57 protein-coding genes (2 of these 57 only partly in view) are annotated in these 56,188 nt (G+C 71.2%); 30 read left to right on the plus strand and 27 right to left on the minus strand.

Features of this window, described 5'->3' with window-relative positions; all coding sequences use genetic code 11:
- Window positions 1-948 carry the 3' portion of a hypothetical protein gene (locus tag AB0M08_RS27070; protein ID WP_364498739.1) on the plus strand. Its footprint begins 21 nt before the window's first position, so only the last 948 of its 969 coding nucleotides appear in the window; its start codon lies beyond the left edge, outside the window; the stop codon is at window positions 946-948.
- 73 nt (window positions 949-1,021) lie between these two features.
- On the opposite strand, the gene AB0M08_RS27075 is transcribed toward AB0M08_RS27070, so the two are convergent.
- Both AB0M08_RS27075 and AB0M08_RS27080 read right to left on the minus strand, forming a co-directional pair.
- Window positions 1,022-1,792 (minus strand): ABC transporter ATP-binding protein, encoded by a 771-nt coding sequence (locus AB0M08_RS27075; protein ID WP_364498742.1) that lies wholly within the window; start codon window positions 1,790-1,792, stop codon window positions 1,022-1,024.
- Window positions 1,785-2,681, minus strand: coding sequence for an ABC transporter permease (locus AB0M08_RS27080; protein WP_364498745.1), 897 nt, complete (start codon window positions 2,679-2,681; stop codon window positions 1,785-1,787). Before AB0M08_RS27080 ends, AB0M08_RS27075 begins: the two co-directional genes overlap by 8 nt.
- A 226-nt stretch (window positions 2,682-2,907) precedes the next feature.
- On the opposite strand from AB0M08_RS27080, the gene AB0M08_RS27085 reads away from it, so the two are divergent.
- The 5 genes from AB0M08_RS27085 to AB0M08_RS27105 all read left to right on the plus strand — a co-directional run bounded on the left by AB0M08_RS27085 (window position 2,908) and on the right by AB0M08_RS27105 (window position 6,281).
- Window positions 2,908-3,480 (plus strand): TetR/AcrR family transcriptional regulator, encoded by a 573-nt coding sequence (locus tag AB0M08_RS27085; protein WP_364498924.1) that lies wholly within the window; start codon window positions 2,908-2,910, stop codon window positions 3,478-3,480.
- 118 nt (window positions 3,481-3,598) lie between these two features.
- Entirely contained in the window at window positions 3,599-3,958 is a 360-nt protein-coding gene (locus tag AB0M08_RS27090; RefSeq protein WP_364498748.1) for an Atu4866 domain-containing protein, read from the plus strand.
- A 43-nt stretch (window positions 3,959-4,001) separates the two neighbouring features.
- Window positions 4,002-4,631: a nicotinamide riboside transporter PnuC gene (pnuC, locus tag AB0M08_RS27095; protein ID WP_364498750.1), complete on the plus strand. Its 630-nt coding sequence runs from the start codon at window positions 4,002-4,004 to the stop codon at window positions 4,629-4,631.
- Window positions 4,628-5,725, plus strand: a complete 1,098-nt coding sequence (locus AB0M08_RS27100) for an AAA family ATPase (protein ID WP_364498753.1) — start codon at window positions 4,628-4,630, stop codon at window positions 5,723-5,725. The genes pnuC and AB0M08_RS27100 overlap by 4 nt, the downstream gene beginning before the upstream one ends.
- 4 nt (window positions 5,726-5,729) lie before the next feature.
- Entirely contained in the window at window positions 5,730-6,281 is a 552-nt protein-coding gene (locus AB0M08_RS27105; RefSeq protein WP_364498755.1) for a hypothetical protein, read from the plus strand.
- On the opposite strand, the gene AB0M08_RS27110 is transcribed toward AB0M08_RS27105, so the two are convergent.
- A complete protein-coding gene (locus tag AB0M08_RS27110; protein ID WP_364498757.1) occupies window positions 6,269-6,982 on the minus strand; it encodes a TetR/AcrR family transcriptional regulator in 714 nt (237 codons plus the stop codon). The genes AB0M08_RS27105 and AB0M08_RS27110 overlap by 13 nt on opposite strands.
- A 55-nt stretch (window positions 6,983-7,037) precedes the next feature.
- Between AB0M08_RS27110 and AB0M08_RS27115 the strand changes: the two genes are divergently transcribed.
- Window positions 7,038-8,690 (plus strand): MFS transporter, encoded by a 1,653-nt coding sequence (locus AB0M08_RS27115; RefSeq protein ID WP_364498759.1) that lies wholly within the window; start codon window positions 7,038-7,040, stop codon window positions 8,688-8,690.
- A 47-nt stretch (window positions 8,691-8,737) separates the two neighbouring features.
- On the opposite strand, the gene AB0M08_RS27120 is transcribed toward AB0M08_RS27115, so the two are convergent.
- Window positions 8,738-9,148, minus strand: a complete 411-nt coding sequence (locus AB0M08_RS27120; RefSeq protein WP_364498761.1) for a rhodanese-like domain-containing protein — start codon at window positions 9,146-9,148, stop codon at window positions 8,738-8,740.
- The gene (locus tag AB0M08_RS27125) at window positions 9,145-9,606 is read right to left on the minus strand and encodes a cysteine dioxygenase family protein (RefSeq protein WP_364498763.1); all 462 of its coding nucleotides are present in this window, start codon (window positions 9,604-9,606) and stop codon (window positions 9,145-9,147) included. The genes AB0M08_RS27120 and AB0M08_RS27125 overlap by 4 nt, the downstream gene beginning before the upstream one ends.
- Window positions 9,607-9,997: 391 nt before the next feature.
- Here AB0M08_RS27125 and AB0M08_RS27130 point away from each other — a divergent pair, with 391 nt between their 5' ends.
- The 3 genes from AB0M08_RS27130 to AB0M08_RS27140 all read left to right on the plus strand — a co-directional run bounded on the left by AB0M08_RS27130 (window position 9,998) and on the right by AB0M08_RS27140 (window position 12,502).
- The gene (locus AB0M08_RS27130) at window positions 9,998-11,077 is read left to right on the plus strand and encodes a neprosin family prolyl endopeptidase (RefSeq protein ID WP_364498766.1); all 1,080 of its coding nucleotides are present in this window, start codon (window positions 9,998-10,000) and stop codon (window positions 11,075-11,077) included.
- A 143-nt stretch (window positions 11,078-11,220) separates the two neighbouring features.
- Window positions 11,221-11,742, plus strand: a complete 522-nt coding sequence (locus AB0M08_RS27135; protein ID WP_364498769.1) for a sigma-70 family RNA polymerase sigma factor — start codon at window positions 11,221-11,223, stop codon at window positions 11,740-11,742.
- A 37-nt stretch (window positions 11,743-11,779) separates the two neighbouring features.
- The gene (locus AB0M08_RS27140) at window positions 11,780-12,502 is read left to right on the plus strand and encodes a zf-HC2 domain-containing protein (protein WP_364498771.1); all 723 of its coding nucleotides are present in this window, start codon (window positions 11,780-11,782) and stop codon (window positions 12,500-12,502) included.
- On the opposite strand, the gene AB0M08_RS27145 is transcribed toward AB0M08_RS27140, so the two are convergent.
- Together AB0M08_RS27145 and AB0M08_RS27150 are read right to left on the minus strand one after the other, a co-directional pair.
- Window positions 12,489-13,931 (minus strand): DHA2 family efflux MFS transporter permease subunit, encoded by a 1,443-nt coding sequence (locus tag AB0M08_RS27145; protein ID WP_364498774.1) that lies wholly within the window; start codon window positions 13,929-13,931, stop codon window positions 12,489-12,491. The genes AB0M08_RS27140 and AB0M08_RS27145 overlap by 14 nt on opposite strands.
- Before the next feature lie 10 nt (window positions 13,932-13,941).
- A complete protein-coding gene (locus AB0M08_RS27150) occupies window positions 13,942-14,436 on the minus strand; it encodes a response regulator (protein ID WP_364498776.1) in 495 nt (164 codons plus the stop codon).
- A 193-nt stretch (window positions 14,437-14,629) separates the two neighbouring features.
- Here AB0M08_RS27150 and AB0M08_RS27155 point away from each other — a divergent pair, with 193 nt between their 5' ends.
- The 3 genes from AB0M08_RS27155 to AB0M08_RS27165 are packed head-to-tail and all read left to right on the plus strand — an operon-like array spanning window position 14,630 to window position 16,494.
- Window positions 14,630-14,893: a helix-turn-helix domain-containing protein gene (locus AB0M08_RS27155; RefSeq protein ID WP_364498778.1), complete on the plus strand. Its 264-nt coding sequence runs from the start codon at window positions 14,630-14,632 to the stop codon at window positions 14,891-14,893.
- The gene (locus tag AB0M08_RS27160) at window positions 14,890-15,429 is read left to right on the plus strand and encodes a GNAT family N-acetyltransferase (protein ID WP_364498781.1); all 540 of its coding nucleotides are present in this window, start codon (window positions 14,890-14,892) and stop codon (window positions 15,427-15,429) included. The genes AB0M08_RS27155 and AB0M08_RS27160 overlap by 4 nt, the downstream gene beginning before the upstream one ends.
- Before the next feature lie 51 nt (window positions 15,430-15,480).
- Complete coding sequence (locus AB0M08_RS27165; RefSeq protein WP_364498783.1) at window positions 15,481-16,494, plus strand: NADPH:quinone reductase; 1,014 nt, start codon at window positions 15,481-15,483, stop codon at window positions 16,492-16,494.
- Here AB0M08_RS27165 and AB0M08_RS27170 read toward each other — a convergent pair.
- From AB0M08_RS27170 to pseB, 6 genes are all read right to left on the minus strand, one after another.
- Window positions 16,472-17,497: a spore coat protein gene (locus AB0M08_RS27170; protein WP_364498786.1), complete on the minus strand. Its 1,026-nt coding sequence runs from the start codon at window positions 17,495-17,497 to the stop codon at window positions 16,472-16,474. The genes AB0M08_RS27165 and AB0M08_RS27170 overlap by 23 nt on opposite strands.
- Window positions 17,498-17,582: 85 nt before the next feature.
- Window positions 17,583-18,308 (minus strand): glycosyltransferase family protein, encoded by a 726-nt coding sequence (locus tag AB0M08_RS27175; protein WP_364498789.1) that lies wholly within the window; start codon window positions 18,306-18,308, stop codon window positions 17,583-17,585.
- Window positions 18,305-19,834: a hypothetical protein gene (locus AB0M08_RS27180; protein ID WP_364498792.1), complete on the minus strand. Its 1,530-nt coding sequence runs from the start codon at window positions 19,832-19,834 to the stop codon at window positions 18,305-18,307. The genes AB0M08_RS27175 and AB0M08_RS27180 overlap by 4 nt, the downstream gene beginning before the upstream one ends.
- Window positions 19,831-20,733 (minus strand): hypothetical protein, encoded by a 903-nt coding sequence (locus AB0M08_RS27185; protein WP_364498795.1) that lies wholly within the window; start codon window positions 20,731-20,733, stop codon window positions 19,831-19,833. Before AB0M08_RS27185 ends, AB0M08_RS27180 begins: the two co-directional genes overlap by 4 nt.
- 2 nt (window positions 20,734-20,735) lie before the next feature.
- A complete protein-coding gene (locus AB0M08_RS27190; protein WP_364498798.1) occupies window positions 20,736-21,860 on the minus strand; it encodes an aminotransferase class V-fold PLP-dependent enzyme in 1,125 nt (374 codons plus the stop codon).
- Window positions 21,860-22,840: a UDP-N-acetylglucosamine 4,6-dehydratase (inverting) gene (gene pseB / locus AB0M08_RS27195; RefSeq protein WP_364498801.1), complete on the minus strand. Its 981-nt coding sequence runs from the start codon at window positions 22,838-22,840 to the stop codon at window positions 21,860-21,862. The genes AB0M08_RS27190 and pseB overlap by 1 nt, the downstream gene beginning before the upstream one ends.
- 189 nt (window positions 22,841-23,029) lie before the next feature.
- Between pseB and AB0M08_RS27200 the strand changes: the two genes are divergently transcribed.
- The 9 genes from AB0M08_RS27200 to AB0M08_RS27240 all read left to right on the plus strand — a co-directional run bounded on the left by AB0M08_RS27200 (window position 23,030) and on the right by AB0M08_RS27240 (window position 34,015).
- The gene (locus tag AB0M08_RS27200; protein WP_364498804.1) at window positions 23,030-23,272 is read left to right on the plus strand and encodes an acyl carrier protein; all 243 of its coding nucleotides are present in this window, start codon (window positions 23,030-23,032) and stop codon (window positions 23,270-23,272) included.
- A complete protein-coding gene (locus AB0M08_RS27205; protein WP_364498807.1) occupies window positions 23,269-24,000 on the plus strand; it encodes an SDR family oxidoreductase in 732 nt (243 codons plus the stop codon). The genes AB0M08_RS27200 and AB0M08_RS27205 overlap by 4 nt, the downstream gene beginning before the upstream one ends.
- Window positions 23,997-25,220, plus strand: a complete 1,224-nt coding sequence (locus tag AB0M08_RS27210) for an AMP-binding protein (protein ID WP_364498810.1) — start codon at window positions 23,997-23,999, stop codon at window positions 25,218-25,220. Before AB0M08_RS27205 ends, AB0M08_RS27210 begins: the two co-directional genes overlap by 4 nt.
- Window positions 25,217-26,251: an acyl-protein synthetase gene (locus AB0M08_RS27215; RefSeq protein WP_364498813.1), complete on the plus strand. Its 1,035-nt coding sequence runs from the start codon at window positions 25,217-25,219 to the stop codon at window positions 26,249-26,251. The genes AB0M08_RS27210 and AB0M08_RS27215 overlap by 4 nt, the downstream gene beginning before the upstream one ends.
- A complete protein-coding gene (locus AB0M08_RS27220; RefSeq protein ID WP_364498815.1) occupies window positions 26,248-27,438 on the plus strand; it encodes an acyl-CoA reductase in 1,191 nt (396 codons plus the stop codon). Before AB0M08_RS27215 ends, AB0M08_RS27220 begins: the two co-directional genes overlap by 4 nt.
- A 14-nt stretch (window positions 27,439-27,452) precedes the next feature.
- Complete coding sequence (locus AB0M08_RS27225) at window positions 27,453-29,714, plus strand: hypothetical protein (RefSeq protein ID WP_364498818.1); 2,262 nt, start codon at window positions 27,453-27,455, stop codon at window positions 29,712-29,714.
- Between the two features lie 65 nt (window positions 29,715-29,779).
- Complete coding sequence (locus AB0M08_RS27230) at window positions 29,780-31,069, plus strand: sensor histidine kinase (RefSeq protein ID WP_364498821.1); 1,290 nt, start codon at window positions 29,780-29,782, stop codon at window positions 31,067-31,069.
- Between the two features lie 28 nt (window positions 31,070-31,097).
- Window positions 31,098-31,742 (plus strand): response regulator transcription factor, encoded by a 645-nt coding sequence (locus tag AB0M08_RS27235; RefSeq protein WP_364498824.1) that lies wholly within the window; start codon window positions 31,098-31,100, stop codon window positions 31,740-31,742.
- A 71-nt stretch (window positions 31,743-31,813) separates the two neighbouring features.
- On the plus strand, window positions 31,814-34,015 hold the full coding sequence (locus AB0M08_RS27240) for an MMPL family transporter (RefSeq protein ID WP_364498827.1): 2,202 nt from the start codon (window positions 31,814-31,816) through the stop codon (window positions 34,013-34,015).
- 110 nt (window positions 34,016-34,125) lie between these two features.
- On the opposite strand, the gene crcB is transcribed toward AB0M08_RS27240, so the two are convergent.
- The 8 genes from crcB to AB0M08_RS27280 form a co-directional block, all read right to left on the minus strand.
- Window positions 34,126-34,479 carry a fluoride efflux transporter CrcB gene (gene crcB, locus AB0M08_RS27245; protein ID WP_364498829.1) on the minus strand — a complete coding sequence of 118 codons (354 nt, stop codon included), beginning with the start codon at window positions 34,477-34,479 and terminating at the stop codon, window positions 34,126-34,128.
- Window positions 34,476-34,826 carry a CrcB family protein gene (locus tag AB0M08_RS27250; RefSeq protein ID WP_364498832.1) on the minus strand — a complete coding sequence of 117 codons (351 nt, stop codon included), beginning with the start codon at window positions 34,824-34,826 and terminating at the stop codon, window positions 34,476-34,478. Before AB0M08_RS27250 ends, crcB begins: the two co-directional genes overlap by 4 nt.
- A gap of 258 nt (window positions 34,827-35,084) precedes the next feature.
- A complete protein-coding gene (locus AB0M08_RS27255) occupies window positions 35,085-36,281 on the minus strand; it encodes a hypothetical protein (protein WP_364498835.1) in 1,197 nt (398 codons plus the stop codon).
- A gap of 2 nt (window positions 36,282-36,283) precedes the next feature.
- Complete coding sequence (locus AB0M08_RS27260; RefSeq protein WP_364498838.1) at window positions 36,284-37,243, minus strand: hypothetical protein; 960 nt, start codon at window positions 37,241-37,243, stop codon at window positions 36,284-36,286.
- Window positions 37,240-38,853 carry a hypothetical protein gene (locus AB0M08_RS27265; RefSeq protein WP_364498840.1) on the minus strand — a complete coding sequence of 538 codons (1,614 nt, stop codon included), beginning with the start codon at window positions 38,851-38,853 and terminating at the stop codon, window positions 37,240-37,242. The genes AB0M08_RS27260 and AB0M08_RS27265 overlap by 4 nt, the downstream gene beginning before the upstream one ends.
- A 1-nt stretch (window position 38,854) precedes the next feature.
- Window positions 38,855-39,871, minus strand: a complete 1,017-nt coding sequence (pseI, locus tag AB0M08_RS27270) for a pseudaminic acid synthase (protein ID WP_364498843.1) — start codon at window positions 39,869-39,871, stop codon at window positions 38,855-38,857.
- Window positions 39,868-40,326: a GNAT family N-acetyltransferase gene (locus AB0M08_RS27275; protein WP_364498846.1), complete on the minus strand. Its 459-nt coding sequence runs from the start codon at window positions 40,324-40,326 to the stop codon at window positions 39,868-39,870. The genes pseI and AB0M08_RS27275 overlap by 4 nt, the downstream gene beginning before the upstream one ends.
- Before the next feature lie 130 nt (window positions 40,327-40,456).
- Window positions 40,457-42,751 (minus strand): EAL domain-containing protein, encoded by a 2,295-nt coding sequence (locus AB0M08_RS27280; RefSeq protein WP_364498849.1) that lies wholly within the window; start codon window positions 42,749-42,751, stop codon window positions 40,457-40,459.
- Window positions 42,752-42,875: 124 nt separating this feature from the next.
- On the opposite strand from AB0M08_RS27280, the gene AB0M08_RS27285 reads away from it, so the two are divergent.
- Window positions 42,876-44,489 (plus strand): amino acid permease, encoded by a 1,614-nt coding sequence (locus tag AB0M08_RS27285; RefSeq protein ID WP_364498851.1) that lies wholly within the window; start codon window positions 42,876-42,878, stop codon window positions 44,487-44,489.
- On the opposite strand, the gene AB0M08_RS27290 is transcribed toward AB0M08_RS27285, so the two are convergent.
- From AB0M08_RS27290 to AB0M08_RS27305, 4 genes are all read right to left on the minus strand, one after another.
- Entirely contained in the window at window positions 44,486-45,031 is a 546-nt protein-coding gene (locus AB0M08_RS27290) for a hypothetical protein (protein ID WP_364498853.1), read from the minus strand. The two genes, AB0M08_RS27285 and AB0M08_RS27290, sit on opposite strands and share 4 nt — an antisense overlap.
- 15 nt (window positions 45,032-45,046) lie before the next feature.
- A complete protein-coding gene (locus tag AB0M08_RS27295; protein ID WP_364498855.1) occupies window positions 45,047-45,475 on the minus strand; it encodes a hypothetical protein in 429 nt (142 codons plus the stop codon).
- Window positions 45,466-45,813 (minus strand): helix-turn-helix domain-containing protein, encoded by a 348-nt coding sequence (locus AB0M08_RS27300; protein ID WP_364498858.1) that lies wholly within the window; start codon window positions 45,811-45,813, stop codon window positions 45,466-45,468. Before AB0M08_RS27300 ends, AB0M08_RS27295 begins: the two co-directional genes overlap by 10 nt.
- A gap of 117 nt (window positions 45,814-45,930) precedes the next feature.
- Window positions 45,931-46,437 carry a hypothetical protein gene (locus tag AB0M08_RS27305; protein ID WP_364498861.1) on the minus strand — a complete coding sequence of 169 codons (507 nt, stop codon included), beginning with the start codon at window positions 46,435-46,437 and terminating at the stop codon, window positions 45,931-45,933.
- Between the two features lie 195 nt (window positions 46,438-46,632).
- Here AB0M08_RS27305 and AB0M08_RS27310 point away from each other — a divergent pair, with 195 nt between their 5' ends.
- Both AB0M08_RS27310 and AB0M08_RS27315 read left to right on the plus strand, forming a co-directional pair.
- Window positions 46,633-47,064, plus strand: a complete 432-nt coding sequence (locus tag AB0M08_RS27310; protein WP_364498864.1) for a MarR family transcriptional regulator — start codon at window positions 46,633-46,635, stop codon at window positions 47,062-47,064.
- A 22-nt stretch (window positions 47,065-47,086) separates the two neighbouring features.
- Window positions 47,087-48,871, plus strand: coding sequence for an MFS transporter (locus AB0M08_RS27315; protein ID WP_364498867.1), 1,785 nt, complete (start codon window positions 47,087-47,089; stop codon window positions 48,869-48,871).
- Between the two features lie 105 nt (window positions 48,872-48,976).
- On the opposite strand, the gene AB0M08_RS27320 is transcribed toward AB0M08_RS27315, so the two are convergent.
- On the minus strand, window positions 48,977-49,546 hold the full coding sequence (locus tag AB0M08_RS27320) for a TetR/AcrR family transcriptional regulator (RefSeq protein ID WP_364498869.1): 570 nt from the start codon (window positions 49,544-49,546) through the stop codon (window positions 48,977-48,979).
- Between the two features lie 82 nt (window positions 49,547-49,628).
- On the opposite strand from AB0M08_RS27320, the gene AB0M08_RS27325 reads away from it, so the two are divergent.
- The 5 genes from AB0M08_RS27325 (at window position 49,629) to AB0M08_RS27345 (ending at window position 55,213) form a co-directional block, all read left to right on the plus strand.
- Window positions 49,629-50,846, plus strand: coding sequence for an MFS transporter (locus AB0M08_RS27325; RefSeq protein ID WP_364498872.1), 1,218 nt, complete (start codon window positions 49,629-49,631; stop codon window positions 50,844-50,846).
- A 92-nt stretch (window positions 50,847-50,938) separates the two neighbouring features.
- On the plus strand, window positions 50,939-52,534 hold the full coding sequence (locus tag AB0M08_RS27330) for an alpha/beta hydrolase (protein WP_364498875.1): 1,596 nt from the start codon (window positions 50,939-50,941) through the stop codon (window positions 52,532-52,534).
- Window positions 52,535-52,740: 206 nt separating this feature from the next.
- Window positions 52,741-53,328, plus strand: a complete 588-nt coding sequence (locus AB0M08_RS27335; protein ID WP_364498878.1) for a TMEM165/GDT1 family protein — start codon at window positions 52,741-52,743, stop codon at window positions 53,326-53,328.
- Between the two features lie 104 nt (window positions 53,329-53,432).
- A complete protein-coding gene (locus tag AB0M08_RS27340) occupies window positions 53,433-54,449 on the plus strand; it encodes a tetratricopeptide repeat protein (protein WP_364498881.1) in 1,017 nt (338 codons plus the stop codon).
- 47 nt (window positions 54,450-54,496) lie between these two features.
- Complete coding sequence (locus AB0M08_RS27345; protein ID WP_364498884.1) at window positions 54,497-55,213, plus strand: tetratricopeptide repeat protein; 717 nt, start codon at window positions 54,497-54,499, stop codon at window positions 55,211-55,213.
- A gap of 58 nt (window positions 55,214-55,271) precedes the next feature.
- Here AB0M08_RS27345 and AB0M08_RS27350 read toward each other — a convergent pair whose 3' ends face one another.
- On the minus strand, window positions 55,272-56,188 hold the 3' portion of the coding sequence (locus tag AB0M08_RS27350; RefSeq protein WP_364498887.1) for a YbhN family protein. It continues 127 nt past the right edge of the window; only the last 917 of its 1,044 coding nucleotides appear in the window; its start codon lies off the right edge, out of view; the stop codon is at window positions 55,272-55,274.

The following is a 56,188-nucleotide window of genomic DNA, read 5'->3' on the forward strand; positions in this document are numbered from 1 at the left end:
GCCTCCGCCGCGCCCCGCCCGCTCGCCGCGCCCGGTGAATCGGGTGACGACGGTGAGGGCGGCTCCAAGTCCCTGCTCGAACAACTCGACTCCGCCTCCAAGGGTTACGTCGAGGCCAAGGCGAAGCTGAAGACCTCGAAGGCGCAGCAGACCAAGCTGGCCGCCGAGATCAAGACGCTGGACGCGTCGATCGGCCCGCAGCAGGCGGCGCTGGACCAGATCGCGGTCCAGGCGTACACGACCGGCCGGCTCGGCCCGATCAGCGCGCTGCTCACCGCGGACTCCTCGGGCGCCTTCCTGGACCGGGCCATCACGCTCGGCACCGTGGCGGTCCAGCAGAACCAGGCGATCACCGATCTCCGGACCACGCTGACCAGCCAGCAGAAGGCCAAGACCGCGATCGAGGCCACCATCGTCGACCAGCAGAAGCAGGTCAACGTGATGGCCAAGAAGAAGCTGCAGGTCGAGACCGCCCTGAAGAACGCGAACCAGGGTGACGACGCCGACGGCGACAGCGGCAGCGGGGACAGTGCCTCGGCCGACGAGCCCTCCGGCAGCCTCGCCGGCGGGTGCACCGAGAACGACCCGACCACCACCGGCTGCATCACGCCGCGCCTGCTGTACGCCCTCAAGCAGGCCCAGAAGGACGGGTTCACCCGGTACGTCGCGTGCTTCCGGCACCAGAACAGCGGTGAGCATCCGAAGGGCCGGGCCTGTGACTTCGCCGCCGACAAGAACGGCTTCGGCGGGGTCGCCACCGGCGCCAGCAAGACGTACGGCAACAACCTGGCGAACTACTTCATCAAGAACTCCGACACGCTCGGGGTGCTCTACGTGATCTGGTTCAAGCGGATCTGGTTGCCGAGCAGCGGCTGGAAGTCGTACTCCGGGGCCGGCGGGACACCGTCGACCGACCACACGAACCACGTGCATCTCTCGGTGACCTGACGGGACCCGACCGAGACACGAAAGAGAGCCCGGGGCGATCGGCACCCCGGGCTCTCTCCTTCTCGTGGTGCGGTTACCGCTTGTTGAAGGCGTCGTACTCCTTCATGACCTCGTCGGTCGGGCCGTCCGCCCGGATCAGTCCGGACTCCAGCCAGATGCAGCGCTCGCAGGTGTCCCGGATCGACTGCTCACTGTGGCTGACCAGGAAGACCGTGCCGGCCTGCTCGCGGAGCTCGCGAACCCGGGCCTCACTGCGCTTGCGGAACTTCGCGTCACCGGTGGCCAGCGCCTCGTCGATCAGCAGCACGTCGTGCAGCTTCGCCGCCGAGATGGAGAACCGGAGCCGGGCCGCCATGCCGGACGAGTAGGTCCGCATCGGCAGCGAGGAGAAGTCGCCGCGCTCGTTGATGCCGGAGAAGTCGATGATGCCCTGCTTCTTCTCCTTGACGTCGGCCGGCGACATGCCCATGGCGAGGCAGCCCAGCTCGACGTTCTGATCGCCGGGCAGGTCGTTCATCAGGGCCGCGTTCACGCCCAGTAGGGACGGCTGGCCGGCCGCGTAGATCGCGCCGCGGGCCACCGGCAGCAACCCGGCCACCGCGCGCAGCAGGGTCGACTTGCCGGAGCCGTTGCTCCCGATCAGGCCGATCGCCTCACCCTTGTAGGCGACGAAGCTCACACCCTTGACGGCGTGCACCTCGCGGACGTTCGCCTCCTTCTGCCGGGTGACGATCTTCTTGAGGCTGGCGAGCGGGCTCTGGTTGTTCTTGCCGCCGCCCCGGACCTTGTAGATCACGTGGGCGTTGTCGGCGATGACGGTGGGGACGTGCTCGATGTCAGCCACGGCCGTAGCCCTTCTCTCCGCGCCAGAAGTAGACGTAGCCGCCGAGACCCACGACCGCGGCCCAGACGGCCGCCTCGGTCCAGAGCAGGGTCGGCGTACCGGCCAGGACCACGTTCTCCATCAGCGCGTGCCGGAACAGCTCGACGAAGACCAGCAGCGGGTTCGCCTCGACGAGGGCCAGCTTCCAGCCGTGCAGGTGCTCGGTGAAGCGGGTGACCGGGTAGAGGATGGCCGAGCCGTACATCCAGAACCGCATGATGAACGGGATCAGCTGCTTGATGTCGCGCATCTTGGAGCCGAGGCGGGCCATGCCCATCGCCAGGCCGGTGTTGAAGACCACCTGGAGCACCAGCGCCGGGATGACCAGCAGCCACTCCGGGTTGATCGGCTCACCGCTGATCAGCACGATGCCGAAGAGCACCACCAGCGCGGTGAGGAAGTTGCGGGCCTCGACCAGGGCGACCGAGAGCGGGAGGCTGGCACGGGGGAAGTGCAGCGCCCGGATCAGTCCGAGGTTGCCGGTGATCGCGTTGATGCCCGAGTTGACCACCGACTGGGTGAACCCGAAGACGAAGACGCCGATGCAGAGGTACGGGATGAAGTTGTCCACCCCGCCGCGGGTGCCGATCACCACGCCGAAGATGACGTAGTAGACGGCGGCGTTGATTATCGGGGTCAGGACCTGCCACAGCGTGCCGAGGTTGGTCTGGCCCAGCGCCGAGGAGGTCTTCGCCCGGGCATGTGCCGAGATGAAATGCCGGTACCGCCACAGCTGACGTGTGTACTCCGGGAGGCGGATCCGCCGTCCGGAAGAGGACAGTCCGTGGCGCCGAGCCAGCTCCTTGGCGGAGAGCTCGGTGCCGGACTCGGCAACCGCCGTCTCTGGCATGGGGTGGTGCTCCGATCTAGTCGGCCCGTAGGTGGCGGCGGACTCCGGTTGCTTGCGCGAGAACACAGCTAGCAAGCATGACAGGGTGACCGCCGGCGCCGATGGAACGGGTTCGTATCGACGCGGCTGTGACGCTAGCTGACCAAACGGCGGAACGCAACCGTTACGTCGTAGCGTTATAGTCGTACGCGTGGCGACAGTTAAGCGCGCACCAGCCGGAGCGGCGGTGCTCCGGACAGACATCACCGCGGCGATCCGAAACGCGGTCATGAACGAGCTGGCAGAGGTGGGTTACGGCCGGCTTTCGATCGAGGCCGTGGCACGCCGTGCCGGTGTGGGCAAGACCGCGATCTACCGCCGATGGAGCAACAAGCTGGAGATGGTACTGGAGATCATCTCCGATGTGGCGGGTAGGAAAGTGCCACTTCCGGACACCGGCTCTTTTGCCGGTGATCTCCAGCTGTTGATGATGATCGTGAGCCGTGCTCTGCAGCACCGGATCGCGTCTCAGATCATCCCCGACCTGATGGCCGAGGCGGCCCGTAACCCACAGATCGCCGAGACCCTCCAGCGTGTCCTGCGCACGCATCAGGAGGCGGTCGGTGACAAGCTGGTCGGCCAGGCGATCGCCCGGGGCGAGCTGCCCGAGGGGACGGACCCGGCGGTCGCCGTGGACCTGATCCTCGGTCCGCTCTACTGGCGTCTCGCGGTGGCCCGGCAGCCGGTCGGCGACGACTACCTGGAGAAGCTGACCGAAGCGATCCTGGCCTCGCTGAGGGCGACCACCCCGCCGGACTGAGATCCGGATGTCAACCGGTTCGCACCCGACCGCAACTCAAGGTTTCCTGCGGTCGGGTGCGCCGGGGCCGAAGGAAGAGGCCGACCGCCTCGTCCCCGACCCCCGTGGAGCCGGCCTCATGACCTCTGCCACCGACGTCCGCGTCGACACCACCGTGCTGGACGCGACCGCCCTGCTCGCCATCGCGATGGGCGGCCACGACACGGCCGGAGCGCTGGCGGCCGAGTGCCGTCCCCGGGTGGTGACCGACGCGGCGGTGGTCGGCGGGTGGCGCAGTCCCGACGGCGTGGTCCGGCTCTCCCTGCGTACCGACGGCACGTACGCCGGTGCGGTCGCCGGTCGCCGCCGGCCGGCCCGGGGCACCTACCGGGTCGAGGGTGCGTCGATCGTGCTGCACGACGAGAGCGGACTGCCCACCCCGGTCGTCGTCTACGAGGGGGAGCTCGAGATGGCCGGGCACCGGCTGCTCCCGGACTGAGAATCCGCTTCCGCGGCGGGCCGCCGCCCGCGATGCTGAGACGATGATCGATTGGTTGAACGGTCCGGCGGTGACGGCGTTCGGCGTGGCGACCACCTGGGCGGAGGTGCTCGGCTTCGCGACCGGCCTGCTCAACGTGTGGTTGCTGGTCCGGCAGAACATCCTGAACTGGCCGATCGGTGTCCTCAACGTCCTGCTGCTGATGGTCGTCTTCGGCGCGGCCGGCCTCTACGCCGACATGGGCCTCCAAGTCGTCTACGTCGTTCTCGGGCTCTACGGCTGGTGGGCCTGGCTCTACGGCGGCGCCGACCGCACCAGCCTCGTGGTGCGGACCACCACGCGGACCGAGTGGCTCTGGCTGACGGTGGCCGGGGTCGTGCTCACCGGCGGGCTCTGGCTCTTCCTGGACCGGCTCACCGGCTCCACCGTGCCGTTCGCCGACGCGCTCACCACGGCGGTCTCGCTGGTCGCCACGTACGGCCAGACGCGCAAGCTGGTGGAGAGCTGGTGGCTCTGGATCGCCGCCGACGTGGTCTACATCCCGCTTTACGGCTACAAGAACCTCTGGCTCACCGCGATCCTCTACGTGGCCTTCATGGCCCTCTGCGTCGCCGGTCTGCGCTCCTGGCGGGGCGTGCTGCGGGCCCAGCGCGACGCTGCGGTCCCGGCGTGAGGTACCGGCACGGTCTGGTGGTCGGCAAGTTCTACCCGCCGCACGCCGGGCACCACGCGCTGATCGACGCCGCCGCGGACGCCTGCGATCGGGTCACCGTGGTGGTCGCGCCCTCCTCGGCCGAGAGCATCCCGCTGGACCTCCGGCTGGAGTGGCTCCGCGAGGCGCACGGTCCGCACGTCCGCTTCGTCGGGGTGTACGACGATCATCCGATCGACTACGCCGATCCGGCCGTCTGGGACCTGCACATGCGGGTGTTCCGGGCCGCGGTCGGCGCCGACCGGGTGGACGTCGTCTTCAGTTCTGAGGCGTACGGCGCGGAGCTCTCCCGCCGCTTCGGCGCCGGGGCGGTCCTGGTCGACCCGGGCCGGGCGCGGGTACCGGTCTCCGGCACCGCGATCCGGGCCGATCCGGTCGCGTACTGGGAACACCTCGGCCCGGGCGCACGCGCCTGGCTGACCCGCCGGGTCATCGTGGTCGGCGCCGAGTCGACCGGCACCACCGCGATGGCGCGCGCCCTGGCCCGCCACTACCGGACCCGCGGTGGCGTCTGGTCCACCACCCGCTGGGTGCCCGAGTACGGCCGGGAGCTGACCGAGCGCAAGCTGGCCGTGCTGCGCGAATCCCGCCCGTCGGCGACCGTCTTCGACGTGGTCTGGGACCGGGACGACTTCGTCGCGGTGGCCGAGGAGCAGCGCGCGGCGGAGGACGCGGCGGCCCGCTCCGGCTCGCCGGTGCTCTTCGGTGACACCGACGCGTTCGCCACCACGATCTGGGAGGAGCGGTATCTCGGCAGCACCTCGGTGAAGGTGCGCGAGCTGGTCCGTGACCCGGATCTCTACCTGCTCACCGAGGCCGCCGGGGTGCCGTTCGAGGATGACGGGCTGCGCGACGGCGAGCACCTGCGGGGGTGGATGACCGAGCGCTTCCGCACCGAGCTGGCGGTGGGCGGTACGCCGTACCTGGAACTGGGTGGGTCTTTCCGAAAGCGCCTGCAAGGCGCCGTCCGCGCGGTCGATGAGCTGATCGCCCGGGGGTGGCGCTTCACACCACCGCTAAGCGCTAACGGTAGCGGGATGGTAGCCGAACGTTAGGGGCATGCGGACGAAGACGGCGATCACCCTGCTCGGACTCTCGCTGGTGGCCGGCGGCTGCAGCTCGGGTAGCGGCACACCGTCGTCGACCGCCTCGCCGACCACGGGCTCCACCTGGTCGGTGATCGCGCAGGGCAGCGCCACCCCCAGCCCGACGCCGTCGATGGTCAGCGGCCTGCCTGCCGCGGCGGTCTCCGCCTCGCTGCCGAGCGCCTCGCCGACCTGCAGCACCCAGGTCTTCACTCGGGACACCTCGGTGATGATCGCGCTCAAGGTCACCGTCGGCACCGGATCGGTCAAGGTCGAGTGGCCCACGCAGTACGACTCTGACTACCGGGTGGCCGCCGTGCCGCAGCAGCTCGTCTCCGGTGCCCAGCCCGAGCCGGCCTGGAAGTCCGTCGCGGCCGGCACCGGCTGCACGGTCAGCGCCACGCTCACCGGCCTGACGGCGGGTGCGCCCTACATCGTCTGGCTGGAGGCCCTGCACTCCGGCTACGAGCTCGACGGCACCCGGCACCTCTACAGCGGCCGGTCGGGAGTGATCTACCCCAAGTAGCGGTCGAGGCCGTCGACGAGCAGGTCGAGGCCGAACTCGAAGCGCAGCCCGTTGTCGCCGGAGACCATGGCCTCGGCGTTCTTCCGGAGGTTCGGCAGATCCTCCGGTGACAGCTGGGCGTAGTAGCTCGCCAGATCCTCGCGGACGCCCTGGATGAAGTGCTCCGGCGTCTCACCGGATTCACGGATCGACCGCTTCCACATGGCGAACTCCATCGCGTCGGCGGCGAGGTACAGGAAGATCCGGTCGAGGGCCCAGGCGGCCTGCTCCACCGGCACACCCCCGGCCATCATCATCGAGAGCATCGCCTCGGAGCTGCGCAGCGCGTTGGGGCCGGTCGGCACGCCGGCCATCGCGGTGCCGGCCAGGTCGTTGTAGGTCAGCAGCACCCGACGGCTCTCCCGGGCCAGCTCCTTGACCTGCTCCTTCCAGCGGGCCGGGTCGATCTCGGTGGGGATCCGGATCTCGCCGCAGATCTCGTCGAACATCAGCCGGAGCAGCTCGTCCTTGTTCGCCACGTGGGCGTAGAGGCTGGACGGGCCGGTCCGGAACTCGGCCGCGACGCGGCGCATGCTGACGCCCTCGACGCCCTCCTCCCGGACGATCCGCAGGGCGGTCCGGACGATCTCGTCGCGGGTCAATTGCACTCTCGCGCGTGCGGCGCGCCGCGCCTGATCCGCGCGCCAGGGGAATTCAGCCATCAGTCGTAAATCTAGTTGACGCTGAACACTGTTCGCTATTAGAACAGTGTTCGTGATGACGAACACTGTTCAAAAGACGAGTGAGCAGGCCTACCGATACCGATGGGTGGCCCTGTTCGTGATCCTCGCGGTCGAGGTGATGGACCTGCTCGACGCGCTGGTCACCACGATCGCCGGGCCGGTGATCCGGGCGGAACTGGGCGGGTCCTACTCGCTGATCCAGTGGCTCGGCGCGGCCTACACCCTGTCCATGGCGATCGGGCTGCTGACCGGTGGGCGCCTCGGCGACATCTACGGCCGGCGGCGGATGTTCCTGGTCGGCGCGGCCGGCTTCACGCTCGCCTCGCTGGCCTGCGCCCTGGCACCGGCGGCCGGTTTCCTGATCGGCGCGCGGGCGGTCCAGGGCCTGTTCGGTGCGCTGATGCTGCCGCAGGGCCTCGGCATGATCCGGGAGATGTTCGCCCCGGCGGAGCGGGCCAAGGCGTTCGGCGCGTTCGGACCGGTGATGGGCCTCTCTTCGGTGGGCGGCCCGATCCTGGCCGGCTGGCTGGTCGACGCGGACTACCTCGGCGCCGGGTGGCGCATGATCTTCTTCATCAACCTGCCGCTCGGCGTCTTCGCGGTCCTCGGCGCGCTCCGCTACCTGCCGGAGTCCCGGCTGGAGCGGGCGCCCCGGCTGGACGGCTTCGGCGTGATCCTCGCCGCGGGCGGCGCGTTCCTGCTGCTCTACCCGCTGGTGCAGGGCCGTGAGCTGGACTGGCCGGTCTGGACCTTCGCGATGCTGGCGCTCGGCGTGGTCGCGTTCGGGCTCTTCGGCGTCTACGAGTCACGGCGCGACCGGCGCGGGCTGGACCCCTTGGTCACCCCGAGCCTGTTCCGCAAGCGGTCGTTCACCGGCGGCCTGGTGCTCGGCCTGATGTTCTTCGCCTCGCTGATCGGCACCGGACTGGTCTTCACGTTCTACCTGCAGATCGGGCTCGGCTACACGCCGCTCAAGGCGGGCCTCAGTACGCTGCCGCAGGCGCTCGGGATGATCGCCGGCTTCGTGGCGGCGGGCTCCGGTCTCGCCGAGCGGCTCGGCCGCCGGCTGATCCAGATCGGCACGGTCGGGATGATCGCCGGGATGGTGACCTTCGCCGGCATCGTCAGGCTCACCGGCGCGGACATCACGCCGTGGCACCTGATTCCGGCGCTGCTGCTGCTCGGCGTCGGGATGGGGCTGGCCATGGCGCCGTTCTTCGGCATCGTGCTGGCCGGCGTCGACGACGAGGAGAGCGGCTCGGCCTCCGGCGCGCTGACCTCGGTGCAGCAGCTCGGCGGTGCGTTCGGCATCGCGGTGCTGGGCACGATCTTCTTCGCGCTGCTGCCGGGCGCGGTGGGCGATCACGTGGACGCCTCGGCGGGTGAGCTGCGCGCGGTGCTGACCACCGCCGGCGTTCCCGCCGACGCTGCGCCGGCGATCGTGGCCGGGGTGCGCCGCTGCCTCACCGATCGCGTCGCCCAGGAGAATCCCGATGTCACACCGGCGAGCTGTGAGCGTTCCGGTTCCGCTTCGCTTCTCTCGGCGTACGCCGGAGAGCAGATCCGCCGGGGATTCGAGGACACCACGGTCCGTACCGCCGGAGTCTCGCTGCTGTTGCTCGTGGCGGCGTTCGGGCTCAGCTTCCTGCTGCCCCGCCAGGGCCGCCCGGAGGGTGACGGGCACTGACCATCGCCCCGCCGCCCAGAGGGGCGGGCACTGACCGCCCGGCGGGGTCAGCCGGTGATCGGGCCCGTCGTCGGCAGCCCGGCGGCCTTCCACGCGGCGAACCCGCCGGCCAGATCCGTCGCGCGGTGCAGGCCGAGGTCCTGGCAGGCCGCCGCGGCGAGGCTGCTGGTGTACCCCTCCTGGCAGGTGATCACCACCGGGAGGTCGTAGCGGCCGGCCCAGGGCAGGCGGGCGTCGCTCCGCGGGTCGAGCCGCCACTCCAGCACGTTGCGCTCGATGATCACGGCACCGGGGATCTCGCCGTGCTCGGCCCGCTGGGCGGCCGGGCGGATGTCGATCAGGACGGCGTCCGCCTCGGCGCGCAGCAGCGCCTCGGTCTCGGCCGGTCCGAGGCGATCGAGCCGGCTCCGGGCGTCGGCCAGGATCTCGTCGATGCTCCTCGGTGGCGTGCGGATCACCACTCGGCTCCCGCCCGTTCGACGGTCAGCACCTCGAGGCCCTCGGGGGCGAGGCGGTACTTGGTCATCCGGGTCAGCGCGGGGCCGTAGACGTGGATGCTGATCGCCGGGTCGGTGCCGCGGTTCACGATCCGGTGGATGTGGTGCGCGCCGAACCGCCGCCCGGCGCCCTCGCCCAGGTCGCGGGAGGTGACCCGGGGTCCGCCGGGCCCGCCGGTGGCGATGGTGTCCTCGTTGAGCGTGCCGCTGAAGACGTGGAACGCGCCGGCCGAGCCGCCGTGGTCGTGGATCTCGGTCTGCTGTCCGGGCAGCCAGGTGAGCACCCAGACCTCGTAGTCGTCCGCGACCGCCAGGTGGTGGTACCACCGCTCGACCGGGTCGAAGCGGGGCGTCACCGGCCACCGTTCGGGCGCGGCGGCGAAGCTCTTGGCGATGGCGAGGTGATCGGGAACGGACATGACGGCTCCTCGGGGCGGCCTCGAACGGCTCAGGCATATATAACCTATAGGCTGGATAGGTTTTATCACACGACCGGGCTTCGCGTCCCGGGAACCGGAAAGTCGGCGTCGTGTCGGCGGGTCGGATCGGGAAAGAGGCTTAATCGCCTTTGCCTCTTTCGAGGGCGAGCGCGAAACATTTCTATCCGCAGTTGTGCCGACACGCAGCGTTGAGCAAAGTGGCCGAGGGCTCACCGGATCGGCCGACTGCTCCCGCCGTAACGGCGGAATCGCCGTTCGAGCAGTTCTTGTGCAATCGAGAAGGCTATATGGTGAGCTGCGCTGCCCGGAGTCCGGCCGCAGCCACCACCCTTCCTGATCATCAGCAGCCTGATCAACTGAGGACGGACACGTGTTCAAGTCACGCCGCGGCCTGCTCGCCGCCGGCCTAGCCGTCGCCGTGGTGGGTGCGATCGGCATCGCGTCCACGCTCAACGCCGGCGCGGACCAGATCCCGGGCGCCGCATCCGCGAAGCCGTCCACCAAGTCCGCCCTCAAACCGCCGGCGAACCTCCCGTGGGGCGAGGCGCCGGTCAGTGTCAAACGCGGACGCGACGGGGCGACCAGCAAGTCGCTCAAGTCCTCCGGGCTCAGCGCCGCGGCGCCGGGCGTGGGCGGCACCGAGGGCGGCGACGAGTACGCGCCGAAGGGCCGTACGTCGAAGACCTCGTTCCTCAAGTCGGAGAAGACCACGGTCGTCCCGCCGGCCACGGCCGCGGACTCGGCCGTCCCGCCGGAGCCGGTCGCCACCTCCTCGTCGGCGTCCACGTCGGACACCACCACGGTGAACTTCTTCTACAACGTGGGCATGCAGGTCGCCGAGAGCGAGGCGGCGTACGCGAACCTGACGATCGGCAAGCCGACGCTGGACAAGGCCGACTACCACTCGCTCGCCGAGGTGGCCGTGCAGTCCGCGGACAGCGCCCAGATCGTCGAGGTCGGCTGGACCGTCGACCGGGTGGTGAACGGTGACGACGATCCGCACCTGTTCGTCTACCACTGGGTCAACAAGGAGTCGACCTGCTACAACGGCTGCGGCTTCGTGCAGTACAGCTCGACCATCAAGCCCGGTGACACGCTGACCCAGGACACCGCCAAGCGGTTCGGCATCCAGTACTTCAACGGCGCCTGGTGGATCGCGTACGACTCCGAGTGGGTCGGCTACTTCCCGGACAGCCTCTGGGAGGGCATCACCTTCCAGAAGTCCGGCATCGTGCAGGTCTTCGGCGAGGTCGCGGCCTCCTCGGCCACCCCGTGCACGCAGATGGGCAACGGTCTGTCCGGCGAAGACACCTCGTCCGCCAAGGTCGGCAGCGTGACGTACCTGAACGGCCCGACCGTCGACATCGCGGTCCGGACCACCAGCGAGTACTACACGCCCGTGTCGCTGAGTACCCGTACCTATCGCTACGGCGGCCCCGGCGCCTGCTGATCCGTACCCTCTCCGCGATGCCCGGTCCCCCATCAGGGGCCGGGCATCGATGTTTTTGATTCATCGGTGCGGCGGTGAACCGGATGTCGTGCCACGATGTACATCCGGGTGGCCAGGGCGGGACCCGAGGGGAGCTGGCGCCGATGAAGCGACGGGTGAGCCCCGACGAGCAACTGATGACCGCGCTCTATACGGAGCACTACTCCGTTCTCATCAACTTCGTCTCGAGATACGTCTCCGACCGGCACAAGGCCGAGGACCTCGTCCAGGAGACGCTGTTACGCGCGTGGAAGCACATCGACCACCTCGACCCGGAACCCGGTCGAACGCGGTCGTACCTGCTCACCATCGCTCGTAACGTGGTGACCAACGCGTGGCGGGCGGAACAGCGCCGCCCACGGCTGGTCTCCGACGAGACGGCGGTCAATTCGGTGCCGTCGGCGGACAACGTGGATCAGATGGTCGAGGGATGGCTGGTGGCGGAGGCCATGGAGCGGCTCTCGCCGGAGCACCGGGCGGTGATCAAGGCGATGTACTACGAGGGGCAGAGCGTTGCCGACGCGGCACGGCGGCTCTCGGTGCCCGAGGGGACGGTGAAGTCACGCGCCTACTACGCGGTGCGTGCTCTCCGTACAGTCTTCGAGGAGATGGGGATGCTGCGATGATCTCCATAACCCGCATAGCAGGGGTGGGAGGGCCGTCATGAGCGATCTCGACGAACACGACAGCCTGCACCGGCTTCTGGGCGGCTACCTCCTCGGCGGCCTGGACGAGACGGACACCGAACGGCTCGACGAGCACCTGCACGACTGTGCCGACTGCCGGGCCGAGCTCGACCGGCTCGCCCCGGTCCCGGAGATGCTGCAGCACATGCCGAACGCCCGGAGCATGGGCGGTCCCGGCATGCCACCCCTCGCGGTCGCGCCGACCGCACGGCCCAGCCAGGCGAGCATCGAGAGCCTGCTCGGCCGGATGCGGGCGGAGAAGACACGGGAGACCCGGGTGAGCCGGGTGCGCTGGCTGGCCGCCGCCGCGGTGGTGCTGATCGCGGCCGCCGCCGTGGGCTTCAGCATCGTCACCAACACGGGTGCGCCGCAGACCCCCACGGTCCTGCCGAGCGCCGGCCTGGTCACGGCGAACTTCGAGCCGGCGACCGGTAGCGCGCTCAGCGGCTCGGCGGCGATCACCGCGAAGACCTGGGGCGTCTCGATCGCGCTGAACGTCAGCCGGATGGAGGGGAAGGCGCCCTTCCTCTGCATGGTCCGCAGCTCCGACGGCACGATGGAGCAGGCCGCGGCCTGGGGCGAGACCCCGGACGGCGACGCCAAGGTGATCGGCGCCAGCTCGGTCAAGGCGGACGACGTCGACGCCATCGTGATCACGGACGCCGACGGGAAGGTCCTGGGTACGGCTACCGTGACGTGAACCGGCGTGTCCCCGGACGGGTCGGTGAGCTGCTGTCGGGCTCGCCGGCCCGCTGCGGGCGTACGGTGAGAAACGCGGTGGTGCCGGCGGCGGTCATCAGGGCGGCGCAGAGCAGCATGGCGTTGCGGAAGACGGGGTGGAGCTGCGCCGGATCGGTCAGCGAGCCGTCACCCAGACCGGCGGCGAGCGGTAGTACCGCGACCGAGAGCAGCCCGGCGGCCCGGGCGACCGCGTTGTTCACCCCGGAGGCGACGCCCGCGTGCGCGTCGTCCACCGAGCCCAGGGCGGTCGCGGTCAGCGGGGCGACCAGCAGCGCCAGGCCCAGGCCGAAGAGCACCACCGCGGGGAGCACCCGGGCCGGATACGACGCGTGCGGGCCGATCGTCGACATCAACAGCAGCGCGGCGGCGCAGACCAGCGGGCCCGCGGTCATCGGGAGGCGCGGGCCGATCCGCTGGGCGAGCGCGCCGGATCGGGCCGAGAGCAGCAGCAGGATCACCGTCACCGGGAGCATGGCCACGCCGCTGACCAGTGCCGGGTAGCCCGCCACCACCTGCAGAGCGACGACGACCAGGAAGAACACGCCGCCGTTGGCGGCGTACGCGAAGAAGGTCACGAGGTTGGCGCCGGTGAAGGAGCGGCTGCGGAACAGGCGCGGTGGCACCATGGGATGCGGTGAGCGAAGCTCGGTCGCGACGAAGGCGACCAGGCCGGCCGCGCCGATCGCGAGCGGGACCAGCACCGCGGCATGCGCGACGCCGTGCGCGGGCCAGGCGGTGAAGCCGTACGTCAGACCGCCCAGCCCGGCGGCGCCGGTGAGCACGCCCGCGACGTCGAACCGGCGCGCGGCGGCCGGATCGCGGGACTCCGGCATGTGCCGCGCGGCGATCGCGATCACCAGCGCCGCGACCGGCACGTTGATCAGGAAGATCGAGCGCCAACTGCCGATCTCCAGCAGCCAGCCGCCGAGGAACGGGCCGAGCGCCCCGCCGACACCGGCGAGACCGGACCAGGCGCCGATCGCCCGGGACCGGTCCTCGGTCGCGAACGAGGCCTCCAGGATGGCGAGGGCGCCGGGGGTGAGCAGCGCGCCGCCGACGCCCTGCAGCACCCGGGCGGCGATCAGCATCCCGATGCTCGTCGCGGCGCCGCAGAGCAGCGAGGCGACGGCGAACCAGGCCACCCCGGTCAGGAAGACTCTCTTCCGGCCGAACCGGTCGCCGAGTGAACCGCCGACCAGGATCAGCGAGGCGAGGGAGAGCGCGTAGCCGTTGACCGTCCACTGGAGACCGGCGGCGTCCGCGCGCAGCTCGTGGCCGAGGGTGGGCAGGGCCAGGTTGACCACAGTGGAGTCGATGAACGCCAGGCTGGAGCCGAGCACGGTGGCGAGCAGCACCCAGCGCCCGGCCGCGGTGCCGTACCGAAGCATGTCGATGACCCTACGCCGTACGGCGGATCCGGACCTCCCCCCAGGGCTTGGCCCGCGTCGCGGTGGCCGGTGACGCGGCGTGCCGGGCGGCGAGCAGTGCGGCCCGTGAGGAGGCGGCCGACCGGAGCGCCTCCGAGCCGGGCCGGCGCAGCAGGTGCGCCAGCCGCTGCGCCAGGTCCTCCCGGCCGAACGGCTTGGTCAGGTAGTCGTCGGCCCCCGCGTGCAGCGCCGCCATGATCTGGTTCCGGTGCACGTCCGCGCTGATCACCATGATCGGCAGGCTCTCGGTCGCGGGATTGCCCCGGATGTCCCGGCAGAGCTCGATCCCGGACCGCCCGGGCATCCGCACGTCGATCAGCGCGGCGTCGATCCCGCCCCGGCCGAGCGCGTCGACGGCCGCCGCCGCGTTGGCCACGGACACGACCTCGTACCCGGCCCGGCGCAGCGCGAGCGTGAGCAGTTCGCGGTGGTCGACCTCGTCGTCGGCGATGAGCACGGTGGTCACGCGGACCTCCAGGGGCGGGCGGTGAATGCCTTCTCCTGTTCGGCAACCTCCCGGCTCCCGCTGAGCGGTTAAACGGCTTGTGCGCGTACGTGCTCAAACAGCATGATGTGCACGTGCGTGATCACGCAGAGTGATGTTCGCGTACGTGCTCACGCGGTGGGATGTGCATGTACGTGCGCAGAAGGGGATAGGGGTGCGAATCTCTCATGCTCGCGACTTCGGAACCTATGTGCGGGAGCGACGTCGCGCCGCGGGATTGAGTCAGGAGGCATTGGCGGCCCGCGCGGGTGTCAGCCGACGCTGGCTCTCCGCCTTCGAGGGCGGCAAGCCCACCGCCGAGATCGACCTGGTCCTGAAGGTGACCGCGGCGCTGGGCCTCCTGGTCGACGTGGGCCCGGAGCCGCCGCGTGAACCGGACCTCGACGAGTACTCGAAGCGCTTCGAGGGCTCTCGATGAGTCGAGCTCTGCCGGAGAGCGCTGGAGAACGGATGATCCGGGCGGCGCGGGAAACGGACGTCGCATGGCTGCGGGGGATCGAAGTCGCGGCCGGGCGGATCTTCGCCGACGTGGGTATGGATGCGGTGGCGCGGGACGAACCGTTCACCGCAGCGGAACTGCTCGGCTACATCGAGGATGGGCGGGCCTGGGTCGCGGTCGACGAGGCGGATCGGGCCGTGGCGTACGTGATAGTGAAGTGGGTGGACGGGCCGGCACATGTCGAGCAGGTCTCCACGCACCCGGACCATGCGGGGCGGCGGCTCGGCGCCGGGCTGATCGAGCACGTCGCGGGATGGGCGCGGGAGCGCGGGGCGGACGCACTGACCCTGACCACGTTCGTGGACGTGGCGTGGAACGCGCCCTACTACGAGCGCCTGGGCTTCCGGCCTCTCGCGGAGTACGAACTGACCCCGGGGCTGCGCGAGATCCGCGCCGAGGAGGCGGCCCACGGGCTCGACCGCTGGCCCCGGATCGCCATGCGCCGCGACCTCTGACGGGACGTCGCGCGCTCGATCGGATGCCGAGACGCGCCCTAAGGTGAGGGGATGCGTGCTGCCGTTTTCAACGAGCCGGGTCCCGCTTCCAACCTCCACATCGTCGAACGAGACCTGCCGGTGGCCGGGGCGGGGGAGGTGCGGGTCCGGATCGTGTACTCGGCGGTGAACCCGACGGACACCGGGACGCGCGGGGGTAGGGGCGTGCCGGACGGGGTCGCGCCGCCACGGGTGCCGAACCAGGACGGGACCGGGATCGTCGACGCGCTGGGCGTGGGCGTCGGTGACCTGGAGCCGGGTGACCGGGTCTGGGTGTGGGACGCGGGCTACGGGCGGGAGAACGGCACCGGGCAGGAGTACCTGGTGCTGCCGCGCCGCCAGGTGGTCCGGATGAACGACGACATCCCGATCGAGGTGGGCAGCGCGCTGGGCGTTCCGGCGCTGACCGCACACCGCTGCCTGACCGTGGCGAGCGACGGGCCGGACCGGCTGGAGCCGGGTGCGCTGGAGGGGCGGACGGTGCTGGTCGCCGGCGGTGCGGGGGCGGTCGGCAACGCGGCGATCCAGCTCGCCAAGTGGGCCGGTGCGACCGTGCTGACCACGGTGAGCAGTAAGGAGAAGGCGGAGCTGGCGTCCGCGGCGGGTGCGGACAGGGTGATCGACTACCGCGAGGAGGACGTCGCGGCGCGGATCCGGGAGGTCAGCGAGACCGGGCCGCAGCTCATCGTCGAGGTGGACTCCGGGAACCTCGACCTGGACCTGGACGTGATCGCGCCGGGCGGGAACATCGCGGTCTACGCGGTCGGCGACTTCGTGATGCCGAGCGTGAAGGCGCTGCTGAAGAACGTCAGCCTGGACTTCGTGCTGACCTTCACCACGGCGCCGGAGGAGAAAGAGAAGGCGGTCGAGGCGGTCGCCGAGGCGGTCAACGCGGGCGCCTTCGGGGTGGGCGAGCGGCACGGGCTGCCGCTGCTGCGGTTCCCGCTGGAACGGATCGCCGACGCCCACGACGCGGTCGAGAACCACGCCGTGGGCAAGGTCGTCATCGAGGTGACCGCGCCGTAGCGGTCCGGGCCCTGGCCAGCAGGGCGTCGGCCACCCGTTCGACACCACGGCCGTCCACCGCGGCCCAGCCCCGGGCGGCCAGCTCGGTGCGGGACGCCGGGTCGGTGAGCAGGCGTTTCAGGACGCCGGACGCGTCGGCGTCGAAGTCGCCCAGCCGGCCCAGACCGGCGGCGTACCCGCGGGCGATGGTCCGGTCGTACCCGAGGATCTGGTTGTCGACCACCCAGACGAGCGCGGCGGCCCGGCCCAGGCAGAGGAGCTCCCACGTCGAGGTGCCGCTGGCGCTGACCACCAGGTCGGCGCCGGCGAGCAGCTTGGGCAGGTGATCGGTCGGCGGGATGATCTCGAATCGCTGGCCGGGGCCGGTCGCCACGGCGAGCAACTCGTCGCGCAGGCTCTCGTCGGCGGCGATCACCGTGGCGTCGAAGGGCACGCCGGCCCGGGTGAGCAGCCGTGCCACCTGCGGCGCCGCGCGGTAGGCGTCGGTTCCGCCGAAGAAGGCCACCACCTTGGGGGTACGCCCACCCGCGTGCACCGGGGCACTCTCCGGCCGCAGCTCACGGACCGCCGAGCGCAGCAGGGAGTACTTCAGCCCGGCCAGCCGTACCTCGCCGACCTCGAGGACCGCGTCGAGGTTCTGGTCGACGTAGATGTCCGCGCTCTGCCCGCGTGGCTCACCGTCCACGATGGCCAGGATCGGCAGCCCGGTGCGCCGGACCGCCCGGGTGTGCTGCGGCGGCAGCGTGTACGAGTCCACCACCAGCGCGTCCAGCCCGAGCCGGCGGACGGCCGCGACCAGGCCGACCTCGTCGTACGGAGCCGGGTGCCAGGGGAGGCCGCGCTGCTCCAGCTGCGACTCGGCCCACGCCACCCCGCCCAGGTCGGCGAGGAAGTGCACGTCCACGTCGCGCGCGGTGAGCTCCTCGGCGAGGGCCGTACACCGCACCAGATGTCCCACACCGGTCTTGGGCCCGGCGTCACACCGAATCCCGACGACGGTCATGCTGTGCCCGCCTTCGGCATGCCCTCCTGGCCCTCGCGTGCGGCGCCGTGGGCAGGCGCCGGGGAGTGCCGCTCGGTGCAGTCGGTCATGCCTGGGAGAGTTCCTTCTGCTCGACGTGCGAGTTCACGGCGGCCAGCTCCGGGTGGTCGGCGAGCCAGGCGGCGATGCTCTGGACCGAGACCGGGGCGTCGCCGACGTGGCCGACCACGGCCTCGATCAGGCGCCAGTCGTCCTCGGTGTCCAGGGTGAGGCGCAGGTGCGAGAGGTCCGGCTGCACGGTCAGCCCGATCACGTCGAACTCGGTCGGGTGGGTGTAGACGTACGACGTCACGTGCGTCCGGTGGTGCTTGATCGCGGACCCGTCGATGGCCCGGAGCACCTTGGCCCGGACCACCTCGACGTCCAGCCCGCGGGGGAGCGTACGCGTGATCGAGGTGGTCAGGTAGTCCACGCCGGCCGCCTCGAAGACCCGGTACGCCCGGGCGACCAGCCGCGGGTCGAGCAGCGGGCAGTCGGCGGTGAACCGGAGCACGGTGTCCGCCTCGTGCCGGTCGAGCACGCCGAGGAACCGGGTCAGCACGTCGTCGACCGGCCCGCGGTAGCAGGGCACCCCGATCGCCGCGCACTCCGCCTCGATCGCGTCGTCGGCCGGCTCGACGGTGGTCGCGACGACCAGCTCGTCGAGGATGCCGCTCTCCCGGGCGGCCCGGACCACGCGGTCCAGGACGGTGCGCCCGCCCAGGCGGCGGAGGACCTTGCCGGGGAGCCGGGTGGAGCCCATCCGGGCCTGAATGATGCCGAGGGTGGTCATGACTGTCCTTTGCGGATCTTCGAGAGAGTCTTGCGAATCTTGCGGACGGCGCGGATGGCGAGCCGCGAGAGGCGGTAGGAGAGGGAGCCGCTGAACGTCTCGATCTGGACCCGGGCCTTGCCGAGCTCCACCTCGCGGCGGCGGATCTCCCGCTCGTACCAGCGGTTGCGTTCCTCCGCGCCGGCCAGCTGCCGTTGCAGGGTGCGCACCAGCTCCTCCTGCTCCCGGCGGGCGTGCGCGGCGGGGATCAGGTCGGGCGCGGGGAGGCGCGCGGAGCCGATCCCGGCGGCCGAGGCCAGGATCCCGGTGATCCGGGCGGGGTCGGTGACGGTCGGCCAGGGGTGTGCGTACCCGCCGCCGAGCAGCACCGCGACGAAGCGGGCCAGCGCGTCGGGGCGGTCCGGCGCGGTGGGGTCGAGCCGGGCGTACCGGTCGCCCTCCACCAGCACGTTGTCCGCGGTGACGCCGGGCAGCGCGGTCGCCCAGCCGCTCAGCAGCCGGCGCAGCCGCGGCAGGTCGTGCCGGAGGCAGGCGTCGAGCAGCAGCTCCTCCAGCAGGCGCCCGGTGGGCAACGGCCCGTTCCAGACGGCCGGGTCGACGCCGTCGGCCGCGCGGAGCACCCGCCGCCCCCAGCCGCCGCCCGGTTCCTCGGCGATCTCGAGCACGGCCTCGTGTCCGGTGTCGTGTCCGGGGCTGATCAGTACGGACGGCAGCCGCAGACCACCCCCCTCACGGGGGAGACGTTCGGCGACGACCAGCCAGGCCGGCGCCAGCTCGGTGCCGAGACCGCGGCGCACGGCGGCGGAGGCCAGCCGGCGCGGGTCACTCAGCACGGGCTTCTTCTCGTACGCCGTGGCGACGGTCCGTGCGGTGATCGCCGCGAGCGCGGGCACCGGCCCGTCCTGCAGGACCTCGCGTGCGATCACCAGACTGGGCTGCTCCAGCGACGGCCACGCCCCGGCGAGCCCGCTGACCGAGAGCCCCTCGGCGGTCAGCGCCAGGGCCAGCCGGTCCGGGTGCCCCGGCGTGCTGTCGAACTCGCCCAGCGGGCCCCACTCGTCGTCCTGTTCCGCCCCGGTCGGGGTGCCGGTCTCGACCAGGTGGTGCACGCCGAGCTGGTTCTCCACGGCGAGCAGCAGGGTGCCGCCGGGGCGCAGGACGCGGGTCAGTGCCCGGACCGCCTCGGCCCACTCCAGCTGCGGGCCCTCCACCGAGCAGAGCCGTCCGGTGCCGTCCAGCGCGATCACCACGTCGTACGTCGCGGCGTCGGTGAGCTTGGCGAGCGTCCCGCAGAGCACGGTGGCGCCGTGCCGGGAGAGCTCGGCGGCGGCGAGCTCGGAGCGGATCAGACAGGTCACCGTGGTGGTGCCGGCGAGCGCGCCGATCAGCGCGCCGTCGTGCGGGCCCGCCACGAGCACCCGGGAGCCGGCCGGGACCAGGCCGGTCACGTACCGGTAGAGGGCACCGCCGGCGGCCGGCCGGACCTCGGTGAAGTCGGGCATCTCACCGCCAATCAGTCTGATCATGCGGCGACCGCCACGCGGGCCGGTGCCATCTCGGCCGGTGTCATCTCGGTTCGTGCCGTCGGGGCGATCGCCGCCACGTCGTCCCAGCCGAGCAACGTGCGGAGCTCGGCCGGGGATGCGAGGTACCCGTCGCCGAGCTCGTCCAGTGCCGTACGGCGGGCCGCCGCCAGGTCCACGTCGGCGCCGTGCAACTCGGGCCAGCGGCGACGGATCCGCTGCGCGGTGGCGACGTCCTCCTCCGCGAGGTACATCGGGTCGCCGTAGACCGCCGGCGTGCAACCCGCGGCGGTGCCGTACATGACCGCGCTACTGAGCCGGTTGGACGCGACCCGCCGATGCCTGCGCAGCTCGGCGAGCTGGTTGTGCAGGAACTTCTGCTCGGTCTGCTCGCGCAGGTTGCCCCGGTACCCGTTGCAGATCACCCGGCCGGCCCGCTCGTACGCGGCCCGGATCACCGGGTTGCCGTACTCGTGCCAGTAGAGGCAGAAGGTCACCGGGCCCGGCTCGGTCGCGAGGATCTCCTCGATCAGCCGCTCGTGGTCGCCCTCGACGCTCTGCTTCTCCCAGCCGTGGAACGGGTACCAGAGAGTTCCCTCGCGCGGTGGTCCGTCGTCCGGGTGAACGCCGTCCCGGGCCTGGGTCGCGAGGAGGTAGAGGAACGGCGATCCGACCACGATGGTCTCGCGCAGGCCCATCGACCAGGCTCGCCGCCGGACCTGTTCGGACCAGACGTAGACCGTCTTGCCGGGCGCGCGCCGGGTGCGCGGGCCCAGACCACTGCCGACGTTCCAGCCGTGCTGCAGGACGCCGTCGATCCGTGGGGGATTCGCGGTGTCGTCGAGTCCGCAGTATTCGGCCAGCACGTGTGCGTGGCCGTACCAGTGGTTGGTGTGGTGCATCGTCAGCTCTCCAGGATGCGACGCAATACCTCGACCACGCGGTCCTGGTCGTCGTCGCTCAGGTCCACGAAGAGCGGGAGCGACAGCTCCTCGGCGTAGAACGCCTCGGCGACCGGGCACATGCCACGCCGGTATCCGAGATCCTCGAAGACCGGGTGCCAGTAGACCGGAATGTAGTTCACCTGGACGCCGATTCCGGCCGCGTGCATCCGGTCATACACTTCCCGGCGACGGCCGTCCTGAATCCGTACCGGATAGAGGTGGCGCATCGGGTCCACGTCGTCCCGGCCGGCCGGCAGGCGCAGCCCCGGCACCCCGGCCAGCAACTCGTCGTAGCGGGCGGTCAGGTACTGCCGCCGTGCCTTGAACGCGGCGAGCCGGCGCAGCTGCGAGCTGCCCAGCGCGCAGAGCACGTCCGGCAGGCGGTAGTTCAGGCCGAACTCCGGCACCTCGTAGAACCAGCGGCCCTCGTCGGTGCGCCGCATCCGCTCCGGCGTCTTGACCATGCCGACGCCCTTGAACGTACGGGCCCGCTCCAGCAGCTCGGGGCGGATCGAGGCGACCGCGCCGCCCTCGCCGGTGGTCAGGTTCTTCGTCGGGAAGAACGAGAACGTGGTGAGGTCCGCGATCGAGCCGACCGGGCGCCCCCGGTAGGTCGAGCCGATCGCGTGTGCCGCGTCGGCCAGCAGGTACGCCTCCGCGCTCTCGGTGACCTTGCGCAGCCGGTCGTAGTCGGCCGGCACGCCCGCGTAGTCCACCGCGGCGACGACCCGGGTACGCGAGGTCACCAGGGCCTCGGCGGCAGCCGGGTCCAGGTTGGCGGTGTCCTCCTCGACGTCCGCGAAGACCACGGTCGCGCCGAGCAGCGCGGCGCTGGACGCGGTGGCCACGAACGTCATCGGCGTCGTGATCACCTCATCGCCGGTGGTGACGCCGGCGGCCGCGTACGCCGTGTGCAGCGCCGTGGTCCCGTTGGTGACCGCGACGCACGGAGCCCCGGCGGCCCGTTCCAGGTCCGCCTCGAAGGCGGTGACCCGGGGACCGGTGGTGAGCCAGTCGCTGCCCAGCGCCTCGACGACCGCCTCGACGTCCGTCGGGTCGATGTTCTGGCGTCCGTACGGCAGCATCAGCCCTCCGCGAGCAGGTCGCGCATGTCCTCGACGGACAGCCAGAGGTCGTTGTTGTCGGAGCGGTAGTTGAAGCCGTCCGGCACTTCCTCGCCGCCCTCGGGCGTCTGGTAGCCCCAGCTCGCGACCACCGGCTGGACCACGTAGCGGTCCTTGAAGCGCAGCGTGCGACGGCTGTCGTCGGCCGCGATCATCTCCTCGTGCAGCTTCTCGCCGGGGCGCATGCCGATCTCGTGGGTGGCGGCCTCCGGCGCGACCGCCTCGACCAGGTCGAGGATGCGCATGCTCGGGATCCGCGGCACGTAGAGCTCGCCGCCCTGCATCACGTCGAACGAGTCCACGACGAACTGGACCGCCTGGTCGAGCGTGATCCAGAAGCGGGTCATCCGCTTGTCGGTGATCGGCAGGCTGCGGCCCTCGGCGGCCAGCTTGCGGAAGAACGGGACGACCGAGCCGCGGCTGCCCATCACGTTGCCGTAGCGGACCACGGCGAGGCGGGTCGGGTGGGTCGCGGCGTAGTGGTTGCCGGCGATCACGATCTTGTCGGCGGCCAGCTTGGTGGCGCCGTACAGGTTGATCGGGCTGGAGGCCTTGTCGGTGGAGAGGGCGACGACCTTCTTCACCGAGGCGTTGATCGCGGCGTCGATCACGTTCTGGGTGCCGTTGATGTTGGTGGCGACGAACTCCGAGGGGTTGTACTCGGCGGTGTCGACCTGCTTGAGCGCGGCGGCGTGCACCACGTAGTCGATCCCGTGCATCGCCCGGGCGAGTCGCTTCTCGTCGCGGATGTCACCGATGAAGAAGCGCAGCCGGGGGTCGTCGCCGAACATCTGCCGGACCTCGTACTGCTTCAGCTCGTCCCGCGAGAAGACGACGATGCGCTGCGGGTCCAGGCGGGTGAGCGCGTACTTGAGGAAGGCCTTGCCGAACGAGCCGGTGGAGCCGGTGACAAGGATCGAGGATCCGCTGATCTCAGACACGTGATTTTCTCCGGGGGAAAGGCGGAAGACCGCTACGGGCCGGAAGCATAACCACCTGGGCAGGCAATTCCTCCAGTCGTGAGAAAACGCCAGGGGTCGTTCATTTTCAGTTCAGCTAGCATTGGCCCCTGCGACCGCCCGACTGCGGGATGGTGGTTTCCTTCATTCAACGCCCCTTGGAGTAACACCGTGACTGAGCTGCAGAGACTGCGTGACGCGTTCCGCACGGCTCTTGATCTTCCGGCCGACGCGCCCGTTGATGATCTGCGCTACCAGGACTTCGAGAAGTGGGATTCCCTGGCCCACATGTCACTCGTGGCGACGATCGAAGATGAATTCTCGGTTATGATCGACACTGACGATGTCATTAATATGTCCAGCTTTGCAGAGGCAATGCGAATCCTCGGTAAATACGGGGTGGACGTCAAGTGAGCATTGCCCTGGTGACCGGGGCGTCCCGGGGCATCGGCCGCGCCACGGCGCACCGTCTGGCCGAGCAGGGCTACGACCTGGTCCTCCACGGGCACGGCGAGGCCGGTGTCGCCGAGGTGGCCGCCGCACTGACCGGGAAGTTCGGTGTCACGGCCGTCCACCGTTGCGGTGACATCGCCGATCCGCAGACCGCCAAGGACCTGGTCCGGCTCGCCTTCGAGACCTTCAAACGGCTGGACGCCCTGGTGGTGAACGCCGGCACGCACGCTGCCGGTGTGCTCGGCATGACCCCGGACGCGACCATCGAGCGGCTCTTCGCGGTGAACGCGGCCGGCGCCGCGCACACCCTGCAGAACGCGGTCCGCCTGCTGGCCCGGGGCGAGAACCCGGCCGTGGTGCTGACCGCCTCGATCACCGGTACGCACGGTGTCGCCGGCCAGGCCGTCTACGCCGCCTCCAAGGCCGCCGTGGTGGGTCTCACCCGGTCGGCAGCCAAGGAGCTCGGGCCGCGTGGCATCCGGGTCAACGCGGTCGCGCCCGGCTTCATCGCCACCGACATGCTGGACACCCTCGACGAGAACGGGCGGGCCGAACGGATCGCGGACACCGCGCTGGGCCGGCTCGGCACCGCCGAGGAGGTGGCCGACGTGATCGCCTTCCTGCTCTCCACCCAGGCCCGGTTCGTGACCGGCCAGATCGTCGGTGTCGACGGGGGACTGAAGCTGTGAACCTGCTCCACCCGGACGCCCGCGTCATCGATGCCGAGACCGGTGCGGAGCTCACGCCCGAACTGATCACGGCGGCCGAGGCCGAGCTGGCCGGCGAGACGCTGGTCTTCCTGCCGATGTCGTCCACGATCGCCGCGGTGGCGCGCTACCTCGCCGCGCTGCGCCTGGACAAACCGGTGGTGCTGCTCGACCCGGACGCCGACCACGGCGACCTGATCGAGCGGTACGCCACCGACCGGGTGCACCCGGACCTCGCCCTGCTGCTGACCACCAGCGGCTCGACCGGCAACCCCAAGCTGGTCCGGCTCTCCCGGGGCGCGGTGCTGGCCAACGCCGAGCAGGTGGCCGAGAGCCTCGGGATCACCGGCGCCGACGTCGCGATCACCACGCTGCCGCTCTTCTACTCGTACGGGATGTCGGTGCTCCACTCGCACCTGCTGCGGGGCGCCACGGTGGTGCTGGAGCGCACCGGGATCATGCAGCGGGACTTCTGGACGGCGGTGAACGAGCACCGGGTCACCTCGATGGCGTTCGTCCCGTACCAGTACGAGATGCTGCGACGACTCCGGTTCGATCCGGCGAAGTACCCGTCGCTGCGTACGATCACGCAAGCGGGCGGAAGACTCCGCACCCAGCTGGTCACCGAGTTCGCCGGGAAGATGGCCGCCGCAGGCGGGCGGATGTTCGTGATGTACGGACAGACCGAGGCCGCACCGCGGATGGCGACGCTGCCCCCGGAGCGGATCGCGGAGAAGCTCGGCTCGGCGGGACTCCCGATGCCCGGCGGATCGTTCGCGATCGAGGACGACGAGGTCGTCTACCGCGGCCCGAACGTGATGATGGGGTACGCCGAGACCGGCGCCGACCTGGCCGCCGGCGACGAGCTGAACGGCGTGCTGCGCACCGGTGACCTGGGCCGGCTCGACGAGGAGGGCTTCCTCTTCCTCACCGGGCGGCTCAAGCGGATGGGCAAGGTCTTCGGTGTCCGGATCAACCTGGACGACGTGGAACGGAACTTCCCGGTGACCGCGGTGGCCGGCGACGACCGGCTGCACGTCTTCGCCGAGGGCGTCAGCGACGACGAGGCCCGGGCCCTGCGTACGAAGATCGCCGAGTGGCTGGGCAGCCACTTCACCGGTATCGACGTGCGGGTCATCGAGGCGCTGCCGCTGCTGCCCAACGGCAAGACCGACTACCGCGCCCTGGAGGCGTCGCTGTGAGTGTCTTCACCCTGTCGCAATCGGACAAAGAAGCAGCGTTGCTTCCTGAGCTCGCTTCCCTCACCGAGCATCACCGCTCGCGGTGCGCGCCCTATGACCGCATTCTTTCTGCCCAGGGCTATGCCAAAGCTTCCGACATTTCGGAATTGCCGTGGCTGCCGGTGCGGCTCTTCAAGACGCTGGAGCTCAAGAGCATCCCGGACGACGAGGTGTTCAAGACCCTCACGTCCAGCGGCACCACCGGCGACGTCAGCAAGATCTACCTGGACAAGGCGGCCGCGGCCGAGCAGCAGCGGCGTCTCGCGGCCACCGTGCAGACCGTGCTCGGGCCGAAGCGCCTGCCGATGATCCTGGTCGACACCAGGGCGATGCTGAAGGACCGGAAGTCGTTCAGCGCCCGCGGCGCCGGCGTGCTCGGTATGTCCACTTTCGGACGCGATCACGTCTGGGCACTCGACCTGGACGGCCACGTCGACCTGGCGGCCCTGCGCGGCTTCCTCGACAAGCACGGCGACCAGCCCTTCCTGATCTTCGGGTTCACCTTCCTGGTCTGGCTTCATCTGTACGAGGTCGCCAAGGCGAACGGGCTGGACCTGAGCAACGGCATCCTGATCCACTCCGGCGGCTGGAAGAAGCTGGTCGACCAGGCGGTCTCGCCCGTGGTCTTCCGGGAGCGGCTCGCCGAGGTCGGGCTGACCCGGGTGCACAACTACTACGGGATGGTCGAGCAGATCGGCACCATCTTCCTGGAGGGGCCGGACGGCGGGTCGCTCTACTGCCCGGACTTCGCGGACGTGGTGATCCGCGATCCGGAGACCTGGGCCGAGCTGCCGCCGGGGCAGCCGGGACTGATCGAGGTGGTGAGCACGCTGCCCACGTCGTACCCGGGACACGTGCTGCTCACCGAGGACCTGGGCGTGCTCGACGGGATCGACGACGGAGCCTGGCCGGGCAAGCGCTTCAGCGTGCTCGGCCGGCTTCCCCGCGCCGAGGCCCGGGGCTGCTCCGACACGTACCGGGAGGCGGCATGAGCATGCAGTTCCGTTTCGGTGACGAGGGCGACCTGACCGCGCCGTCCGAGGACCGGCTGGCCGTCGGTGACCCGCGGGTCGTCGACTTCCTCGCCAAGCTGGCCCGTCGGCTGCTCGCCCCGGCACTCGCCCGGCGGCACCCGGAGCTGGGCTCGCTCGGCTACTTCCTGCGCCCGGCCGAGCTGAACCGTGCCGTGGAGAAGATGCAGCGGAGCGACGCGCTCGTCTTCCCGCGGGGCAACGTCTTCCACCTGCCACCGGCCAACGTGGACACCATCTTCGTCTACTCGTGGGCGCTCTCCGCGCTGGCCGGCAACCACAACGTGGTCCGGATCTCGTCCCGGTCGGCCGGCGCGGCCGAGGTGATCTTCGAGGCGCTGGGCGAGGTGGAGGCCGACCCGGTGATCGCCCGGACCCAGCGGATGGTCACCTACGGACGGGACGACGCGGTCACCGCGGCGCTCAGCCGGTGGTGCGACCTGCGGGTGATCTGGGGCGGCGACGCGGCGGTGGACGCGATCCGCCGGCACCCGCTGCGCCCCTCGGCCCGCGACCTGACCTTCCCGGACCGGACGTCCTGGGCGGTCCTCTCGGTGCCCGGCTGGCGCGCGGCCGACCCGGCGGCGCGGCGGACCGCGGTGACCGGGTTCGCGAACGACGCGTACTGGTTCGACCAAGCGGCCTGCTCCTCGCCGCGGACCGTCTTCCTGGTCGGCGGCGACGGCGACGCGTCCGACGTCAAGTCCGAGATCCTCGACCTGCTGCTCGAGGTGGTCGACAAGCGCGGCTGGGTGGTCGACGCCGCGATGGCGGTGGAGAAGCGGGTGAACGCGTACGGGCTCGCGGCGAGCGGCGCGGCCGGCTCGATCGAGTTCCCGGACAACCGGATCACCGCGATGACCCTGACCGGGGCGGGCGAGGCGCCGCGCCGCTGGATCGGGGCCGGTGCGTTCCCGTTCGCCGAGGTCGGTTCGCTGACCGACCTGGTACCGGCGATGAACCGGCAGGACCAGACCGTGAGCCACTTCGGGTTCACCCCGTCGGAGCTGCGCGCCTTCGCGAACGCTCTCGGCGGCCGCGGGGTGGACCGGATCGTCCCCTTCGGGTCCGCGCTGACCTTCGGCGCGATCTGGGACGGGTACGACCTACCCAGCGAGTTCACCAGGCTGACCACCCTGCACACCTGACGGGAGGCCGGCCAGTGGCACCGTCCCGGCGCGAGGGCCTTCGGGTGCTCGGCGCCGGGCTGCCCTGGATCGTCCCGGTGGCGGCCGCCCTCTGGGCACTGCTGGACAGCGGCACACCCGGCCACGACGTCGGGCTCTACACGGCGTACCTGCTGGCCGCCGTGGTGCTGCCCGGCACCCTGGTGTTCCGCGCGCTCCTCGGGAGCCGGGGCAACCTGCCCGAGGATCTCGGCCTGGGCACGGCCACCGGACTGGTGGTGATGCTCGGCGGCTGGGCGTTGGGCGCGGCGTTCGGCCTCCAGGCGTACCTGATCGCCTGGCCGGTGCTGGTGGTGCTGCCGTTCGTGGCCGTGCCGAGGCTGTGGCGCCACTGGCGGCGCGGGCCGGGCGAGCCGCTGCCGGCCGGGTGGAGTTGGGCGATGTCAGCGGTCACCCTGATGCTGGTGCTCTGGGCCACGATGATGTTCCAGATCCCGCTGCCGCCGACCACGGTCGAGTACTACCCGGACCTCTACTACCACCTCGCGCTCGTGCACGAGATGACCCGCTCGATGCCGTTCCAGGTGCCGCAGCTGGCCGGGTACACGCTGAAGTACCACTACCTCTCGGACGCGGACATCGCGACGGCGAGCATGGTCACCGGGATCGCGCCGACCACGGTGCTGCTCCGGCTCTGGGTACTGCCGGTCGCCACGTCGGGGGCGGTGGTGTTCGCGGCGCTCGCGCGTACCGTCTCCGGACGCTGGTGGGCCGGCCCGGTCGCGGCCGCCGTCGGCTTCGTGGGCGAGGCGCTGACGCTCGGCGCGACGTGGGGCGGCTTCTCCGACGCCGCCCCGGTCAGTGTCTTCAGCCCCTCGCAGACCTTCGCCGAGCCGCTGATCGGCCTCTTCGCGCTGATCGCGGTGGACCGGCTGCGGGGTGGGGCGCTGCGGTGGGGCTGGGCGTTCCTGCCGTTCCTCGCGGTCGCCTGCGCCGGGGCCAAGGCCAGCGTGCTGCCGCCGCTCGCGGCCGGGCTCGGGCTGACCGGGCTCGTCGCACTGGTCCGGCGGCGACCGCCCTGGGCGGTGGCGGGCCTGCTCGGCGTCGCGCTGCTCGGCATGGCGTTCGGGGTGAAGGCCTTCGCCGGTGGCGGTGCCAGTGTGCTGGAGCCACAGGCGCTGGCGGTGGTGCGCTGGCTGCCGCCGTACATCCAGACCCTCGGCTCCGGGGACGGCGTGACCGCCGGCGGCCTGATCCCGTACGGGGTGCGATCCACGACCGCGATGGGCCGGCTCTTCGTGGCCGGACTGGTGGTCTGGGCCGTCCTGATGCACGCGCCGCGGTTGCTCGGCCTGGTCCTCCCGCCGCGACGGCGCGAGCCGCGGGACCCCGCCCTGCCGTTGATCGCCGGGACGCTGCTGGCCGGGCTCCTCGCCACCTGGCTGCTGTTCCACCCGTCGGCGAGCCAGCTCTACTTCTACACCGGCGTCATCCCGTTCGGCGGGGTGCTGACCGCGTGGTCGCTGGCCGGCCGGGTCCGGGGCCGCCGGGTGCCGATCGTGGGCGGCGCGGCCGGAGTGCTCTGCGCGCTGTTCCTGCCCGAGGTCGGCGAGCCGGTCGTACCCACGGTTCAGGCCTGGGCGTGGTCGCTGGCCGTACCGGTGCTCCGGGCCGGTGCGCTCGTGCTCGCCGGAGCCCTGATCCTGGTGCTGGGGTGGCGGCGCCGTGGGCTGCGGGCGATCCCGGTGGCGCTGCTCGCCGCCACCGTCGGCGCCTCGGTCACCACCGCCGTGGCCGGGAACGCCGACCGGGTGCTGCGCCCACCGGCCGGGGTGGTCCGGGAGGAGTACGCGGTGAGCACGTCCGAGATGCGGGCGGCGTTCTGGCTGGACGACACCGCCGGCCGCGACGACGTGGTGGCGACCAACGTGCACTGCGTGCGCAACGCGATCAAGGTCTGCAACTCCCGCGCGTTCTGGGTCGCCGGGCTGGGCGGCCGGCGCACCCTGGTGGAGAGCTGGGCGTACACCGACCAGGCGGTCGCCGCGAACGGCACCGGTGGTCTGAAGTACTTCTTCCAGCCCGCGCCGGACCCGGCGGTCTTCGACCTCAATCAGCGGGTCTTCACGAAGGCCGCGCCGGCCGACGTGGCACGGTTGCGCGACGGGTATCACGTCCGGTGGCTCTTCGCCGATGCCCGGGCGGGTACGGTCTCTCCGAAGCTGGCCGCCGTCGCCCGGCTCCGATACCGGAGCGGACCGGTGACCGTCTATGAGTTGAGCCGGGAGTCGGGTTAACCCTACCGTCGATCGGGTGGCCCGCAGGATCGGATGGGAGGGCTCCGGTGCCTAGCGTCGAGAGCATGACGACGGCGACCCCCAGCGCACCGGCCCGGAGCCTTCTGCGCCAACTCGGTATCGACACGCAGTACGTACTCCTCGGCTTCCCGCTGGGGCTGATCACGCTGGTGCTCTGCATCACCGGGTTCGCCGCCGGTCTCGGCACCGTGGTCGTCTGGGTCGGGCTGCCGCTGCTGGTCGCCACGCTCGCGATGTCCCGCGGGTTCGCTCACCTGGAGCGGCTCCGGATCGGCGCGGTGCTGCGCCGGAAGATCCCGCACCCGCTCTACCGCAGCTCCCAGGCCGAGGGCTGGTTCCGCCGGATCCTCGCGCCGCTGATCGACGGCCAGTCCTGGCTCGACCTGGTGCACGGCCTCTTCCGCTTCATCCCCAGCACGATCGCCTTCTGCTTTGTCGTCACCTGGTGGGCGGGCACGCTGACCGGTCTGACGTACCCGCTCTACGACTGGGCGCTGCCGCACACCCCGGAGAACCACGGGCTGTCCGAGCTGCTCGGCTTCGGCGACACCACCGGCGCCCGGATGATCGTCAACCTGGCGACCGGCGTCCTCTTCGCGGTCACCCTCTACCCGGTGGTGCGGGGCGTGGCGCTGCTCGAAGCGCTCTTCGCCCAGGGTCTGCTCAGCGGGGTCGACGACCTGCGCCGGCAGGTGGCCGAGGCGAACGCCGCCCGGGACACCGCGCAGCTGCAGAAGGCGGCCGCCGTCTCGGCCGAGGCGACCGCGCTGCGCAAGCTGGAGCGCGACATCCACGACGGCCCGCAGCAGCGCCTGGTCCGGCTCGCGATGGACCTGGGCCGCGCCGAGCAGCAGTTCGCCAAGGACCCGGAGGCGGCCCGCGCCACGGTGGCCGAGGCGATCGCCCAGACCCGGGAGACGCTGGACGAACTGCGCGCGCTGTCCCGGGGGATCGCCCCGCCGATCCTGGTCGACCGGGGGCTCCAGGCGGCGCTGACCGCGCTGGCCGGCCGGTGCACGATCCCGGTCGACCTGGAGGCACCGCTGGTCGGGCGGCTGGCCCCGGAGGTCGAGTCGGCGGCGTACTTCGTGGTGGCCGAGTCGCTGACCAACGTCGCCAAGCACAGCCACGCCAACGAGGTGCGGGTCACCGTCGAGCGCAACGCGACCGGGCTGCTGGTGACGGTCGAGGACGACGGCGTGGGCGGGGCGAGCCTGGCCAAGGGGCACGGCCTGGCCGGCCTCGACGACCGGGTCCGCGCGGCCGGGGGAGTCCTCGACGTGACCAGCCCCGATGGTGAGGGAACCCGCCTCACGGCGGTGCTGCCCCTCTGAACCTCCGTCGATCTGACAGCATGGCGGCATGCGGGTGGTGATTGCCGATGACGCCGTGCTGTTGCGCGAGGGACTGGTCCGGCTCGTCGAGGAGAACGGTCACACGGTGGTGGCGGCCGTCGGCGACGGGCCGTCTCTCGTCGAGGCGGTGACCGCGCACGAGCCGGACGTCTCCATCGTGGACGTACGCATGCCGCCCTCGCACACCGACGAGGGCCTCCGCGCCGCGGTCGAGGCACGCTCCCGGGTCCCCGGCAGCCCGATCCTGGTGCTCTCCCAGTACGTCGAGGTCTCGTACGCCGACGATCTTCTAGCCGACCGCCGTGGGGCGGTCGGCTATCTGCTCAAGGACCGGGTCGCCCTGGTCGCCGACTTCCTGGACGCGCTCCGCCGGGTCGCCGAGGGCGGCACCGTGCTGGACCCCGAGGTGGTCGGCCAGCTGCTGGTCCGGCGTCGCCGGGACGACCCGCTGCGCAGCCTGACCCCGCGCGAGCGTGAGGTGCTGGGCCTGATGGCCGAGGGACTGTCGAACACCGCGGTCGCCCGCAAGATGGTGGTCACCGAGGGCGCGGTCGAGAAGCACGTCCGGAACATCTTCACCAAGCTCGGCCTGCACCAGGACGAGGAGCAGCACCGGAGGGTGCTGGCAGTGCTGGCCTACCTGCAGACGTAGGGCTAGCCCTACCCCGATAGGGGTGCTTGCCGGATCGATGACGATCTCCCGGATCCATAGCGTTTCTCCCCATGGAGAACAGGGAGAACGTCAAAGGCATCGCGGCCCGTGTCGCGATCTGGAGCGCACGCCACCGTGCGCTCGCGATCCTCGGCTGGATCGTGTTCGTGGTCGCCGCGACGCTGCTCAGCGGGGTGATCGGATCCCGCGAGGCGTCCTTCGCCGATCAGGGCAACGGGGAGTCCGGCCGGGCCGACCGGATCATCGAGGCGGCCGGGTTCCCGGAGGAGCCGGCCGGCGAGATGGTGATCGTGCAGAACCGCGCCGGCACCGACCGGGCGACCGCCGTCGCCGAGGTCACCCGGGCACTGAAGCAGCTCTCCGCGGTGGGCGGGGTGCAGCCCGCCATCGAGTCGCCGGACGGCCGCTCCTCGCTGGTCAGCTTCACCCTGACCGGTGACCCGGAGACCGCGAAGGACCGGGTCGGCCCGGCGCTGGACGCGGTCGCCGCGGTGCAGGCCGCGCATCCGGACCTCTACGTCGCCGAGGGCGGCGCGGCCAGCGGCGACAAGCTGATCGGCGACGAGCTCAACGCCAGCATGTCCCGGCTGTCGATGCTCTCCATCCCGGTGACCGTCGGCATCCTGCTGGTCGCCTTCGGCGCGGTGGTGGCCGCCCTGCTCCCGGTCGGCCTGGCGGTGACCGCGGTGATCGCGGCGATCGGGCTGCTCGCCGCGGCCAGCCGGCTCTCGCCCACCGTCGACGCGACCTCGCACGTGATGCTGCTGGTCGGCCTCGCGGTCGGCGTCGACTACTGCCTCTTCTACATCCGCCGCGAGCGGGACGAACGGCGCAAGGGCGCCGATCCGCACCGGGCGCTGATGATCGCGGCGCAGACCTCCGGCCGGTCGATCTGGGTCTCCGGTCTCACCGTGATCGTGGCGATGGCCGGGATGATCTTCACGCGGGACACCACGTTCATCAGCTTCGGCATGGGCACCATCCTGGTGGTCGCCACCGCCGTGCTCGGCTCGCTGACCGTGCTGCCCGCCCTGCTCTCCGCGCTCGGCGACCGGGTCGACGCCATCAAGATCCCCGGGTTGTACCGGCGGAGCGGCGACGGCCGGTTCTGGCACGCGGTGCTCCGGGTGACCCTGGCCAAGCCGCTGATCTCGGTGCTGGTCGCGGTGGCGGCGCTCGGCGCGCTGGCCGCTCCGGCGCTCGACCTCAAGACCAAGGGTGAGGGGATCGAGGACCTGTCGCCGGGTGCGCCGATCGTCCAGGCGTACCGGGCGATCGGCGAGGCGTTCCCGAGCAAGACCACCCCGGCCCAGGTCGTGGTCCGGGCACCGTCGGTCGAGGGTGCCGGGTTCGACGGCGCGATGACCGCGTTCAAGGCCGCCGTCCAGGGCAGCGGCGGTCGGCTGGTGGAGCCGATCGACGTACGCGTCAACCCGGCCGGCACCGTCGCGATCGTCTCGGTCGGCCTGGCCGGCACCGGTGACGGCGAGGCCGCCGTGGCCGCGCTGAACCTGCTCCGCGACGAGGTCGTGCCGGCCACCTTCGGCGGCGTGACCGGGGCGACCGTGCTGGTCGGCGGCGACACCGCGAGCAGCGTCGACTTCAACGAGCAGCTGGACGCGAGCCTGCCCTGGGTCTTCGGCTTCGTGCTCGGCCTGGCCTTCGTGCTGCTGCTGGTCTCGTTCCGCTCGGTGGTGGTGGCGCTCACCGGCGTGCTGCTCAACCTGCTCTCGGTCGCCGCCGCGTACGGAATGCTGGTCTACGTCTTCCAGTACGGCCACTTCGAGGAGCAGCTGGACTTCCGCTCCGGCGGCGGGATCATCAACTGGATGCCGCTCTTCCTTTTCGTGATCCTTTTCGGCCTCTCGATGGACTACCACGTCTTCGTGCTGAGCCGGATCCGCGAGGGCCACGACCGGGGCCTCTCCACCCGGCAGTCGATTCGCGAGGGCATCGGCGGTACGGCCGGAGTGGTCACCAGCGCGGCCGTGGTGATGGTGGCGGTCTTCGCGCTCTTCGCCACCATCCCGATCGTCTCGATGAAGGAGGTCGGCATCGGGCTGGCCGCCGCGGTCCTGCTGGACGCCACGATCATCCGGGCGGTGCTGCTCCCGGCGGTGATGACCCTGCTGGGCCGCGCCAACTGGTGGCTCCCGTCCTGGCTGAACTGGCTGCCGGAGGTGGCCCACGACGTCCCGGCCCCACTCGACCAGGCTTCGGCCGCAGCACGTCCGCTCACCCCGGTCGGCTGATCCACGGCCCGCTGATCCACGGCCTGCTGATTCACGGCCTGCTGATTCACGGCCCGCGTCCCGAGGCGCGTGCGGTTCCGGTACGCCGGACCGCACGCGCCTCGGCGTCGTCAGATGCGGGCGATCAGCGTGCCGAGGGAGGCGGCGCCCAGGCCCGCGAGCAGGCTGAGCAGGACGTACGCCAGGGCGGTGACGCGCTCGCCGCGCCTGGCCAGGGTGAGCGTCTCCCAGCTGAACGTGGAGTACGTGGTCAGGGCCCCGCAGAACCCGGTGCCGATCAGGGCGGTCAGGGACGGCGAGAGCGGGAGCCCGATCACGAAGCCGAGGATCAGCGAGCCGACGAGGTTCACGGCGAGTGTGCCCCAGGGGAAGCCGGTGCCGTAGCGCGTCTGGAGGTAACGGTCGGTGACGTAGCGCAGGGGAGCGCCCAGCGCGGCGCCCAGCGCGACCAGCAGCGCCGTCATCGCGGGGATCCGATCGCGCTGCCGGCCCAGACGGCGACCAGGGCCGCGGCCACCGTGCCGAAGAGGTGGACCAGCGCGGAGAGCGGGCTCGCGTGCTGCACGTCGACCATGGCGGTGGAGAAGGTCGTGTAGCCGCCGAGCACGCCGGTGCCGAGGAAGAGCCGGGGCAGGCGGTGGTGGACGCGGGTGTAGAGCACCCCGATCAGGAAACAGCCGGAGACGTTGATCAGCCAGATCGCCCAGAGCGAGCCGGGCCAGGCGTGGGCGATGGCGTACCGGGTGAGGGCGCCGATCACGCCGCCCGCGGTGACAGCGGCGATCGCGCGCCGATCCACATCGAGATCCACACCAGGACGTTAGCCGGTGCGTTTTCCGGGCGGCCGGGGGGACGTGGCGGCGTCACCCCCGGCCGGTTCCGGGGCAGTCTCAGCAGATGGTGTCGAGACCTAGTAAATGGCCGTTGACCTCTGCCTTTGGCGGCTGCATGGTCCACTTTAGGCGATGATCTTGTGGGCCGGAATCCGCCCCCTCCGGCCGGCACTCATAGCTGTATCAAGATTCCGGATACCGAGATAAGGGCCAGCCGGTGGGATATTTCCAGACAGTCAGGCGAGGCGGCAGCAGGAATCCGCGATCGTGGTCACGGCGACGTCGCGGAGGTCCACCCCGACGGCGCGCTCGAAGAGCACCGGGGACCAGGACTCGCCGGTTCCGGTGCCGGCCAGGCGGACGTCGTGGATCAGGCAGTTCCGGTACGCGAGCACGCTGACCACCCCGTCGACCTCGCTCTTCCCCCAGCCCGCGATGCGTACGGCATACCGCGGCCCGGTCCAGCGGACGCAGACGTCACTGATCTCGACCCGCGCCCCGACATCCTCGGACGAGGAGACGAAACGGTTCGTGTTGTCGCCGGGGAGCAGGCGGAACCCCATCTCCACGTCGCGGAGGCAGGCGCCGGTGACGCGTACGTCATGAATGGAACTGAGGTAGAAGCCCTCGATCGCGTCCCGGACCCGCAGGTCGGTGAGGGTCAGGTGGTTCGGGTGGTACGTCGGCCCGGTGATCGACGAGACGTCCGCGCCGACCGCGCCCCAGTGCACGGCGACCGCGGTGTACCCGCCGGTGACCGACACCTCGTGCAGGGTGATCTCGCGGACCGCGCCCATCACGCCGATGGCGTTGGCGGTCCGCAGCGCGCCGTGATCGACCCGGACCCGCCGGACGTCGACGTCGGAGACCCAGTCCGGCGTCTCGGTGTAGAGGTACTCGCCGATGGTCAGCCCGGTACCCCGGTCGCCGCCGTGCTCGCCGGGGTCGCTCGGCGCCGGGCGCAGGGCCAGGTCGCTGATCGAGACCCCGGACCCGATCACGTGCAGCACGGGATGCCCGGTCCGCGACTCCGACTCCAGCCAGGTGGCACCGGATTCCGATGAATCGGAAATATCCGAAATGCGCGCGACGGCCACCGTGGGCGCGACGGCGGCCGCGATTGCCACAGCGGCCGCAGGCGTGGCGGGCGCAGCGGGCGCGGGCGTGGCGGGCGCAGGCGCGGGCGTGGGCGTGGCGGGCGCAGGCGTGGCAGGCGCGGGCGTGGGCGTGACGGGTGCAGCGGGCGCGGGCGTGGCCGGGAGGCCTGGGCCGGCGCCGCGGATGGTCCAGCCGCCCGGCACCCGGAGGCCCTCGGCGAGCCGCCACCGTCCGGTGGGGAGCTCCAGTTTGCCGGGGGGCCGGGAGTCCAGCACCTCCTGCAGGAGCCGATGGTTCGCGATCGGGTCGTCGCCGAGGGCCGGGCGATGCGTCATGGTCAGGACTCCACGGAGACGGGGCCGATCCGCCAGGAGAGCGTCGGCTGGGGTTCCGCCGCGCCGAGCAGGACCGGGTGCACCGGCGACTCGGCGAACCGGACGTCGATGTCGCCACCGGCGTGCCGGATCACCTCGGTCGGCACCGGCTCGCCCGTGACCAGGTCGGCCGCGAGGACACCGGAGAGCTCACCGGGGTTGCGGGGCACGGCCCGGACCGCCACGCGGCGGGCCGCCCGGGACAGCTTGAAGACCGCCCGGGCCGGTTTCTGCCGGGTGATCCGGTTCCGCGGGCTGAGCGGGAGCGGGGGCGCCGGCGGTACACCCGTTCCGCCGATCCGGTACGCGAGCGGCCCCCCGGGCTGTACGACCGCGAAGTCGCACCCGGTGGAGCCGTACGGGCCGGGCGCCGGCGAGGACGCGGGCTCCTCCCGTACCGCAATCGAGTTGATCCGCAAGCCCACCGCGGACCTGGCGGAGAGGCGCTCGTCGGCCCACGACGGACGCCGGGTCTCGGCGAGCTCCACGATCAGCATGCCGTCGGCGCTCAGCTCGCCGGGCTCGAGGTCGAAGGAGAGCGCCACCGTGGCACCGCCCGCGGCACGCCAGCCCTGCCGCCGGGCCAGCACGGCCGCGCCCCGGATCCGGCCCTGCGCGCGCAGCGAGACCAGGCGCGGCAGCTCCGGAGCGAAGCGGGACGGGCGTACCCGGTCGGCCCACCAGCGGGTGCCCATCTCGTCGAGACCGATCGAGACGGTGACCCGGGCCGGCGCGCCGGTGCCGTTGATCTTCACGGCGATCGCGCCCCACTCGCCGTTGATCCGGCCGACGATGCGCTGGCCACGGACCATCTGGTCGACGATGGTGACGGACGGGCTCATGCCGGTGGTGAGGTCCAGCGGCAGACCCGCGGGCACGACCGGTTCGTCGTAGATCGTGCCGAACCAGGAACCGATGCTCATGAGATCTCGGCGGGAGTGCGGGGGACCTCGGCGGGGGCGATGGCGGGAACACCGGAGAGGTCACTGCGGGTGAGCATCGGTTCGCGCCGGGTCCACATCCGCTCGACCGTCTCGAAGAGCGGGTCGGCGTCGCTCTCGATGTGCCGGAACGTCGCGCGCATGGTCTTGAGCAGCGTGTTCGCCGGCCAGACCTCCCACTGCGGCACCTGCGGGGTGACCACGTCGGAGCCGCTGCGGTAGAGCCACAGCCAGAGCCGGGCGCGCTGCACCTGCTCCTCGGTGACCAGGGCGACCCGGTCCCGGACGGCGGTGATGCTGGAGTCGAGCGTCTTGAAGTACGCGTCGGCCGAGTCCACCACGGTGGAGAGCCCGCACGAACTCCACTCCGACCAGCCGGCCTGGATCACCGGGATGCCGTACGCCGGAAGCTCGTTGCTGACGCTGCCCCGGACCGTGACGCCCAGGTCGGTCAGGCTCCAGAGCGCGTTCTTGCTCAGCGTGGCGCTCGGCCGGAAGACCATGTGCTTCGACTTCTTGTGCTGCTTGGCCAGCTGGTCGAAGAAGTCGGTGGAGTCGTAGAGCCGCTGGCTGGGGTGGTCGAGGAAGAGCCACTGGGTGTCCTCGCGCCCGGCCGCCCACGCCGCGGTCTCGGTGAACCAGTCGGCCAGGGTCGGGAAGAGCTCGCGGTTGGTGCCGAGCGCGTCCGAGACCGCGTGGTTGAAGACCGCCACGATCGGGCGTTCCAGGTCGAAGCCGAACCGGGCCGCGGTGTGGCTGCGCAGCAGTGCCCGCTCGGCCGGGTTGTTCAGGTCGACGGAGGCGTTCGTGCCACCGCGCCACCAGCTCGGCCGGCCCAGGTTGACCTTGGCCCGCCAGGCGATCAGCTCGGTGACCGGGCGCAGCTTCTCCCGCCGCGGCCAGACCTGGGTCTCGAAGACCTCGCCGATCTGCCGGGTCAGCTCGCCGCGGAACGTCTCGGTGTGCGTGTCGTGCTCGGGGAAGAGTGCGTACGCCTTGAGGCAGCCGGTCTGCTGCGTGTGGATCACCGGGATCCGCTCGCGGCGGGCCACGTCGACGGCGAGACCCCACTGGTCGTAGTCGACGTGGCTGGTGACCAGCGCGACCACGTTGTTCGCGCGGAACTGCTGCTCGTAGTAGGCGGCGAGGGCGTTGCCGTACCGCACCCGGTCGGCGGGCGGGTCCTGCCGCAGCCGGGGCAGCTTGGCGAGCCGCGCGTCGGTCGCCCGGATGTTCTCCGAGACGTCGAAGGAGGGCGTGGCGTCCGACCGGCGCACGATGTCCCAGACGTCGATGGTCTCGGACGCGCCGTACGCCTCGGTGAACTCGCGCATGGTCGCGACGTCGAAGCCCTGCCAGAGAGTCTTGGCCCAGGCCTCCTCGACGCCGGTGAAGACGATCAGCTTCGCCGGACGGATCTTGCGGATGGCGTTCGCCACGGCCAGGTTGCGCAGGGTCACGCGCAGGTCCTGGTGGAACGCCTCGACGTAGATCACGCCGTCATCGGTGGGTGCCGGCAGATTCTTCTGCCAGAACACCTCCGCGGCGTTGAGGAAGTGCTTCCATTCCTGTTTGTTCGCATTCAGCAGCACGTCAGATCAGGTCCCAGCTCAGCGGAGTTCCCTTGGCGGCGTCGGTGCGGAAGACCCGGCCCAGCACGGTGCTCATCATGTCCGGCTCCAGACCACCCGTCGGGCGGATGGAGCGGACGTTCCCGGCGGTGACCGGCTCACCGGCCTTGACGTCGGTCACCACATAGAGCGAACGGCGGAACCGCAGTCCCTCCTTCTCGGCCTCGGTCGGCCCGATGGAGGTCGTACCCAGAGCCTGCCAGGCCCGCTCGGATTCCGCCACGAGCGCGGCGAGTTCCGCCGGTTCGAGGGAAAACGCGGAGTCCACGCCACCGTCGGCCCGGCTCAGCGTGACGTGCTTCTCGATCAGCACCGCACCGAGCGCGACCGCGGCGATCGGCACGCCGATACCCAGCGTGTGGTCGCTCAGGCCGATCGGCACCTTCAGCGCCTCGGCGAGCACCGGGATGCGGAGCAGGTTGGTGTGCTCCGGCGGGGTGGGGTACGACGCCGTGCAGCTGAGCACGGTGATGTCGGTGGCGCCCGCGCCCTGGGCAGCCTCGACCGCGGCGACGATCTCCTTGAGGGTCGCCATACCGGTGGAGATGATGATCGGCTTCTTCGTCGAGGCGGCGAGCCGGATCAGCGGCAGGTCGGTGACCTCCGACGACGCGATCTTGTACCTCGGCGCGTCCAGCTTCTCCAGCAGCTCGACGGCGGTAGGGTCGAAGGGGCTGGAGAAAGCCTCGATGCCCCGCTCCCGGGCGCGCTCGAAGATCGGTGCGTGCCAGTCCCACGGGGTGTGCGCGCGGGTGTAAAGGTCGTACAGGTACTCACCACCCCAGAGTTCGTGGCCCGCGGAGAGCTGGAACCGGGGGTGCTTCACGTCCACCGTCAGGGTGTCCGCGGTGTACGTCTGGATCTTGATGGCGTCCGCGCCGGCATCGGCGGCGGCGTCCACCAGCTGCAGCGCCCGGTCGAGGGAACCGTTGTGGTTGCCCGACATCTCCGCGACGATGTACGGCTTCGATTTGCTCATTTCGCTCTCTCTGTCCAGACGACCGTCTTGGTGACCCCATCGACGATTCGTTCATATCTGCGCGTCTCGCGAAACCCGAAGCGCCGGTGCAGGGCGAGGACCTGTCTGTTCTCCTCGAGCGTCTCGCCGCCGAGGGTCGTGAGGCCGAGAGGGCCGAAGGCGTACTCGACGGCCTCCTTCTCCAACCGCATCCAGGCCGCGAGGAGACGGGGGCCGAGCCCTTCGACGTCGAGATAGAACGACCAGGTGTTGCCATTGAAGATCACCACGCCGGACGGGACGCCGTCCTCCTCGTAGATCAGCACGAGGGCCTTGCGGGTCGCCCACCAGGCGGCGTGCTCCTCCGGCCGGATCTCGTGAGTGGTGAGGCTCACGGCTCGGACCGACGGATGGTTACGCCAGCTCAGGATGAGATCGCGGTCGGTGTCGTCGGCGGGTCGCAGCACGCCGGTCAACGTATGGACGCGGTCTGGACTGACTGTGGCGGCGAGGGGATGCGTTGGGAAACCAAAGGTGTCCGTTCGGTGGACTAGCGCCCGAAATGCAGAAAAAGAGCCGGGCGTCGTGACGACACCCGGCTCTTCTCTATGCTTCTTCCCGCGTTTCCGGCACCTCTCCCTGCGTTTCCGGTCCCTGCGTTTCCGGCGGGAACAGCAGATCGTCCATGGCCTCCGTGGTCAGCGGTTCGGCGAAGTAGTAACCCTGGCCCAGCTCGCAGTTGCCCCCGGTGAGCTCGTTCAGCTGCCCGGCGTCCTCGATCCCCTCGGCGATCGTGGAGAGCTGCAGCGCCTGCCCCAGCTGGATGATCCCGTGGGTGAGCGCCGCCGCGGCGGGCACCGCCCCGACGTCGTCCACGAACGACTTGTCGATCTTGATGATGTCCACCGGGAAGTTCCGCAGGTAAGCCAGCGACGAGTACCCCGTCCCGAAGTCGTCGATCGCCAGCCGTACCCCGAGCGCCTTGATCTGCGCCAGCCGGCCCAGCGTCTCCGGCCGGTGCTCGACCAGCAGCGACTCGGTCAGCTCGATCACCAGGAGGTGCGGCGGCAGCCCGGCGTCCTCCAGCGCCGAGATGACCAGGTGCGGCAGGTCGGCCCGGTCGAGCTGGACCGCCGAGAGGTTGACGCTGACCGTGAGCGGATTGCCCGGTCCGCGCTGGGCGTTCCAGCGGGCCGCCTGCCGGCAGGCCTCGCGCAGCACCCACTCGCCGATCGGCACGATCATCCCGGTCTCCTCGGCGAGCGGGATGAACTCCAGCGGCGGGATCATCCCGCGCTCCGGGTGGTTCCAGCGCACCAGCGCCTCCAGCCCGGAGATCTCGTGGGTGCTCAACCGGACGATCGGCTGGAACCGCAGCTCGAACTCGTGCCGGATGACCGCCCGGCGCAGGTCCGCCTCCATCCGCAGGTGCTTCTGGAACGACTCGCGCATCTTCGGGTCGAAGAGCGCGTACTGGTCCTTGCCCTGCTTCTTCGCCTCGAACATCGCCAGATCGGCGCGGACCAGCAGGTCGGAGGCCTCCTCCGTGCCGGCGTCGCCGTACGCCACCCCGATGCTGCAGCTCACGAAGACCTCGTGGCCGTCCACATCGAACGGCTCGCGCAGCGCCGCCATGATCCGCCGGGCCACCGGCACCGCGGCCTCGGCACCGGACACCTCGGGCAGCAGCACGGCGAACTCGTCCCCGCTCAGCCGGGCCGCGGTGTCCCCGGTCCGCAGGCAGTCGCGCAGCCGGTCGGCGACCGCGGCCAGCAGCTTGTCGCCGACCGCGTGGCCGAGCGAGTCGTTGACGACCTTGAACCGGTCCAGGTCGACCAGGAGCGCGGCCACCCCGGAGGAGGCCCGTGCGGTGGCGAACGCGTTCTCCAGGCGGGTGGTGAAGAGCGAGCGGCTGGCCAGCCCGGTCAGCGTGTCGTGGAACGCGTGGTGCATCTCGCGCAGCGTGCGGGCGTCGGTGATGGCCAGGCTGAGGTGCTCGGCGAAGGCCAGCAGGATCTCCTGGGCCGGCTTGTCCCACTCCCGGACCGCGCGGTACGAGCCGACGAAGAGCGACCCGACGACCACGCCGTTCTCGTGCACCGGGACCGCCATCACGGTCTTCAGCCGGGACCGGACGATCTCCGGCACCGCGATCGGCGAGCCGGCGTAGTCGTCGACCGCGACCACCTCGTCGCCCATGATGGCGATGCCGACGGCGCCCAGCGAGGCGACCGGCACCTGCTGCATCAGCGCCACGTGCTCCGTGGGGATGCCCCGGCTGGAGATCATGCTGGTCCGGGTCGGGTCCTCCAGGTCCAGGATGGTGAGGCCGGCCATCTCCACGTCGATCAGGTCGGCCGTACCCGCGGTGACCAGGTCGAAGATCCGGCGCAGCGGCTCGCGCCGGGCGATCGCCCGCTGCACCGCGCTGAGCTCGTCGAAGAGCCGCTGCCGTCGCTGCAGGGAGTCGATCAGCCGGGTGTTCTCCTCGGCCTGCTGCCGCTCGGCCTCGATCAGGTGCAGGGCCTGGAGGCTGAGGTCCAGCACCCGGGCCATGCCCCGGAGCAGGCAGACCTCCTCGATGCTGAACTCGGCGGCGCGGCCGACCACGAGCACACCCGGCGAGGCGCCGTCGAGCGGCGCGAACGTCACGGCGTACGCGTTTCCGTCGGCGGTCAGGGTGGCCTGGCGGCCTGCGGCGATCTCGGTGAGATCGGCGGCCGGGATCCGGTCCGCGGGCAGCCCGACAGACGCGACCACGCCGCCGTCGACCATCAGTACCGCGAGGTCGGCACCGAGCGCGCGAACCGCACACTCGAGAGCGGCGTGCTGCGCGGCAGCCTCATCGGGCCGATCGGCTACGACGGCGAGGAACTCCGTCAGTTGCTGGGTGGCGAGCACGTGGATGCAGTCGGCGAGCGACTCGCCCAGATGAGGAATTGCAACCGAGGTGGGTGCGGGTTCGTGCCAATCTGGTCACGAGCGGTCAGTGTGTTGTCACCCATGGTTGTCAAAGGTGCGCGTGATGCGCCTGAATGGATCTGTGGCCGCACCCGACGCACCATCGCCGTCGCTCGCGCCCGGCCGGATCGGCTCGGGCTCCGCCGCCTTCTTCGGCGTCGCCGCCGCCGTCCCGATCGCGACGCTGGTCACCCTCGTTCCACCGGCCTTCGCCGGCGGCGCCGGGCCGTTGCTCCCCCTCTCCGTCGTCGCCGTCACCCTTGTCGCCTTCCTTTTCAGTACGCCGTACGCGCGCTCGACCCGAAAGAGGCAGACGGCGGCCCCGGCTTACACCTACGTGTCCCGTGGTCTGGGCCGGCCGGCCGGGCTCTCCGCCGCCTGGCTGGCACTCGCCGGTTACCACGCGATCCAGTTCGGTCTCTACGCGATGCTCGCCCCGGCCGCCGCCCCGCTGCTCCGGAGCCTGTTCGGCATCGCCGTCCCGTGGTGGGCGGTGGCCGGCACGGCCTGGTTGCTGGTCACCCTCCTCGGCCCGATCCGCGCCGAGATCACCGCCGGCCTGATCGCCCTGCTCGCCACCGCCCAGGGCTCGGTCCTCGCCATGTACGCCGTCTCCAACGTGCTCCGCCCCGCCGACGGCCACGTCACCCCGGCGTCGATCCTCCCCGGTGACCTCGGAGCCCTCGACCGCCCGCTGCTGGGGTTGCTCCTCGCCGCCGCGGCGCTCGCCTTCGCCGGTTTCGAGACCGCCGCCTGCTACACCGAGGAGGCCTTCTACCCGCACCGGGCGGGCGGCCGCGGCACGGTCGGCGCGGTCCTGCTGATCGCCCTGCTGCTCGGCGGCCTCTCCTGGTCGATGATCGTCGCCGCCGGCCCGTCCCGGATCGACGCGGCGGCCACCGCGAACGGCTCCGACCTGCTCTTCGCCCTCTCCGCCGAACGCCTGGTCCCGTGGGCGGTCACCCTGGGCCGCCTGATGCTGGTGGCCGGCCTGTTCACCGGCATCCTGGCCCTGCACCACGCGATCACCCGCTACCTGTACGCCCTGGGCCGCGAGCGCATCCTCCCGGGCGTCCTCGAGGCCACCGGCCGGCGTACCGGCGCCCCGCGCGCCGCCTCCCTGACCCAGTCCCTGATCGCCGGGGCCGCCCTGCTCGGAGCGTACGCGGCCGGCGCCACCACCGAGCCGCACACCGCGCGCTGGCTGGTCCTCGGCGGCGCGCTCGGCATCCTGCTCACCCAGCTGCTGATCTCCCTGGCCACGGTGCTCGACATCCACCGCGGCGGCGGCATCCTCGCCCCCGCACTCGCCACGGTGTCCCTGGCCGTCCTCGCCTACCTGGCCTTCGTGAATCTCCCGGCCCTGCTCGACGTCCGCCCCGGCGCCGCGCTGACCCGTGTCCTCCCCGCCGCGATCCTGGCCTGCGCCCTGATCGGCGTCGTCCAGGCGCTCCTCCTGCGCACGCTGCACCCGGTCCGTTACGCCGCGATCGCCCTCGCCGGAACAGCGGTGGTGGTCACCCCGCGCTCCACGCCACACGCCCTGCCCTCGCCGACCACGCACGCCGAACCGCGCCCCACCGCCGAGCCCTTCCGCATCCCCCGGCAGCGCACCCCCGGGGCCCACCGCCCGGACCGCATCGACCACCCCGACCGTGTCGACCGCGAGGCCGGTTAGCCACCCTTCGCGATCTCGGCCACCACCGCGCCCCATCCGGCCACCGCGACGATCCCCGGCGGCAGTTCCCGCCGCTCGCCACCGAAGAGATACCGGTGCGGCACGGTCTCCAGAAACCCGAGCACATCCAGCCGGTCGTCCACGAAGTGCGTCACCCCGAGCCGTGCGCAGACCCCGGCCTTGTCCTGCCGCTCCCGCACGAAGTGCACGTGCTCCTCGGCAACCCCGGTCATCGCACCGAACCGGTGATGCGCCAGCCAGTCCCGCGTGTTCCGCTCGACCTTGGGCCCCGCTTTCGACACGAGATGCACCCGCCCGCCGAACACCCCGCCGGCAAGCCCTCGCAGCGCCTCGAACGCCCCCACCACCTGCGGCGTCTCCAGCGGCCGCCGCCCGAAGAAGGAGGTGTCCACATCCCCGTCGGCCGGCTCCACGAGCACCCCGCCGACATCCACCCCGAGCACCGGCTCCCGCACCGCCCGCACCCCGCGATACGGCACCCGCCCGCCCTGCCCCAGCCGTTGCCCGCGTCGCTGCTTCACACCCGCCTGTCTAGGTCACCCCACCCCCACCTGCAACCGGCTTTCCCGCCCCGCCGACCCCCCCCAGACCCGAAACCGCTCATCGGTCCGCAGCCGAAACGCGAACCGCTCCGCGCCGTTCTTCTCCAGCCGCTCCAGAGTCAGATCCGCCGCCGTTTCCTCACCGAGCCCCAGCCGCGCCCGGTGATACCGGATCTGATCCCGATATCGCGCCCGCACCAGTGCCGGATGCCGGTCGGCGAGCATCAGCAGACAGTCGTCGACGTGAAGCACAGTGGTCCCCGCATCGACCTGGTCGAGGCAGCGCTGAAAGTCGAGGGCACCTTCACGCTCCCGAGTGACGAGCACATCCACCTTCCCGCCGACCGCGGCCGCCAGGACATGCCGGTCGTTCGGATCCGCGGGGCAGGGCACGTTGGCGTCGACGAAGACGATCAAAGGCACCGGCGGCACGCGATGGCGCCGTTGTCGAGCAGGCCGATCAGGGTCGGCCGTGAGACGCCCAGCAGCCGGGCCGCCTCGCTGGTGGTCAGCTCGCGGGCGATCTCGCTGACCACGACGCCGTCGCCGCGTCGCAGGGTGTCACAGACCTGTGCGAGCAGGTCGACCACCAGGTCGGGGACGGCGACGGAGCCGGCATCGCCGAGATCCAGCCGGGCCCGGTCGCGGTCGATGCGCCGGACGGCGTCGAGGAAGCTGGTCAGCTCGTCGTGCTCCGGCCCGCTGCCGCGGGTGGCGGCCTCCGAGAGCTGGATCGCCGTGGCGTTGAGCGTGCTGCTCATGACTCGACCTTTCGAAGCGCTGGAGTGCGGCCACGCCGGCCTCCACCCTCTCCTGGCACCTCTACGTACCACAAAAGCAGTAACCGCAAGCGCCTGCGGATATTGCACTTATGGGTGTCAGGCGAAGAAGTTCTGGACCTGGGTCAGGGTGAGGTAGCCCTGGGGCTCCAGCTCGCGCGGGACCGACGGCAGGCCGCGTTCGGTGACCGGGACCGCGTCGGCGTCCAGGGGCGGGGGCGAGAGGACCGGGTCCGGGGGGAGGGCGGGCAGGGCCATCGCCTCGCGGATCACCTCGAACATGGTGCGGACCTCGGTGATCGCGCGCAGGAGCAGCTCCTGTTCGGCGCAGTCGGTGGGGAGAGCGCAGGTGAAGTTCGCCCGCAGCCGATCGCCCTCGCCGCGGATGTCGGCGGTCGGCCGCAGGTGGTCGAGGTGCCCCTCGGTGACGATGCCCAGTTCGCAGGTGCGGTAGCCGGAATCCCGCCACCACTGCTGCCAGCGCGGGTCGGCGTCCAGGGTCTGTACGGCGTGCTGCAGCGCGACCAGATAGTGCCGCGGCGCCCGGCCGTCCCGAGTTGCCGTCCCCAGCCGTGGATGGAGCCAGAACTCGTCCATGTCTGGCATGTTCGCAAGATCATGGGGTGTCTCGTGGAGATTCGGTCCCGCGCGTCCGGGTAGACGCCCTGGTCACCGCGTTTTCCGGACGTCGCACCGCGTTTGCCGGACCTGGTGCACCATAAAGCGCCGGTGGCCCGTTCGAGTAGTGCCCGTTGTCACGTTCCATAAGGCGCTTGTATAACCTGCTGATATATATCAACAGTGAGCATCCCCAGCGAGGACCTGGCCGTCGCGGCGGCCTTCGAACGGCTCTACGCCGCCCTGCGCCGGATCACTCCGCGGGAGGAGCTCAGCCTCACCGCCGCGTCGACGCTGGCCCGCCTGGAGCGCACCGGCCCGCACCGGCTCTGCGACCTGCACGTCCCCGAAGGGGTGACCCAGCCCGCGATGACGCAGCTGGTCAGCCGCCTGGAACGGGACGGGCTGGCCGAGCGGGGAGGTGACCCGGCCGACGGCCGGGTCGTGGTCGTCAGCATCACCGACGCCGGGCGCGACGCCGTCGCCCGCCGCCGGGCCGGGCGCGCGGAGGCGCTCTCCGCGGTGCTGCGGCGACTCGGGCAGGACGAGCGGGCGGCGATCGTGTCCGCTCTCCCGGCCCTGGACCGGCTCAACGATCTGCTCATCGAGAACTAATCAGGAGAAGGGGCGAGATCGCGTGCTGCCCGTCGACCATCCGCGCTACAAGTGGGTCGCGCTCACCAACACCACCCTCGGCAACCTGCTTGCCACGATCAACTCGTCGATCGTCCTGATCTCGCTGCCCGCCATCTTCAAGGGCATCGAGATCAACCCGCTGGCCGCCGGGAACGTCAGCTACCTGCTCTGGATGCTGATGGGCTACATGCTGGTCACCGCGGTGCTCGTGGTGACGCTGGGCCGGCTCGGCGACATGTACGGCCGCGTCAAGATCTACAACGCCGGGTTCGCGATCTTCACGCTCGTCTCGATCGTGCTCTCCGTCGACCCGTTCACCGGCGGCGCGGGCGCGATCTGGCTGATCGGCTGGCGGGTGGTGCAGGCGATCGGCGGCGCGATGCTGATGGCCAACTCGGCCGCGATCATCACCGACGCGTTCCCGCCCAAGCAGCGTGGCATGGCGCTCGGCGTCAACATCGTCTCGGCGCTGGCCGGCTCGTTCATCGGCCTGGTCGCGGGTGGCGTGCTGGCCGAGTGGGACTGGCGCTCGGTCTTCTGGGTGAACATCCCGCTCGGCGTGGTCGGCGCGGTCTGGGCGTACCGCTCGCTGCACGACACCGGTGTCCGGCGGCAGGCGAAGATCGACTGGTGGGGTAACGCCACCTTCGCGATCGGGCTCACCGCGTTGCTGGTCGGCATCACCTACGGCATCCAGCCCTACGGCGGCCACACCCAGGGCTGGACCAACCCGTGGGTGCTGACCGGCCTGATCGGCGGCGCGATCGTGCTGGTGATCTTCGGGATCATCGAGACGAAGGTCGCCGAGCCGATGTTCCCGCTGAAGCTCTTCCGCGACCCCGCGTTCACCGGCGGCAACCTGGCGAACCTGCTCTCCAGCGTGGCCCGCGGCGGCCTGCAGTTCATGCTGATCATCTGGTTGCAGGGCATCTGGCTGCCGCTGCACGGCTACAGCTACGAGTCGACCCCGCTCTGGGCCGGCATCTACCTGGTCCCGTTGACGATCGGCTTCCTGGTGGCCGGCCCGGTCTCCGGCTTCCTCTCCGACCGGTTCGGCCCGCGCCCCTTCGCGGCCGGTGGACTGCTGGTGATGGCGGCCTCCTTCGCGGGCCTGCTCTTCGTGCCCGGCGACTTCAGCTACCCGGTCTTCGCGATCCTGATCTTCATCAACGGCCTGGGCGGTGGCCTCTTCTCGGCGCCGAACACGTCGCTGCTGATGTCGACCGTCCCGGCGAACATGCGCGGCGCTGCCTCCGGCATGCGGGCCACCTTCATGAACGCCGGCCAGGTGCTCTCCATCGGCGTCTTCTTCTCGCTGATGGTGGCCGGCCTCTCCGACTCGCTGCCGGCCAGCCTGAACGCGGGTCTCACCGCGCAGGGCGTCCCGGCCGACGTCGCCGCTCAGGCCGCGCAGATCCCGCCGGTCGGCACGCTCTTCGCCGCCTTCCTCGGCTACAACCCGATCGCCGAACTGCTCGGCTCCACCGTGCTCGGCGCCCTCCCCGCCGACAACGCCGCGACGCTGACCGGCCTGGAGTTCTTCCCCAAGCTGATCGCCGACCCCTTCCACGACGGCCTCGTGGTCGTCTTCTGGATGGCGATCGGCATGGCGGTGCTCGGTGCCCTGGCCTCCCTGATCCGTACCCGCAAGAAGCCGGAAGCGCCCGACGCCCCGGACCAGACGGCAGCGGCCTTCATCGCGCACGAGGCCGAGCTGAGTGCCGAACTGGCCGACGCGCAGCCCCTCGCTCCCGCGACCCGCATTCCCGAACCACTAGAAGATTAAGGTCAAAACCTCCTTATAGTACGGTCCTCCCGCTCCGGCCCCGCTCAAAAGGCGGCCGGTCCTCTCGCTCCGGCCCCGCTCGAAGGTGGCCGGAGCGAGTGCTTTTCACGGCGTCGTGTCCAGCAGCATCGCCGCGATCCTCCGAGCTGTCAGTGGCACCTCGGGCCCCGGGTTCTGCCGGGCGCCGGTCGTCGCGCCGTCGTAGAGCACCACGAGCTGCCGCCCGAGGCCCTCCGGGTCGGCGGCCCCCGCCTCGCGCGCCAGCGTCACGAAGAGCTGCCGCGTCCACGCCCGGTTCGCCGTGCTCTCCTCGCGGACCACGCCGGACGGGTCCGACTCGGCCCCGGCGTTGTAGAAGGCGCACCCCCGGAACCCCGGCTCGGACGCCGACTCCGCGAGCAGGTCGAAGACGCCGAGCAGCCGGTCCCGTGGCGTGCCGAACCGGTCCAGCCCTCGGGTGATCCGGTCCCGCCGTTCCCGGTGCCGGCCCTGCAGATAGGCCCGGACCAGCCCGTCCTTGCTGCCGAACGCGGTGTACAGCGATGCCTTGGCGACCCCGGCGTGCTCGATCACCCGATCGATGCCGACGGTGTGCACGCCCTCGGCGTAGAAGAGCTCGTCCGCCGCGTCGAGCAGCCGCTCGCGGGCCGTCCTTCGGGGTGATGTGACCGGCATGGCTTGACGATAACAGACAGGTCTGTCTAGTGTCGCTTCCGACTAGACAGACCTGTCTGTTCATTTCCCCGAGGAGCCCACGATGACCGCAGTCGCCGAACGCCCGGCCCCGGCGAGACCCGTCCGGGGCGCGAGGCTGAGCCGGGCCACCGCCTTCGCCGCGATCGCCGCGATCCTGGTCACCTTCGCCGCCGCGGCCGCCGTCCCGTCCCCGCTCTACGTCGTCTACCAGCGCGAGTGGGGCTTCTCCGCGGCCATGCTCACAGTGATCTTCGCGGTCTACGTGGTCGCCCTGATCGCCGCGCTGCTCACCCTCGGCGCGCTCTCCGACTACGTGGGCCGCCGCCCGGTGCTGGCCGGCGCCATCGTGCTGGAGGCGGTCGCCCTGGTGCTCTTCCTGGTCGCCGGCGACGTCTCGGCGCTGCTCGCCGCCCGGATCGTGCAGGGCGTCGCGACCGGCGCCGCGCTCAGCACGCTCGGCGCCGCCCTGATCGATCTCAACCCCGAGCACGCACCCGGCCGGGCCGGCCTGATCAGCGGCATCGCCCCGGTCGGTGGTCTCGGCCTGGGTGCGCTCGGCTGCGGCCTGCTGGTGGAGTTCGCGCCGTTCCCGACCCACCTCGTCTTCGCTCTGCTGCTGGCCGGCATGGCCGTCGCCGGGCTGGCGGTGGCCCTGATGCCGGAGACCGCGGCCCGCCGTCCCGGTGCCGCCGCCTCGCTGACCCCGCGTCTCGGCGTGCCGGCCCGGCTCCGCGCCGACCTGGTCGCCCTGGTCCCGATCATCGTGGCCAGCTGGGCGCTGGGTGGCCTCTACCTCTCGCTCGGCCCGTCCGTGGCGGCCGACTCGTTCGGCATCCACGACCACCTGATCGGCGGCCTGGTCGTCGCGATCGTCTGCGGTGTCGGCGCGCTCACCTCGTTCCTGCTGCGCGGCACGCCGACCCCGCGGGTGCTGCTGGTCGCCGGGAGCGGTCTGGTCGCGGGCGGTCTGATCACCGTGGCCGGCCTGGTCGCCGGCAGTCTCCCGCTGGCCACGGCCGGTTCGGTGGTCTCTGGTGCCGGGTTCGGCGCGGCGGCCCTGGCCTCGTTCAGCACTCTGGCCCAGATCGCGCAGCCGCACGAGCGGAGCGAACTTCTCGCGGTGGCGCTGGTGATCTCGTACGCGGCGCTCAGCCTGCCCGCCGTGATCGCCGGAGTGGCCGCCGGCCGAGTCGGCCTGCACGCCACCGTGCTGGTCTACGGCGCCGCCGTCGCGGCCCTCGGCGCGCTGGCGCTGCTGGCCCAGCGCCGCAGGGGTTAATCACCCCTTTCGTGTCCGTCTCGGCGTGGACGGGTGGCATTCACCCGGCCGCGCCTTAAGCATATGGTGCGAATCGGACACAAGGGGCAATCATGAAGAGATTCTGGGCGGCCGCCACTGCGGTCGCGCTCTGCGCGGTCGGTGCCGCGGTCACCTCGGCGGAGGCCGGCACCAAGCGCGGGGGGCCCGACTACGTGCCGCCACCGGTCACGTGGAGCCCCTGCGCCGACCCCGCGCTGAAGGCACAGGGCGTGGAGTGCGGCACCGTGACGGTGCCGCGGGACTACGCGAACCCGAAGGGCGTCAAACTCCAGCTCGCGGTCTCGCGGGTCAAGCACGCCGTCTCGGCGGAGAAGTACCAGGGCGTCATCCTGGTCAACCCGGGCGGACCGGGCGGCGCGGGGCGGCCGATGGCCACGATCGGCTCGCACGTGCCGAGGGGCGCGGGCCTGGCGTATGACTGGATCGGCTTCGACCCGCGCGGGGTGGGCGCCAGCAAACCGCGCTTGAGCTGCCAGAAGGACTACGCCGGGTACAACCGCCCGCCGTACGTGCCGACCACCCCGGCGATCGAGAAGGCCTGGCACGCCCGGACCACCGAGTACGCCGCCAAGTGCGCCAAGGCCGGCGGCCCGCTCCTGGACCACCTGCGCACCGAGGACACCGTCCGGGACATGGAGAGCATCCGGCGGGCCCTGGGCGCGCCGCAGATCAACTTCTACGGCTTCTCGTACGGGACGTATCTGGGCCAGGTCTACGCCACGATGTTCCCGGACCGGGTCCGCCGGATGGTGCTGGACGGCAACGTCAACCCATCCCGCGTCTGGTACCAGTCGAACATCGACCAGGACATCGCGTTCGACCGGAACATCAAGATCTACTTCGGCTGGATCGCCAAGCGCGACGCCGTGTACCACCTCGGCACGACCGCCGCCCAGGTCGAGCAGGCGTACTACAAGCAGCTTGCCGAGCTGGCCACCAAGCCGGCCGGCGGGTCGATCGGCCCGGCCGAGCTGACCGACATCTTCCTGCAGCCGGGCTACTACATCTTCAACTGGGAGGAGGTCGCCCGGGCGTTCGCCGACTGGGTGGTGGACCACAAGCCGGAGGGCCTGAAGCGGCTCTACGACGAGAACAACGCGAAGACCCCCGAGGGCGACAACAGCTACGCGATCTACCTCGCCGTCCAGTGCACCGACGCGCCCTGGCCGAGCGAGTGGTCCAAGTGGGCCGAGGACAACTGGCGGGTCTACGAGAAGTCGCCCTTCGAGACCTGGGGCAACGCCTGGTACAACGCGCCGTGCCGGCACTGGGCCGCGCCGCCCGGCACGCCGATCCGGGTGGACGGCGCGAAGGCGCCGCCGATTCTGCTGCTCAGCGAGACCCTGGACGCGGCGACCCCGTTCAGCGGCAGCCTCGAGGTGCGCCGTCGCTTCCCGAAGGCCGCGCTGATCGAGGGCGTGAACGGCACCACGCACGCCGGCTCGCTCTTCGGCAACGCCTGTGTCGACGACGCGGTCGCGGACTACCTGGCCACCGGCGCGCTGCCGAAGCGGGCCGCGGGTGACGAGTCCGACAAGAAGTGTGATCCGCTGGCGCAGCCGGGCCTCGGGGCGCCGCTCGCGCAGCGTGCTCCGGTGCTGCTGGAGCGGCTCCACCTGCAGGAAATGATCACAGGGCGGGGCTGACCGGTCGCGGGGTCGGCTATAGTCGACCCCGCGAAGGGGAGTAGCTCCCAATGTCGCGGTCGACATACTGACGCGCCTGTTCGGGCGTCCGGCCGCGCGGCCTTTCCCAAGGCGAGCGAGACCTTCGACCAGGCTGTTCACACGAACGGCCGGGTCGAGGTCGCCCTGCGCCCAGAACCCGGTCGTGTTTAAAACCGGGAGTATCCGTGCAAGGTTTCCTCACCGCGCTGGCCGTCAGCTTCGCGGTCATCTTCGTCGCCGAGCTCGGCGACAAGTCCCAGCTCATGGCGATGACGTTCGCCACCCGCTTCAAGCCCGTCCCGGTGCTGGTCGGCATCACCGCGGCCACCGCGCTGGTCCACCTGGTCTCGGTCGGCATCGGGTACGGCCTCGGCGCCGCCCTCCCGACCGGCTGGATCTCGCTCGTCGCCGGTGTCGCGTTTCTCGCCTTCGGCGCCTGGACGCTGCGCGGGGACCACCTCACCGACGAGGAGAAGTCCAAGGCGGAGAAGTCCACCGGCTCCGCGATCCTTGCCGTCGGCGGCGCGTTCTTCCTGGCCGAGCTGGGTGACAAGACCATGCTCGCGACCATCACGCTCGCCACCCAGCACGGCTGGTTCGGCACCTGGGTCGGCTCGACGGTGGGCATGGTGGCCGCCGACGCGCTCGCCATCCTGGTCGGCCGCTACCTCGGCCGGCACCTGCCGGAAAAGGTGATCAAGTGGGGAGCGGCCGCCCTCTTCGCTATCTTCGGCATCTGGCTGCTGATCGAGGCGGTCGTCGACCTCCGCTAGCCACGGCCGGCCACGCGGCCGGTCACGGCATCATTGAGATCTTGGCGAAGTCGCGGCTGCCGGCAGGTGGGCGACGGCTGCCAAGATCGAGAGGGAGAGGTGTCGTGCTGCGACAGGTCGCGATGGCGCGGATGCAGTTGCAGCGCGGCGAGGCCGCCGGCGCCGCCGAGTTGCTCGGCCCGGTGCTCGCCGCCGAGCCGGACAACGTGGGCGCGCTGGTCCTGATGACCCACGTGCAGCTGGCCCTGCGGAAGCCGGAGCTCGCGCTGGAGACGGCCGAGCGGGCGGTCCGCAACGCTCCGGAGTCCCCGGAGTCGCTGACCGCCCTCAGCCGGGTGCAGACCGCGCTGCACCGGCACGAGCCGGCGATCGAGACCGCCCGGGCCGCGGTGCTGCGCGAGCCGGAGAACCCGTACCGGCACAACCGGCTGGCCTGGGCGCTGCTGGAGGAGGGAGTCCGGCTGATCGACGCGGAGCACGCGGCGCGCGAGGCGATCCGCCTGGATCCCGGCGAGGCGGACTTCCGGATCACGTACGCCATGGTGATGAAGGCCCTGCAACTGCCGGACCGGGCCCGGCAGGCGCTGCGCGACGCGCTGGAACGCGAGCCGGACAACGCGATCGCCCGGCACGAGCTGGCCGCCTTCGACGTGGTGCACCGGAACCCGTTCGCGCTCTCCCGGCTGGCCCGGGGCGCCGCCGGACTCGCCGGTGCCCTGCGCGCCGACCCGAGCCAGGAGGCCAGCCGCTCGCTGCTCGACGCGGCGCTGCGGCAATTCCTGGTCTACACCGCGATCATCCTGGTGGTGCTCGCCTACCTGGGCTGGCAGGTGGCGGACGACTCGGCGGCCGGGGCGCGTGTCCTGGCCGCCGCGGCGGCGCTGGTCCCGGCGGCGTACGCGGGATACTTCGTGGCCCGTCTCGATCGAGGGCTCCGGGCGTACCTCAAAGATGTGCTGAGCAGGCGGCGGATCGCCGGCCTGACCACCGCGGTGACCCTGCTCCTGCTGCTGGCCGCCACGGTGGCGCCGGCCGAGTGGCTGACCGAGTTGCTCGCCGCCGCAACGATCGCCGGTTTCGCGGTCCGCCTGCTCACCGCCGTGGTCCCGCGAGCGGTCTGACGTCGCATTGAGCTCATATCTCCGGCGAACCTGCCGAAATAGGGCCTGTGAGCACTATCCCCCTACCGCCCACGCCCATCGCCGCTCCCGGCGCCGCCGAGCGTGCCGCCGCCGACCCGGCCGACATGGCGGTCACCCAGGCCGCCGCGCTCTTCGAGAACATGCAGCCCGAGCAGGCCCTCGCGCTGCTCGAACCGGCCCTCGCCGCCCGGCCCGAGGCACCCGCCGGCTGGATCCTGATGGCGCGCCTCCGGCTCGCCCTCGACCAGGTCGAACCGGCCCTGCACGCGGCGAACCGGGCCGCCGAGCAGGCGCCCGAGGACCCACGCCCGCTGGCGATCGCGAGCCGCGCGCTCACCCTGCTCGGCAAGCACGACGAGGCGATGGGCATGGCCTACCGCGCCGTCATCGTCGAGCCGAAGAACCCGCTCTGGCACGACCGGGTGGCCTGGGCCCTGCTGGCCGCCGACCGCCAGCTCGCCGACGCCGAACAGGCTGCCCGCACCGCCGTCGGCCTGGACCCGTACGAGGCCCACTACTACTTCACCCATGGGGTGGCCCTGGCCGCGCTCGGCCACATCGACCAGGCCCGCCAGTCCCTGCAGACGTCGCTCCGCCTCGAGCCGAACAACCCGGTCGCCAGGCAGCGCCTCGACATCCTGAACGGCGACGCCGTCCCGACCCCGGAGAAGAAGAAGCGCGGCTGGAAGCTCTTCGGCCGCAAGTCCGAGCCCACCGTCATCCGCCCCGAGGAGCAGGCCTAGCTGGACATCACACCTGGCCCGTGTTGCGGCCGGATTCCGAAACACGGGCCGGCCGTGTTCAGGTCGAGCGGTGCCGGTGCCGGAGCAGCAACCAGACGAGCCAGCCGGTGCCGATGATGAAGCCGAAACTGATCAGGCGGTAGAGCACCACCGCGGCGACCGCGCCGGCGCTGTCCAGGCCACCCGCCACCAGCCCCAGCACCAGCGCCCCGTCCACCACCCCGAGCCCGCCCGGCACCACCGGTACGCTCGCGGCCGCCATCCCCGCGCAGTACGCGATCAGCAGATGCACCGCACTGATCCGGTCGGCACCGATCCGGTCCACCTCGACGGCGACGCAGCACATCCACAGGCAGAGCGCGTCGAACAGCCAGTTCGCGCAGGCCAGCGCCGCCGCCAGGGCGAACCGCGCCGGATGCACCCGGATCGCCCGCAGTTGCACGACGAACCCGAAGAGGCGATCCGCCCCGTGCTGGGGCGGCCGCCGGCGCACCCGGTTCACCCCGCCGAGCAGCGCCCGTACCGGCCTCTCCAGCAGGCGCGGCCGTACCGCGATCAGGCGTACCGCGGCGGTCACCGCGATCGCCGCCACCCCGTACCCGATCAGGGACCGCCAACTGCCGGTGTTCCTGGCCAGGATGCCGCCGACCGCCCCGACCAGGATCAGCGCCCCGCTGGAGAGCGCCCCACTGATCGCGATACACCAGGACGCCTCGGCGGGGGAGGCCCCGTACCGCCGCATCTGCCGGAAGTTGAAGCTGGTCGAGAAGAGTGGCCCGCCGGGCAGTGTCACGCTCAGCGAGTGTGACGCGTACGCCATCGCGACGTGCCGCCGTACGCTGACCTTGGTCCCCGCACCGCGCAGGAGAGCCCGCTGCATTCGCGCATAGGTGCCCATCGACGCGATCTCGGCCGCGAGCGCCGCCGCCACCCAGCCCCAGTGTGGTGCGCGCAGCTGGCCGATCGCCTGGTGCA

It is taken from the genome of Actinoplanes sp. NPDC051851 (assembly GCF_040681165.1).
Classification (GTDB): Bacteria; Actinomycetota; Actinomycetes; order Mycobacteriales; family Micromonosporaceae; genus Actinoplanes.

Coding starts and splice junctions, on each gene's coding strand:
- AB0M08_RS27145 (WP_364498774.1), bottom strand. CDS start 13,931: ATGCTTCGGTACGGCACCGCGGCCGGGCGCTGGGTGCTGCTCGCCACC.
- AB0M08_RS27090 (WP_364498748.1), top strand. CDS start 3,599: ATGACCTCTGCCACCGACGTCCGCGTCGACACCACCGTGCTGGACGCG.
- AB0M08_RS27165 (WP_364498783.1), top strand. CDS start 15,481: ATGCGTGCTGCCGTTTTCAACGAGCCGGGTCCCGCTTCCAACCTCCAC.
- AB0M08_RS27235 (WP_364498824.1), top strand. CDS start 31,098: ATGCGGGTGGTGATTGCCGATGACGCCGTGCTGTTGCGCGAGGGACTG.
- AB0M08_RS27140 (WP_364498771.1), top strand. CDS start 11,780: ATGAGCGATCTCGACGAACACGACAGCCTGCACCGGCTTCTGGGCGGC.
- AB0M08_RS27285 (WP_364498851.1), top strand. CDS start 42,876: ATGCGCCTGAATGGATCTGTGGCCGCACCCGACGCACCATCGCCGTCG.
- AB0M08_RS27180 (WP_364498792.1), bottom strand. CDS start 19,834: ATGATCAGACTGATTGGCGGTGAGATGCCCGACTTCACCGAGGTCCGG.
- AB0M08_RS27240 (WP_364498827.1), top strand. CDS start 31,814: ATGGAGAACAGGGAGAACGTCAAAGGCATCGCGGCCCGTGTCGCGATC.
- AB0M08_RS27170 (WP_364498786.1), bottom strand. CDS start 17,497: ATGACCGTCGTCGGGATTCGGTGTGACGCCGGGCCCAAGACCGGTGTG.
- AB0M08_RS27220 (WP_364498815.1), top strand. CDS start 26,248: ATGAGCATGCAGTTCCGTTTCGGTGACGAGGGCGACCTGACCGCGCCG.
- AB0M08_RS27105 (WP_364498755.1), top strand. CDS start 5,730: ATGCGGACGAAGACGGCGATCACCCTGCTCGGACTCTCGCTGGTGGCC.
- crcB (WP_364498829.1), bottom strand. CDS start 34,479: ATGACGGCGCTGCTGGTCGCGCTGGGCGCCGCGCTGGGCGCTCCCCTG.
- AB0M08_RS27260 (WP_364498838.1), bottom strand. CDS start 37,243: ATGAGCATCGGTTCCTGGTTCGGCACGATCTACGACGAACCGGTCGTG.
- AB0M08_RS27330 (WP_364498875.1), top strand. CDS start 50,939: ATGAAGAGATTCTGGGCGGCCGCCACTGCGGTCGCGCTCTGCGCGGTC.
- AB0M08_RS27080 (WP_364498745.1), bottom strand. CDS start 2,681: ATGCCAGAGACGGCGGTTGCCGAGTCCGGCACCGAGCTCTCCGCCAAG.
- pseI (WP_364498843.1), bottom strand. CDS start 39,871: ATGAGCAAATCGAAGCCGTACATCGTCGCGGAGATGTCGGGCAACCAC.
- AB0M08_RS27255 (WP_364498835.1), bottom strand. CDS start 36,281: ATGACGCATCGCCCGGCCCTCGGCGACGACCCGATCGCGAACCATCGG.
- AB0M08_RS27325 (WP_364498872.1), top strand. CDS start 49,629: ATGACCGCAGTCGCCGAACGCCCGGCCCCGGCGAGACCCGTCCGGGGC.
- AB0M08_RS27300 (WP_364498858.1), bottom strand. CDS start 45,813: ATGAGCAGCACGCTCAACGCCACGGCGATCCAGCTCTCGGAGGCCGCC.
- AB0M08_RS27115 (WP_364498759.1), top strand. CDS start 7,038: ATGACGAACACTGTTCAAAAGACGAGTGAGCAGGCCTACCGATACCGA.
- AB0M08_RS27230 (WP_364498821.1), top strand. CDS start 29,780: ATGACGACGGCGACCCCCAGCGCACCGGCCCGGAGCCTTCTGCGCCAA.
- AB0M08_RS27320 (WP_364498869.1), bottom strand. CDS start 49,546: ATGCCGGTCACATCACCCCGAAGGACGGCCCGCGAGCGGCTGCTCGAC.
- AB0M08_RS27305 (WP_364498861.1), bottom strand. CDS start 46,437: ATGCCAGACATGGACGAGTTCTGGCTCCATCCACGGCTGGGGACGGCA.
- AB0M08_RS27190 (WP_364498798.1), bottom strand. CDS start 21,860: ATGCTGCCGTACGGACGCCAGAACATCGACCCGACGGACGTCGAGGCG.
- AB0M08_RS27175 (WP_364498789.1), bottom strand. CDS start 18,308: ATGACCACCCTCGGCATCATTCAGGCCCGGATGGGCTCCACCCGGCTC.
- AB0M08_RS27125 (WP_364498763.1), bottom strand. CDS start 9,606: ATGTCCGTTCCCGATCACCTCGCCATCGCCAAGAGCTTCGCCGCCGCG.
- AB0M08_RS27185 (WP_364498795.1), bottom strand. CDS start 20,733: ATGCACCACACCAACCACTGGTACGGCCACGCACACGTGCTGGCCGAA.
- AB0M08_RS27135 (WP_364498769.1), top strand. CDS start 11,221: ATGAAGCGACGGGTGAGCCCCGACGAGCAACTGATGACCGCGCTCTAT.
- AB0M08_RS27110 (WP_364498757.1), bottom strand. CDS start 6,982: ATGGCTGAATTCCCCTGGCGCGCGGATCAGGCGCGGCGCGCCGCACGC.
- AB0M08_RS27160 (WP_364498781.1), top strand. CDS start 14,890: ATGAGTCGAGCTCTGCCGGAGAGCGCTGGAGAACGGATGATCCGGGCG.
- pnuC (WP_364498750.1), top strand. CDS start 4,002: ATGATCGATTGGTTGAACGGTCCGGCGGTGACGGCGTTCGGCGTGGCG.